Annotated in this window: 62 protein-coding genes, 3 pseudogenes and 1 riboswitch (2 of these 66 only partly in view); of the genes and pseudogenes, 12 read left to right on the forward strand and 53 right to left on the reverse strand. The window is 34.4% G+C overall.

Features of this window, described 5'->3' with window-relative positions; all coding sequences use genetic code 11:
* Positions 1-672: the 5' portion of a phosphate butyryltransferase gene (gene yqiS / locus ACQKP0_RS07800; RefSeq protein ID WP_427405261.1), read on the reverse strand. The gene continues 252 nt to the left of window position 1, outside the view; 672 of the gene's 924 nt are visible here — the first part of the coding sequence; its start codon is at positions 670-672; its stop codon lies beyond the left edge, outside the window.
* Between the two features lie 143 nt (positions 673-815).
* Positions 816-2,885, reverse strand: coding sequence for a sigma 54-interacting transcriptional regulator (locus ACQKP0_RS07805; RefSeq protein ID WP_427405262.1), 2,070 nt, complete (start codon positions 2,883-2,885; stop codon positions 816-818).
* A gap of 223 nt (positions 2,886-3,108) precedes the next feature.
* On the opposite strand from ACQKP0_RS07805, the gene ACQKP0_RS07810 reads away from it, so the two are divergent.
* Complete coding sequence (locus ACQKP0_RS07810) at positions 3,109-3,354, forward strand: DUF2627 domain-containing protein (RefSeq protein WP_427405263.1); 246 nt, start codon at positions 3,109-3,111, stop codon at positions 3,352-3,354.
* 253 nt (positions 3,355-3,607) lie between these two features.
* Here the strand turns inward: ACQKP0_RS07810 and ACQKP0_RS07815 are convergent, their stop codons facing one another.
* Entirely contained in the window at positions 3,608-4,351 is a 744-nt protein-coding gene (locus tag ACQKP0_RS07815; RefSeq protein WP_427405264.1) for a glycerophosphodiester phosphodiesterase, read from the reverse strand.
* A gap of 199 nt (positions 4,352-4,550) precedes the next feature.
* Here ACQKP0_RS07815 and ACQKP0_RS07820 point away from each other — a divergent pair, with 199 nt between their 5' ends.
* Positions 4,551-4,883, forward strand: a complete 333-nt coding sequence (locus ACQKP0_RS07820; protein ID WP_427405265.1) for a hypothetical protein — start codon at positions 4,551-4,553, stop codon at positions 4,881-4,883.
* Between the two features lie 111 nt (positions 4,884-4,994).
* Here ACQKP0_RS07820 and spo0A read toward each other — a convergent pair whose 3' ends face one another.
* The 26 genes from spo0A to ACQKP0_RS07950 form a co-directional block, all read right to left on the reverse strand.
* Entirely contained in the window at positions 4,995-5,780 is a 786-nt protein-coding gene (spo0A, locus tag ACQKP0_RS07825) for a sporulation transcription factor Spo0A (protein WP_427405266.1), read from the reverse strand.
* A 274-nt stretch (positions 5,781-6,054) separates the two neighbouring features.
* Positions 6,055-7,344, reverse strand: coding sequence for a SpoIVB peptidase (spoIVB, locus tag ACQKP0_RS07830; protein ID WP_427405267.1), 1,290 nt, complete (start codon positions 7,342-7,344; stop codon positions 6,055-6,057).
* 150 nt (positions 7,345-7,494) lie between these two features.
* Positions 7,495-9,207, reverse strand: a complete 1,713-nt coding sequence (recN, locus tag ACQKP0_RS07835) for a DNA repair protein RecN (RefSeq protein WP_427405268.1) — start codon at positions 9,205-9,207, stop codon at positions 7,495-7,497.
* 41 nt (positions 9,208-9,248) lie between these two features.
* Positions 9,249-9,698, reverse strand: coding sequence for a transcriptional regulator AhrC/ArgR (gene ahrC / locus ACQKP0_RS07840; RefSeq protein WP_427405269.1), 450 nt, complete (start codon positions 9,696-9,698; stop codon positions 9,249-9,251).
* Positions 9,699-9,999: 301 nt separating this feature from the next.
* Positions 10,000-10,845, reverse strand: coding sequence for a TlyA family RNA methyltransferase (locus ACQKP0_RS07845; protein WP_427405270.1), 846 nt, complete (start codon positions 10,843-10,845; stop codon positions 10,000-10,002).
* Between the two features lie 3 nt (positions 10,846-10,848).
* Positions 10,849-12,738 carry a 1-deoxy-D-xylulose-5-phosphate synthase gene (gene dxs, locus ACQKP0_RS07850; RefSeq protein WP_427405271.1) on the reverse strand — a complete coding sequence of 630 codons (1,890 nt, stop codon included), beginning with the start codon at positions 12,736-12,738 and terminating at the stop codon, positions 10,849-10,851.
* Positions 12,739-12,882: 144 nt separating this feature from the next.
* Positions 12,883-13,743, reverse strand: a complete 861-nt coding sequence (locus ACQKP0_RS07855) for a polyprenyl synthetase family protein (RefSeq protein WP_427405328.1) — start codon at positions 13,741-13,743, stop codon at positions 12,883-12,885.
* 29 nt (positions 13,744-13,772) lie between these two features.
* Positions 13,773-13,997, reverse strand: coding sequence for an exodeoxyribonuclease VII small subunit (gene xseB, locus ACQKP0_RS07860; protein WP_427405272.1), 225 nt, complete (start codon positions 13,995-13,997; stop codon positions 13,773-13,775).
* 5 nt (positions 13,998-14,002) lie between these two features.
* Entirely contained in the window at positions 14,003-15,346 is a 1,344-nt protein-coding gene (gene xseA, locus ACQKP0_RS07865; RefSeq protein WP_427405329.1) for an exodeoxyribonuclease VII large subunit, read from the reverse strand.
* Between the two features lie 124 nt (positions 15,347-15,470).
* Positions 15,471-16,328 (reverse strand): bifunctional methylenetetrahydrofolate dehydrogenase/methenyltetrahydrofolate cyclohydrolase FolD, encoded by an 858-nt coding sequence (gene folD, locus ACQKP0_RS07870; protein WP_427405273.1) that lies wholly within the window; start codon positions 16,326-16,328, stop codon positions 15,471-15,473.
* Between the two features lie 24 nt (positions 16,329-16,352).
* Positions 16,353-16,745 carry a transcription antitermination factor NusB gene (gene nusB, locus ACQKP0_RS07875; RefSeq protein ID WP_427405274.1) on the reverse strand — a complete coding sequence of 131 codons (393 nt, stop codon included), beginning with the start codon at positions 16,743-16,745 and terminating at the stop codon, positions 16,353-16,355.
* 324 nt (positions 16,746-17,069) lie between these two features.
* Complete coding sequence (locus tag ACQKP0_RS07880; RefSeq protein WP_427405275.1) at positions 17,070-17,483, reverse strand: Asp23/Gls24 family envelope stress response protein; 414 nt, start codon at positions 17,481-17,483, stop codon at positions 17,070-17,072.
* A 27-nt stretch (positions 17,484-17,510) separates the two neighbouring features.
* Positions 17,511-18,860: an acetyl-CoA carboxylase biotin carboxylase subunit gene (accC, locus tag ACQKP0_RS07885; RefSeq protein WP_427405276.1), complete on the reverse strand. Its 1,350-nt coding sequence runs from the start codon at positions 18,858-18,860 to the stop codon at positions 17,511-17,513.
* Between the two features lie 13 nt (positions 18,861-18,873).
* A complete protein-coding gene (gene accB, locus ACQKP0_RS07890) occupies positions 18,874-19,356 on the reverse strand; it encodes an acetyl-CoA carboxylase biotin carboxyl carrier protein (RefSeq protein ID WP_427405330.1) in 483 nt (160 codons plus the stop codon).
* Between the two features lie 266 nt (positions 19,357-19,622).
* The gene (locus tag ACQKP0_RS07895) at positions 19,623-20,162 is read right to left on the reverse strand and encodes a SpoIIIAH-like family protein (protein WP_427405277.1); all 540 of its coding nucleotides are present in this window, start codon (positions 20,160-20,162) and stop codon (positions 19,623-19,625) included.
* A 13-nt stretch (positions 20,163-20,175) separates the two neighbouring features.
* Positions 20,176-20,829, reverse strand: a complete 654-nt coding sequence (gene spoIIIAG / locus ACQKP0_RS07900) for a stage III sporulation protein AG (RefSeq protein ID WP_427405278.1) — start codon at positions 20,827-20,829, stop codon at positions 20,176-20,178.
* Positions 20,819-21,448, reverse strand: a complete 630-nt coding sequence (gene spoIIIAF / locus ACQKP0_RS07905) for a stage III sporulation protein AF (RefSeq protein ID WP_427405279.1) — start codon at positions 21,446-21,448, stop codon at positions 20,819-20,821. The genes spoIIIAG and spoIIIAF overlap by 11 nt, the downstream gene beginning before the upstream one ends.
* 38 nt (positions 21,449-21,486) lie before the next feature.
* Entirely contained in the window at positions 21,487-22,674 is a 1,188-nt protein-coding gene (gene spoIIIAE, locus ACQKP0_RS07910) for a stage III sporulation protein AE (RefSeq protein ID WP_427405280.1), read from the reverse strand.
* 24 nt (positions 22,675-22,698) lie between these two features.
* A complete protein-coding gene (gene spoIIIAD / locus ACQKP0_RS07915; RefSeq protein ID WP_427405331.1) occupies positions 22,699-23,085 on the reverse strand; it encodes a stage III sporulation protein AD in 387 nt (128 codons plus the stop codon).
* A gap of 20 nt (positions 23,086-23,105) precedes the next feature.
* Positions 23,106-23,312: a stage III sporulation protein AC gene (spoIIIAC, locus tag ACQKP0_RS07920; RefSeq protein WP_058002222.1), complete on the reverse strand. Its 207-nt coding sequence runs from the start codon at positions 23,310-23,312 to the stop codon at positions 23,106-23,108.
* A gap of 171 nt (positions 23,313-23,483) precedes the next feature.
* Positions 23,484-23,999 carry a stage III sporulation protein SpoIIIAB gene (gene spoIIIAB, locus ACQKP0_RS07925; RefSeq protein WP_427405281.1) on the reverse strand — a complete coding sequence of 172 codons (516 nt, stop codon included), beginning with the start codon at positions 23,997-23,999 and terminating at the stop codon, positions 23,484-23,486.
* Complete coding sequence (gene spoIIIAA / locus ACQKP0_RS07930) at positions 23,992-24,924, reverse strand: stage III sporulation protein AA (protein ID WP_427405282.1); 933 nt, start codon at positions 24,922-24,924, stop codon at positions 23,992-23,994. The genes spoIIIAB and spoIIIAA overlap by 8 nt, the downstream gene beginning before the upstream one ends.
* A gap of 161 nt (positions 24,925-25,085) precedes the next feature.
* Positions 25,086-25,643 (reverse strand): elongation factor P, encoded by a 558-nt coding sequence (gene efp / locus ACQKP0_RS07935; RefSeq protein WP_427405283.1) that lies wholly within the window; start codon positions 25,641-25,643, stop codon positions 25,086-25,088.
* 76 nt (positions 25,644-25,719) lie between these two features.
* Positions 25,720-26,781 (reverse strand): M24 family metallopeptidase, encoded by a 1,062-nt coding sequence (locus tag ACQKP0_RS07940; RefSeq protein WP_427405284.1) that lies wholly within the window; start codon positions 26,779-26,781, stop codon positions 25,720-25,722.
* A 3-nt stretch (positions 26,782-26,784) separates the two neighbouring features.
* The gene (aroQ, locus tag ACQKP0_RS07945; protein WP_427405285.1) at positions 26,785-27,228 is read right to left on the reverse strand and encodes a type II 3-dehydroquinate dehydratase; all 444 of its coding nucleotides are present in this window, start codon (positions 27,226-27,228) and stop codon (positions 26,785-26,787) included.
* 84 nt (positions 27,229-27,312) lie between these two features.
* The gene (locus tag ACQKP0_RS07950; RefSeq protein WP_427405286.1) at positions 27,313-27,810 is read right to left on the reverse strand and encodes a YqhR family membrane protein; all 498 of its coding nucleotides are present in this window, start codon (positions 27,808-27,810) and stop codon (positions 27,313-27,315) included.
* 218 nt (positions 27,811-28,028) lie between these two features.
* Here ACQKP0_RS07950 and ACQKP0_RS07955 point away from each other — a divergent pair, with 218 nt between their 5' ends.
* On the forward strand, positions 28,029-28,979 hold the full coding sequence (locus ACQKP0_RS07955) for a DUF1385 domain-containing protein (protein ID WP_427405287.1): 951 nt from the start codon (positions 28,029-28,031) through the stop codon (positions 28,977-28,979).
* Between the two features lie 175 nt (positions 28,980-29,154).
* On the forward strand, positions 29,155-29,517 hold the full coding sequence (locus ACQKP0_RS07960) for an SA1362 family protein (RefSeq protein WP_427405288.1): 363 nt from the start codon (positions 29,155-29,157) through the stop codon (positions 29,515-29,517).
* A gap of 77 nt (positions 29,518-29,594) precedes the next feature.
* On the opposite strand, the gene ACQKP0_RS07965 is transcribed toward ACQKP0_RS07960, so the two are convergent.
* The 4 genes and pseudogenes from ACQKP0_RS07965 to ACQKP0_RS07980 form a co-directional block, all read right to left on the reverse strand.
* Positions 29,595-30,485, reverse strand: coding sequence for a patatin-like phospholipase family protein (locus ACQKP0_RS07965; protein WP_427405289.1), 891 nt, complete (start codon positions 30,483-30,485; stop codon positions 29,595-29,597).
* A 125-nt stretch (positions 30,486-30,610) separates the two neighbouring features.
* A pseudogene (locus ACQKP0_RS07970) lies at positions 30,611-31,732 on the reverse strand (vitamin B12-dependent ribonucleotide reductase); the annotation flags it as partial.
* Between the two features lie 279 nt (positions 31,733-32,011).
* Positions 32,012-32,659 (reverse strand): annotated as a pseudogene (locus ACQKP0_RS07975) (vitamin B12-dependent ribonucleotide reductase); the annotation flags it as partial.
* Positions 32,660-33,101: 442 nt separating this feature from the next.
* Positions 33,102-33,896 (reverse strand): annotated as a pseudogene (locus tag ACQKP0_RS07980) (ribonucleotide reductase N-terminal alpha domain-containing protein); the annotation flags it as partial.
* A gap of 425 nt (positions 33,897-34,321) precedes the next feature.
* Between ACQKP0_RS07980 and ACQKP0_RS07985 the strand changes: the two are divergent.
* On the forward strand, positions 34,322-34,702 hold the full coding sequence (locus ACQKP0_RS07985) for a rhodanese-like domain-containing protein (protein ID WP_427405290.1): 381 nt from the start codon (positions 34,322-34,324) through the stop codon (positions 34,700-34,702).
* A 111-nt stretch (positions 34,703-34,813) separates the two neighbouring features.
* Here ACQKP0_RS07985 and gcvPB read toward each other — a convergent pair whose 3' ends face one another.
* From gcvPB to gcvT, 3 genes are read right to left on the reverse strand one after another with little or no spacing between them, the layout of a single operon-like run.
* Positions 34,814-36,271 (reverse strand): aminomethyl-transferring glycine dehydrogenase subunit GcvPB, encoded by a 1,458-nt coding sequence (gene gcvPB, locus ACQKP0_RS07990; protein ID WP_427405291.1) that lies wholly within the window; start codon positions 36,269-36,271, stop codon positions 34,814-34,816.
* Positions 36,264-37,613 carry an aminomethyl-transferring glycine dehydrogenase subunit GcvPA gene (gene gcvPA / locus ACQKP0_RS07995; RefSeq protein WP_427405292.1) on the reverse strand — a complete coding sequence of 450 codons (1,350 nt, stop codon included), beginning with the start codon at positions 37,611-37,613 and terminating at the stop codon, positions 36,264-36,266. The genes gcvPB and gcvPA overlap by 8 nt, the downstream gene beginning before the upstream one ends.
* A gap of 16 nt (positions 37,614-37,629) precedes the next feature.
* Entirely contained in the window at positions 37,630-38,736 is a 1,107-nt protein-coding gene (gene gcvT / locus ACQKP0_RS08000; protein WP_427405293.1) for a glycine cleavage system aminomethyltransferase GcvT, read from the reverse strand.
* Positions 38,737-38,933: 197 nt separating this feature from the next.
* A riboswitch (glycine riboswitch) is annotated at positions 38,934-39,028 on the reverse strand.
* Positions 39,029-39,319: 291 nt separating this feature from the next.
* Between gcvT and ACQKP0_RS08005 the strand changes: the two genes are divergently transcribed.
* A complete protein-coding gene (locus ACQKP0_RS08005; RefSeq protein WP_427405294.1) occupies positions 39,320-41,020 on the forward strand; it encodes a DEAD/DEAH box helicase in 1,701 nt (566 codons plus the stop codon).
* Positions 40,989-41,780 carry a YqhG family protein gene (locus tag ACQKP0_RS08010; protein WP_427405295.1) on the forward strand — a complete coding sequence of 264 codons (792 nt, stop codon included), beginning with the start codon at positions 40,989-40,991 and terminating at the stop codon, positions 41,778-41,780. The genes ACQKP0_RS08005 and ACQKP0_RS08010 overlap by 32 nt, the downstream gene beginning before the upstream one ends.
* Positions 41,781-42,092: 312 nt before the next feature.
* Here ACQKP0_RS08010 and ACQKP0_RS08015 read toward each other — a convergent pair whose 3' ends face one another.
* The 8 genes from ACQKP0_RS08015 to comGA form a co-directional block, all read right to left on the reverse strand.
* Positions 42,093-42,269 (reverse strand): YqzE family protein, encoded by a 177-nt coding sequence (locus ACQKP0_RS08015; protein ID WP_427405296.1) that lies wholly within the window; start codon positions 42,267-42,269, stop codon positions 42,093-42,095.
* 103 nt (positions 42,270-42,372) lie between these two features.
* The gene (comGG, locus tag ACQKP0_RS08020; RefSeq protein ID WP_427405297.1) at positions 42,373-42,747 is read right to left on the reverse strand and encodes a competence type IV pilus minor pilin ComGG; all 375 of its coding nucleotides are present in this window, start codon (positions 42,745-42,747) and stop codon (positions 42,373-42,375) included.
* A 14-nt stretch (positions 42,748-42,761) separates the two neighbouring features.
* Positions 42,762-43,157, reverse strand: a complete 396-nt coding sequence (gene comGF, locus ACQKP0_RS08025; protein WP_427405332.1) for a competence type IV pilus minor pilin ComGF — start codon at positions 43,155-43,157, stop codon at positions 42,762-42,764.
* Complete coding sequence (locus tag ACQKP0_RS08030) at positions 43,093-43,413, reverse strand: hypothetical protein (RefSeq protein ID WP_427405334.1); 321 nt, start codon at positions 43,411-43,413, stop codon at positions 43,093-43,095. Before ACQKP0_RS08030 ends, comGF begins: the two co-directional genes overlap by 65 nt.
* 76 nt (positions 43,414-43,489) lie before the next feature.
* Positions 43,490-43,930, reverse strand: coding sequence for a competence type IV pilus minor pilin ComGD (gene comGD, locus ACQKP0_RS08035; protein ID WP_427405298.1), 441 nt, complete (start codon positions 43,928-43,930; stop codon positions 43,490-43,492).
* 2 nt (positions 43,931-43,932) lie between these two features.
* Positions 43,933-44,244, reverse strand: coding sequence for a competence type IV pilus major pilin ComGC (gene comGC, locus ACQKP0_RS08040; RefSeq protein ID WP_427405299.1), 312 nt, complete (start codon positions 44,242-44,244; stop codon positions 43,933-43,935).
* A 17-nt stretch (positions 44,245-44,261) separates the two neighbouring features.
* A complete protein-coding gene (gene comGB / locus ACQKP0_RS08045; protein WP_427405300.1) occupies positions 44,262-45,314 on the reverse strand; it encodes a competence type IV pilus assembly protein ComGB in 1,053 nt (350 codons plus the stop codon).
* The gene (comGA, locus tag ACQKP0_RS08050) at positions 45,241-46,344 is read right to left on the reverse strand and encodes a competence type IV pilus ATPase ComGA (RefSeq protein ID WP_427405301.1); all 1,104 of its coding nucleotides are present in this window, start codon (positions 46,342-46,344) and stop codon (positions 45,241-45,243) included. Before comGA ends, comGB begins: the two co-directional genes overlap by 74 nt.
* Before the next feature lie 211 nt (positions 46,345-46,555).
* Here comGA and ACQKP0_RS08055 point away from each other — a divergent pair, with 211 nt between their 5' ends.
* On the forward strand, positions 46,556-46,798 hold the full coding sequence (locus ACQKP0_RS08055) for a DUF2626 domain-containing protein (RefSeq protein ID WP_427405302.1): 243 nt from the start codon (positions 46,556-46,558) through the stop codon (positions 46,796-46,798).
* 192 nt (positions 46,799-46,990) lie between these two features.
* Here the strand turns inward: ACQKP0_RS08055 and ACQKP0_RS08060 are convergent, their stop codons facing one another.
* Complete coding sequence (locus ACQKP0_RS08060) at positions 46,991-47,617, reverse strand: MBL fold metallo-hydrolase (protein WP_427405303.1); 627 nt, start codon at positions 47,615-47,617, stop codon at positions 46,991-46,993.
* A gap of 230 nt (positions 47,618-47,847) precedes the next feature.
* On the opposite strand from ACQKP0_RS08060, the gene ACQKP0_RS08065 reads away from it, so the two are divergent.
* Positions 47,848-48,021 (forward strand): DUF2759 domain-containing protein, encoded by a 174-nt coding sequence (locus ACQKP0_RS08065; RefSeq protein WP_427405304.1) that lies wholly within the window; start codon positions 47,848-47,850, stop codon positions 48,019-48,021.
* A 144-nt stretch (positions 48,022-48,165) separates the two neighbouring features.
* Here the strand turns inward: ACQKP0_RS08065 and ACQKP0_RS08070 are convergent, their stop codons facing one another.
* The 4 genes from ACQKP0_RS08070 to ACQKP0_RS08085 form a co-directional block, all read right to left on the reverse strand.
* A complete protein-coding gene (locus tag ACQKP0_RS08070; protein ID WP_427405305.1) occupies positions 48,166-49,287 on the reverse strand; it encodes a hypothetical protein in 1,122 nt (373 codons plus the stop codon).
* Between the two features lie 180 nt (positions 49,288-49,467).
* Entirely contained in the window at positions 49,468-51,351 is a 1,884-nt protein-coding gene (locus tag ACQKP0_RS08075; protein WP_427405306.1) for an LTA synthase family protein, read from the reverse strand.
* A gap of 178 nt (positions 51,352-51,529) precedes the next feature.
* A complete protein-coding gene (locus ACQKP0_RS08080; protein WP_427405307.1) occupies positions 51,530-52,507 on the reverse strand; it encodes an ROK family glucokinase in 978 nt (325 codons plus the stop codon).
* 11 nt (positions 52,508-52,518) lie between these two features.
* Positions 52,519-52,719, reverse strand: coding sequence for a YqgQ family protein (locus tag ACQKP0_RS08085; RefSeq protein ID WP_427405308.1), 201 nt, complete (start codon positions 52,717-52,719; stop codon positions 52,519-52,521).
* Positions 52,720-52,910: 191 nt separating this feature from the next.
* Between ACQKP0_RS08085 and ACQKP0_RS08090 the strand changes: the two genes are divergently transcribed.
* Entirely contained in the window at positions 52,911-53,801 is an 891-nt protein-coding gene (locus tag ACQKP0_RS08090; protein ID WP_427405309.1) for a hypothetical protein, read from the forward strand.
* Here ACQKP0_RS08090 and ACQKP0_RS08095 read toward each other — a convergent pair.
* From ACQKP0_RS08095 to rpmG, 4 genes are all read right to left on the reverse strand, one after another.
* Positions 53,785-55,302 carry a rhomboid family intramembrane serine protease gene (locus tag ACQKP0_RS08095; protein WP_427405310.1) on the reverse strand — a complete coding sequence of 506 codons (1,518 nt, stop codon included), beginning with the start codon at positions 55,300-55,302 and terminating at the stop codon, positions 53,785-53,787. The genes ACQKP0_RS08090 and ACQKP0_RS08095 overlap by 17 nt on opposite strands.
* A 131-nt stretch (positions 55,303-55,433) precedes the next feature.
* Positions 55,434-55,610: a hypothetical protein gene (locus ACQKP0_RS08100; protein WP_427405311.1), complete on the reverse strand. Its 177-nt coding sequence runs from the start codon at positions 55,608-55,610 to the stop codon at positions 55,434-55,436.
* A 355-nt stretch (positions 55,611-55,965) separates the two neighbouring features.
* Entirely contained in the window at positions 55,966-56,535 is a 570-nt protein-coding gene (locus ACQKP0_RS08105) for a 5-formyltetrahydrofolate cyclo-ligase (protein ID WP_427405312.1), read from the reverse strand.
* An 86-nt stretch (positions 56,536-56,621) separates the two neighbouring features.
* Positions 56,622-56,771: a 50S ribosomal protein L33 gene (gene rpmG / locus ACQKP0_RS08110; RefSeq protein ID WP_058002175.1), complete on the reverse strand. Its 150-nt coding sequence runs from the start codon at positions 56,769-56,771 to the stop codon at positions 56,622-56,624.
* A 369-nt stretch (positions 56,772-57,140) separates the two neighbouring features.
* Between rpmG and ACQKP0_RS08115 the strand changes: the two genes are divergently transcribed.
* The gene (locus tag ACQKP0_RS08115) at positions 57,141-57,500 is read left to right on the forward strand and encodes a hypothetical protein (RefSeq protein WP_427405313.1); all 360 of its coding nucleotides are present in this window, start codon (positions 57,141-57,143) and stop codon (positions 57,498-57,500) included.
* 21 nt (positions 57,501-57,521) lie between these two features.
* Positions 57,522-57,671, forward strand: the 5' end (the start) of a protein-coding gene (locus tag ACQKP0_RS08120; protein WP_427405314.1) for a hypothetical protein. The gene runs 330 nt beyond the window's last position; only the first 150 of its 480 coding nucleotides appear in the window; it begins with the start codon at positions 57,522-57,524; its stop codon lies off the right edge, out of view.

Here is a 57,671-nt window from a genome sequence, read left to right on the forward strand (position 1 = left end):
ATCAACTGAAATGGCGATATCAAGTGCTAGAGGACCATCTACAATGCAATTAGAAATTTGTCCTCTCCTATTCATTTGAGTAAGAGCTGCTGCATCCAAAGTTGCCTGCATATCGGGATTAATAACCTCCACCGCAGCAAGTGCAGCCACCTTTGGTACTTCTACACCTGTAGCTCTTGCAATTTGAACAGCATTATTGATAATTTGAACTTTTTGTTCCAAATCTGGCTCTATGTTCATTGCTGGATCAGTAATGAATAATAATCGATTAAATGACGGTATTTGAAAGGCAGCTACGTGTGACAATGCCTTTCCTGATCTTAATCCATTTTCTTTATTTAGGACCGCCTTAAGTATCATAGATGTAGGAATATTGCCTTTCATTAATACTTGAGCATGCCCGTTTTTGACTGATAAAACCGCTTGGTTTGCTGCATCAGCCAAAGATTCAGTATGTTTAATTTTCACTTCATCATGATCTATGAGGTTCGAGAAATGAATTTTCATTATATGCTGAATCTTGTCTCTAGCACCAAATAAAATAAAACTAGCAAGATTTCTCTCTATCGAAAGTGAAACCGCTTCCAATACCTCGAAATCCTCTGCAGATGCTATTGCGATTCTTACTTTGTTTTGTTGGGTTGCTTTTTGAAGTATCCTGTCTAAGTCCATGTCTGTTGCCTCAACCCCTTTTTAATGTTTGCCTCCACATATATAACATGCAACTTTCGTACCAACATGATTATACCACTTAAATTAAGTTTTATTAACTTAAAGCTTTCTTTTTGCATGCAATATTTTTCACAACGTGCAAATTACTGCATGTTGTTATTTGCAAGATTATATTTTTCAATTTTATAATAGAGATTCCTGATAGAGACCCCTAGTTGTTTAGCAGTAGCTGTTTTATTTCCTTTATTTTGTTCTAAAGTTTGTTTAATAACATTTCTCTCATAACGCTCTACTAATGTTGTCAGATCCTGGTCTGGAGCTATTTTAATTGAATGTGGAGAAGCATTTAGAAAATGTTTGTTATCGGTTAAAACTGCTATATGCTGAAGATCAATTTGCTTTTCATTATATCCCATATATATAATAGCTCGCCCTAATATATTTTCCAGCTCACGCACATTTCCTGGCCAATTATATTCCATAAGCTCTGACATTGCTTTTTGCGTAATCCCTTCAACATTTCGACCATAATCTTGATTTAGTTTAAGAATAAGTTTTTCGCATAATAACGGAATCTCTTCTTTTCTTCTCCTTAATGGAGGGATTTGAATGGGCATCCGATTTAACCGATAGTATAAATCCTCTCGAAAAGTTCGATCTGCAATAGCTTTTTCTAAATTCACATGAGTTGCCGCAATAATTCTAACGTTGATCGGGATTGGTTTTGTCCCGCCGACACGGACAATTTCATTTTCTTGTAATACCCGTAATAGCTTTGCTTGTGTGTTTGCACTTAACTCACCAATTTCATCAAGAAAAATACTACCGTTATTTGCTTCTTCAAAAAACCCTCTTTTCCCACCTCTTTTAGCACCTGAAAAAGCTCCTTCTTCATAACCAAATAATTCACTTTCTAATAGTGATTCTGAAATAGCTGCACAATTAACACGAATAAATTTATTATACTTTCTGTCACTGGCATTATGTATTGCATGAGCAAAGAGCTCCTTACCTGTACCGGATTCTCCACGAAGCAATACCGTAGCAGGTGTTTTCGCTCCTAGTTTTGCCTGTTCTACTGCAATATTCATTTCTTCTGAATTGGATATGATATCTTCAAAGGTGTACTTCGCTTCTAAATTTCTTATGATTTGTCTAGCACGATCCAATTCCTTTGTTAAGGACTGAATTTCAGATACATCGTGGATAACACCAACACTACCCTTTAATATTCCATCTACAATAATAGGGGCTACATTTACGATAACTTCCTTTTTCCCTGGACCCACTCGCATCTTTGTACCCCGAATAGCTCTCCTTGTTTGAAGTACCTTTAAATGAATGCTTTCACCTTCAGATATATCTGCTGTCGCAGGTTTTCCGATCACCTGCTCTCTCGATAACCCAGTAATTCGAGTATATGCGGGGTTGATTAAAATTCCTTTCCCGTTTTCATCTACTACAGAAATTGCGTCATCACTCGATTGAATAATCGCTTCAAGCATCGTTTGAATGTCTTTTAAATTGGTTATTTCTTCTGCTAAGTTTACCACTTCAGTAATATCTTTAAAGACAGCTATTGCGCCAATAATTTTATTTTTCTCATCTATCATTGGTATTCGGGTAGTAATTATTTTTGTTCCATTATCAAGGATAGTTTCTTGATTTATTTCGGTTTTTCTAGTTGCAATAATTCTAGGGAGCTGACTCTTCGGAATAACTTCTAAAACATGCTTCCCTATAGCTTTAGAAGCAGGTACCTCGGTCATTCTTGCGGCACTTTTATTAAAGAAAATAATTTTCCCTTCAGTATCGATAACCACCATTGCTTCATCAGTAGAGTTAAGAATTAAATGATGCTGATAGGTTTCATTTTTTAATTGTGTAATAAGCTCCTCTTTTTCATCCATTAAGGTTGCTAACAAATATGCAACACTTCCTGGAATTAGCACCATATGCTTGCTGCGTAATTCAAGGATTTCCTGATATACCGTCTGATCACCAGTCACCTCAATGATGATATCAATGGAATCATTTAAAAAGTTTCTCCAATTATCTCCAGTAGGGATCTTATTTTTTTCAGCTAATTGAATCCCTTCAGCACTGTTATTCGGATCGATAACTGCGTTAATTTTGAAAAATGTACTATCCTTAAGCATTTTTAAAATTGCCGCCCCGCGTTTACCACCACCAACTAATAAAACATTTTGCAAGATTGTTCCTCCCTAACAATGCAATCTTTTTCATACTTTATTTTAAGAGTTGTATTAATGAATTTCAAGTTTTAATAAGAATCCAAGAATTCAATAGCAAAATAATTTCAATGTTATATCATTTTTTGTTAGAATTGACTTGGTAATTATGCTTATTTATAAATAATAGCGTGTTCAAAAAGGAGGACAACTTTTTGAACAACCTCTATAAGGAGACATTTTCATGATACGATTAATTGCACTAATCATTTTAGTCATTCCTGGTTGTTTTGCAGCGCTTGGAATTAAATTAATGAGAGACATGACTTTCGGGATTCTTCAATCACCTTTCCCATATCTTTGGCTTCAATTTCTTATTGGATTTATTTTCTTTATCGGCGGCTTAGGATTTATTGCAGGTTTTATATTTTACCGTGACCGGAAAAGAAATAAAGTTCAAAAACGTTTTAGAAAAAAGAGTAATATATAATAAAAAAAGCGCAAGTGCCGCAGCTCTAGCGTACGGATTTTGTAGTCTTCGACTGAGATAAAGGAAACACGGCCAGGTAGTAAGGAGCCGATGCCCGCTTATCGTAGGGAGAAGACGTAGAAATCCGCTAGCCGATAGGCGCTGGAGCTAGATACAGCAGACACTTTTCATGGCTAATATCCTTAGTAAATTTTATACTTTCTTACTTTGTAAAAAAATCTGCATAAAATCTGCAGATTTTTTTATTGAAGTTTTACATTTTACTTATTTTTCGTCTAATTTTAATCGCTTTTTCAGGATAATCAGTAATGATTGCTGAACATTTGACCCGAATTAATCTTTCAATTTCATTATCTTTGTTCACCGTATATGGCCGAATAGCGATCCCATTTTCAATAGCCCCATTAATAATCATATCTGAAGCAGATTTAATATTAGGATGAATTCCTTTCGCTCGGATCGCACGTGCGTAAACCCATGGCATATACAAACTATCTGAGTAAAGTGCCGCAGTCTCTATTTCTGGGGCTAACTGGTAGCAGTGAATGAGTGAATAATGATTAAATGACGAAATGATGATACGCTCTTCATATTGATAATCTCTAATCAGTTGGATTACTTTTTCCTCTAAGAAAGGATATTCTATCTTACCATTTTTCAATTCAATATTACAAAGAAGGTCATTCCCTCGCATCCAATCAAAAATTTCCTTTAAAACTGGAATTCTTGGAACTCTTATGAATGACTGAAATGTTTTAAATTTATAACTTGCATTCAGTTCCTTAATTTCTTTAAGTAGCAATTGATTAACAAACCCTTTTCCATTTGTTGTCCGATCTACTGTTTCATCATGAATTACAACAATTTCTCCGTCTTTTGATAAATGAACATCTAGCTCAATTCCATCTGATCCACTTTTTTCAGCAGCTAAAAAAGCTTCCATTGTATTTTCAGGGTGTGTCCCGGCTGAACCACGATGCGCAAAAATAAGGGTCATGTTGTCACGTCCTTCTAATAATGTATATATTTAGTTTAATATATATATAAAAACAATAACACTAAATAGTGGAACAAAGGTTGTAAATTTTTAGTAAAAAAATGATTAATACTTAACTTACTTTGATAAAACCTCCTGGCATATCTCCACATTGAATCTATATACATAATATAAACAGATACAATATAAGGAGTGCGTCATGAAGAAAGTTGTATTAAAATTTGTCGTATTAATCATTTTAACTATTCTATTTTTTGTCCTTTTACAATATCAACCAACGAATAGCTTTATTAAAGTAGAAATTGTTGAAAAATATTATTCTCCCCATTCAAACGGAAAAGCCAAAGGAGTTAAAACAAGGAAAAGTGTTCCGGTAGAAACAATTCCAAATGGTCAGGCAGCATGTTTGATGGAGTTTAGCAACGGTCAAATTTTAGAAATGGATTGTGATACCTATTTAAGGTATACAATTGGGGAAAGAGTAAAAATAAAGTTTATAGATCATCGATTAATAGATATAAGAAGAAAATAAGGAAGCGTATACGCCTTATTTTATTTATCGTTTTGATGTAAAAAAGAGGGCATAAAATACGCCCTCTTAATTGCGATAACATGAGATGGAGTTACAGTTATTAAGTAATTATTATGATGCTTTATGTTCTAAACGCAATTTATCTGCCACCATGGCAATAAATTCACTATTTGTAGGTTTAGCCTTGGACATGCTGACGGTATAACCAAATAATGAGGAGATGGAATCAATATTACCACGACTCCAAGCTACTTCAATTGCATGACGAATAGCTCTTTCGACGCGGCTTGCAGTGGTATTATATTTCTTAGCAATATCAGGATATAACACCTTAGTGATTGATCCTAATAGCTCGATATCGTTATACACCATCGAAATAGCCTCTCTTAAATATAAGTATCCTTTGATATGTGCAGGTACACCTATTTCATGGATAATACTCGTAATGCTTGCATCTAAATTTTTAGGTTTTTGTTCAATACTGGTTCTTACGGTTGAAGGGCTTGATTTTTTCAAAATTGGACTTTGCTTCCCACTAACCTGACGAATTTGGTTTGCTAGGTTATTCATATCAAATGGTTTTAAAATAAAGTATGAAGCCCCTAGTTCTACAGCTTTTTTTGTTACATCCTCTTGTCCAAATGCAGTAAGCATGATGACATTTGGCATCTCACTTTTTTCACGAAGCTTTTCCAGTACACCTAAACCGTCTAAATGCGGCATAATAATATCTAATATTAGAACATGAGGTTTAGCTTCCCGCAATAAATCTAGACATTCTTGTCCATTATAAGCAACTCCGCTTATCTCCATATCATCTTGAGAAGAAATAAACTCCTCCAATAAACCTACAAGCTCACGATTATCATCAACAATAAAAACTTTAATTTTGTTCACTCCATGTTTCCTCCTCAATCAATCAACGCAAAATTTTTTATCTTTTCATATTTCTATATAAAACATTTTCGACAATGCCAATTAAATTCCTTCTAAAATTTGAAAATTTCTTAAAAAAACGATGATTTCTTTTATTTTCTCTTAAATTCTCTTGTTTTCGACCTTTTTCGTGTATCAGTATAATATTTGTCGAAAAAACTTATTTTTATCATAACATATTTAGTTAATACGTACTATTTACAAAAGAAAAAGCAAGCTGTAGAGGATTGCTCTATCAGCTTGCTTTTTCTTTTTGTTTTTTATAAATATTGATTCCAGCTTCACGAAGCATCCATTCAATGTGAACTCCATAACCAGATGTAGGATCGTTAACAAACACATGGGTAACTGCACCAATAATCTTGCCGTTTTGAATGATAGGACTCCCACTCATCCCTTGAACAATACCCCCTGTTTTTTTAAGCAACTTAGGATCGGTAATTTTAATAATCATTCCTTTTGTTGCTGGAAACTTTTGTGGAATTGTGTTAACAATCTCTATATCATATTCCTCGACTTTATTCCCTTCAACAACTGTTAATATTTTGGCAGGGCCTTCCTTCACTTGATAAGATAATGCTACAGGCATTGGTTGATCGTATTTACCATTTGAAACATTCTTTTCTAACTTCCCAAATATTCCAAATGGGCTATTTCTTTTTATATCACCAATTACTTCATGATCTGATGAAAAACGAGCAAGCTTTTCCCCTGGTTTTCCATCACTGCCTTTTTCTATTGAAGTAACAGTGGATTTTAAAATTTGCCCTTTTTCAACTAATATCGCCTTTTTTGTATCCATGTCAGATATTACATGTCCTAGTGCACCGTATTTTTTTGTCTTTGGATCAATAAATGTCATTGTTCCAATTCCTGCTGCAGAGTCTCTTATATATAATCCGAGCTTATAGGATTGTTCTGATTGATCCTTTTCTGGATTAAGATTTGTTCTAATGATTTCCTGTTCTCGTTGGATAGTAATATTTAATTGCCTTCCATCTTCACCTGCTTTTTCAACTATAGGAGCTACATCTGACATATTTTCTATTTTTTCCCCATTGATTGAGGTGATGATGTCTCCTACTTTGATTCCTGCTTTTTCACCAGGAGAAATCTTTCCAGTTTTTGTTTCTACAAGATGGTGCCCAACTACTAAAACACCTAAAGTGTTTAATTTTACACCTATCGATTGGCCTCCTGGGATGATCTTGAAATCTTTTATTACATTTACATCAACTTTTTTTATTGGAATCCCGGCATATTCTAAAAAAACTTCACCTTCCCCCGCCGAATTTCCTTTAATATTTATCGATTGTTTTTGTGCACTTACATCTACACTTTCACCATTTGCAAATACTTTAGCTGATACTCTAACTGCTTTTGTAATATTAATACCATCACCTTCAAATAAGGTGATATGAGTCGGTATGTGAAGATAATCTTGAAACGGTTTTGAAAATCCTAATAAACATAGTGAAACAAGGAGAAATCCGCCTAACATTTTTCTTAGAAATTCTATTTTCAAAATTTTTCACTCTCCTCGCTTCTAGTCCACACTTTTTGTTATATAGATGAGCCCTTTTCTTTTTTTAGGGCTACAATTTTAATTTAGCCTTGATACGGGTGAAATATAACAATAGAATAAGAAAAAAGCTACCCATTGCTGGATAGCATTTCAAATTTCTTTTTTAGTATATGCTAGTTGCAATAACTCTTCAGCATGTTCCTTTGTTTTATCAGTGATTTCAACTCCTGATATCATTCGACCTACTTCAGTTACTTTTTCTTCGTATTCAAGGGTTTTTACTGTCGTTCTTGTACGTCCTTCTATCGTTTCCTTCATAATAAATAAATGAGTATCAGCCATTGCCGCCACTTGAGGGAGGTGTGATATACAAAGTACTTGAGAATTTTCTGCAACCAGGTAAATCTTCTCTCCGATAGCTTGTGCGACCCTACCGCTTACTCCTGTATCTACCTCATCAAAAATAATTGAGGTTATCCCTTGATGCTTTGAGAATATTGTTTTTAATGCTAACATCATTCTTGATAATTCTCCACCCGAAGCAACTTTATTTAATGGTTTTAATGGCTCTCCCGGATTCGTCGAAATATAATATTCCATTACATCTAAACCATCTTTACGGAATGGTTGAATCGTGTCATTTTTATACATTTCAGATGATTTTATAAATTTTGCTTCAAATACAGTTTTATCCATATAAAGCTGTTTTAATTCATTATGAATGGCTTTTGTTAATTTATCTGCCCATTTTTTCCGCAAGTCACTAAGTTGCTTTGCTTCAAGATACAAATCCTTTTGAAGCTGTTGTACTTTCGATTGTAATTGCTCAATGTGACTTTCCCTATTAATAATAGTTTCAATTTCCTCTTCAATTTTCGAGCTATACTCTAGTATTCCCTCTATAGTACCGCCATATTTTCTTTTCAATTGATTAATTTCGTTTAGTCGACTTTCAATTTCATTTAAACGTTCAGGATTAAACTCCAAACTGTCATATTCATTGCGAATGGTGCGACATGCGTCTTCAAGTATGTAAAAACAATTTGAAACAGATTCTAATAATGGTTCAAAATCTTTTTCAAGTTCTGCAGCTGTTTCAAGCTGACTCATGACTAAACCAATCCAATCAAGACCTTTTTGTTCGCCTTGTAATGCTCCATAACTCGTTTTTAATGATTCAAAGAGCTTTTCAAAATTCATAAGTTTTCTTTTTTCTTCCATTAATTGTTCATCTTCATTTAATTGGAGGTTTGCATTTTGAATTTCTTGAAGTTGAAATTGGATTAGATCTAATCGATGTGCCATTTGCTGTTCATTTTCACTTAAGCCTTTTAAACGAGAAATTGTTTGTTCATATTTTTTAAAGAGAATTCCATAACTTTTTAAAGCTTGATCAATTTCTATACTTCCGTACTGATCGAGGAGTCTTAAGTGGAATGCCTCATTCATTAATTCCTGATGTTCATGCTGTCCATGAATATCAATTAAAGTACTGCCAATTTCTCGCAAAATAGCGATGGTGACCAGTTTTCCATTAATTCGACAAACGCTTTTTCCTGATATTGAAATATCACGTTGGAGAATTATCATTCCCTCTTCAATATCAATTCCAAATCCTTGTGCCCGTTCGAAACAAGGGTGTGAATGATCATCTAATATGAATAGCCCTTCAATTTCAGCCTTTTTTTCCCCATGACGAACAAATTCTGATGAACCTCTTCCACCCACTAATAAATTTATCGCATCTATAATGATGGATTTTCCTGCTCCTGTTTCTCCTGTTAGGACAGTTAAACCTTTTTCGATGGATAAAAAAAGTTCATCGATGATGGCAAAATTTTTAATGGATAATTCCTGTAACATTAAAACTTCACCTCATTTTTTCAATAACGTTTTTTCTTTTCTTAAAGCATATCTAAAAATCTTTGTGAAAGCATTTGTGATTTTTCTTGATCTTTGCATATTATCAAGCACGTATCATCACCGCACAGCGTTCCAATAATTTCTTCCCAATCAAGGATATCTATTAGTGCACCTAGAGCATGAGCATTTCCTGGAAGAGTTTTTAGAACGATTAAATGACCTGCATAATCAATACTAATGAAAGCATCAGTTAACGTTCTTTTTAACTTTTGCATTGGGTTAAAACGCTGATCTGCGGGAAGGCTATATTTATATCTGCCATCCATTAGAGGAACTTTTACTAAATGTAATTCCTTTATATCGCGAGATATCGTTGCTTGAGTTACATTAAAACCAGCCTTTTTTAATTGATCAACTAATTCATCCTGAGTTTCTATGTCATTATTAGCGATAATTTCTCGAATTTTAATTAGTCTTTGTCCCTTATTCATCCTCATCCACCTTTATCAAAAATACAGTAAAGCATTCAGTCACATTTTACTTTCATGTTAGCTTATTTTTGTCAAAATGTACACTTTAAAGACGAAATATGATAGTTAGTGTACCTATTTTATTATATTTTTTATACAAATAATCGAAAGGCTTTGTTAACCAATGTTTTGTTTCTGATAAAGTCCTGTAGGGTATGCGTTTTAGATTATTATACTTTCGTAAAAAATCGCTTCACGCATACCCTATAGGCAATTTTATAAACAAAGACTATTAATAAAGCCATTAGAAAAGAACAGACCGTTATTGATCTGTTCTCCCAGTTAGTTGTTTATGCGCTTCTTCCACTACTTCTTTTATTGTAACACTTAACTGGTTTATACCTTCACCATTTTCTATATTCTTTCCTGACCACTTTAAATGAACTAAAAATTCAATATTACCTTCTCCTCCTGTTATAGGAGAAAATGATAATTGAGCGACATCATAGCCCTCTTTAGTGGAAAGCTGAACAATTTTTTCAATAACTGCTTCGTGTACCTTTTTATCCCTGACAATACCTTTTTTGCCTACTTGTTCTTTTCCAGCCTCAAATTGCGGTTTAATTAAAGCGATGATATCACTTGTAGGAACTAACAAAGTTTTCAGTACAGGTAAAATTAAAGATAATGAAATAAAAGAAACATCTATCGTTGCAAAATTTGGCATTTCTCTAACTAAGTCTTTCGGTGTTACATAACGAAAATTCGTTCTTTCCATAACGACAACCCGCTCGTCCTGTCTGAGTTTCCATGCTAATTGATTGTATCCTACATCAAGGGCATAAGACATTTTCGCTCCATTTTGAAGCGCACAATCCGTAAAGCCTCCTGTTGAAGAACCGATATCTAATAATATTTTATTTTGAATAGAAACATCAAAAACCTGTAGAGCTTTTTCGAGTTTTAATCCACCCCGACTAACATAGGGTATGACCTTTCCTTTTATTGACAAAGGAATATCTTCATTTACTTTTTCACCAGGTTTATCAAGGCGAGTCTCATTTGAATAAACTAAACCTGCCATTATAGCCCTTTTTGCCTTTTCCCTAGTTTCAATTAATCCTCTTTCAACTAGAAGAATATCTATCCGTTGTTTTTTACTTTTCATTTTTCATGCCCTTTTTTGTTTTTTAGGTGTGAAGGCTTTTATTCTCTTAACAACCTCATCAGTTGTTAACCCAATTTCAGAAAGTAATTCATCGACACTTCCATGTTCAATAAACTTATCAGGAATCCCCATCCTGTCTATTATGTTTAAGGTCCCATGATCATGTGCAAATTCAAGAACAGCGCTGCCGAAACCACCTTCAAGTACGGCTTCTTCAATCGTTAATATAGGCATATTCGAATCCAATAAGTCTTTTAGCATTTTTTCATCAAGAGGTTTAATGAAGCGAGCATTAATAACCTTAATTGAAAATCCTTGCTTTTGTAAAAGATTTGCAGCTTCAAGTGCCATTGGTATCGTCGTCCCGAATGTAAGAATGGCTGCATCCGTTCCTTCACGAAGAATTTCCCATGTTCCAATCGGAATTGTACGAAGATCTTGATCTAATGGGACACCATATCCATTTCCACGTGGAAATCTCATTGCGATTGGACCATCGTTATATTGAATGGCTGTATTGACCATGTGCTGCCCTTCATTTTCATCTTTAGGCATCATTAATACGATGTTTGGTATATGGCGAAGAAAAGCGATGTCAAAAACACCCTGATGTGTTTCTCCGTCAGCCCCCACTAATCCTGCTCGATCAATACCTAAGAAGACATTCAAATTTTGCCTGCAAATATCATGAACAACCTGGTCATAAGCTCTTTGTAAAAATGTAGAATAAATAGCCAAAAATGGTTTCATTTTCTGAGTTGCCAAACCAGCAGCTACGGTCGCTGCATGTTGCTCAGCAATCCCTACATCATACATGCGATTTGGCAGTTCTTTTGCAAACTTTTCAAGCTTCGAACCGACCGGCATTGCAGGAGTGATTGCAACAATGCGATCATCTTTTTTTGCTAAGCGTAAGACCGTATCACTAACTAATTTACTCCATGCAGGTGCTGTATTTACTGGTTTAATTAAATCACCAGTTTCAATTTTGTATTGCCCAGTTCCATGCCAAGTTCCTATAGTATCGTTTTCAGCAGGCTTGTATCCCTTCCCTTTTTTCGTTATTACGTGTAATAGGACAGGACCTTTCGTTTTTTTCGCATTTTGTAATTGCTCGAATAAAGCTTCATAATTATGTCCATCGACTGGTCCTAAATATGTGAAGCCTAACTCCTCAAAAAACATCCCTGAAACAAGGAAATATTTCATACTGTCTTTAAGTCTTTCAGCAGTTGAAGCTAATTTACCGCCAACGGCAGGGATTTTTTTCAAAAGATTCTCTAGTTCATCTTTTGCCCACTGATATTTACTTGCCGTTCGGAGACGTCCTAAAATATTATGCAATGCTCCTACATTAGGTGCAATGGACATCTCATTATCATTTAAAATAACGATTAAATCTTTCTTTTCATGGCCGATATGGTTTAACGCTTCTAATGCCATTCCGCCAGTAAGAGCACCGTCCCCAATGATTGGTACGATAAATGATTTTTCACCCTTTAAATCACGGGCAATAGCCATTCCCATTGCAGCTGATAAAGATGTGGACGAATGCCCCGTTTCCCAAACATCATGCTCGCTTTCACACATTTTCGGAAAACCAGACAGTCCTTGATATTGCCTTAAAGTTGAAAATTGATCAGCACGTCCGGTTAATATTTTATGGACATAGGATTGGTGGCCGACATCCCAAATGAATTTATCCTTTGGGCTGTCAAAACATTTATGCAAAGCAATGGTTAATTCGACAACCCCCAAGTTAGGTCCTATATGTCCACCGGTTTTTGACAAATTTTCAATTAAAAAATGGCGAATATCACTACTTAGAGCTTTTAATTGTTCAGTATTCATTTTTTTTAGAAAGGAAGGGTCCTTAATCGATAACAGATCCAATATGGATCACTCACTTTCATTACATAGATTTTACTTTAATCATTATCACTTTTTTCTTTTATTATAACGTTGTTTAAGAAAAGAGCCTTTTTTTAATAATATCTCGTTATTATATCATATTTTACTTACTTGCTCATCTTTCCTTCAATGATCTCTTTCTTCAATTAAATCAGCAATTTCTTCGAGTAATCTGGTATTTATATTAAGGTCTTTTATTATTTCTTTAGCAATACTAGTATGAGAATGGAGTCTTTCTTTTGCCCCCTCCAATGTTAATAGGGCAGGATAAGTGCTTTTTAAATTTCCTGTATCACTACCTATCGGTTTTCCTATGATTTCTTCATTTCCTTCTATGTCTAAGATATCGTCACGGATTTGAAAAGCTAGTCCAATATTTTCTGCGTATGTTTTCATTATATCAATTTGTTCATTTGATGCTTCAGCAATGATTGCTCCTGCTACAACACCAAATGATAATAGCTTTCCAGTTTTATTTCGATGAATATATTCCAATTGATCTATTGACAGATTCTGATTCTCTCCTTGCATATCTGCTACCTGTCCACCGACCATACCTTCAGGACCTGAGCATTGTGCTAAAAACTCAATAATCCTTACCTTTTGATCTGGCGATAATTTCGGATCCTGTGCAATAAGTTGAAAGCTGTAGGTTAGTAAACCGTCCCCTGCAAGAATGGCATATGCATCACCAAATACTATATGATTCGTTGGTTTCCCCCTTCGTAAATCATCATTATCCATAGCAGGCAGATCATCATGAATGAGTGAATAAGTATGTATCATTTCAAGCGAGCAAGCTGTAGTAATTCCCTTACTCACATCTTGTCCAAATGACTGAAGAGTGGCTAAAAGTAATATTGGCCGGATTCTTTTTCCACCAGCCTGGAGCGAATAATCCATGGCGTCCTTTATGATTTGAGGAGCATTTAATACTGAAATGTAATGAGAAAGTTCCTTCTCGATTTGCTCATTAACCTGCAACATAAATGATTTTAAATTCGTATTATTCAAGCTTAATCCTCCTCTTTGATGATAAACTCCTCTTCACCATTATCTGTAATAACCTTCGTTAATTGTTCTTCAACTGTTTTTAACTTTTCATGACAAAGCTTTGAAAGCTCCATCCCTTTTTTGTAAATATTTAATGCTTCTTCTAACGGGACATCCCCTTCTTCTAATCGCTGAACAATTCCTTCTAATTTTTCCATCGCTTCTTCGAATGATAATTTGTCTCCCATATATTTCAATCCTTTCTAACGTCTTCAATCGAACAAAATAAATTTCCATCAGATAAAACTACTTGAATTTTATCTCCACTTTTTGTTTGGTTAACACTCTTTATTATTTCTTGGTTTTCCGAATATGCTAAGCTATATCCTCTTTCCATTACTTTAAGTGGACTTAAAGCCTGCATAGCAGTGAGCGCTTTAGCAAACTCTTGTTGTTTTTCCTTTAAAATTAATGATAATTGCTTATACATGTCTTTTTTCAGCCTTCCGTATTTTTCTTTACTGTGCTGAAGCTGTAAAAGAGGCTGATTCCTTTGCAGGCGTTGTTCTAAATGTTCAAATTTTGTAAATCGCTGCTCGACTGCCTGTTTCATTTCGCGAGAAAGTCTTTCTGTTAACCCATCTATTTGTTCCATTTTCTGTTCATACAAACGATTTGGGTTCCGTAACACATATGAGTTAGTTACAAACTCCAGTCTTTTTCTTTCGTGTCGTATAATATCTGCAAAGCTACGAATAAGTCTAGATTTTCTATTTAAAAGCTTTTCCATTAATTCCTCTATATGTGGTACTGCTAATTCTGCCGCTCCAGTTGGTGTTGGTGCACGAAGATCAGCTACAAAATCTGCTATAGTAAAATCAGTTTCATGTCCTACAGCGGATATGATTGGAATATTAGATTCGGAAATAGCCCTAGCAACGATTTCTTCATTAAAAGCCCATAATTCCTCAATCGATCCACCACCGCGACCAACAATTAATACATCAACATCCTTCATTTGATTCATTTTTTCTAGTGCATCAACAATTGATTTGGCAGCATTTTCTCCCTGGACCAAGGCAGGATGCAAAATGATTTTACCAATTGGGTACCTTCGCTTAATGGTGGATATGATATCACGTACCGCAGCACCAGTTGGCGATGTAATCACACCGATCGCTTTCGGATAAACAGGAATTTTTCTTTTCCTTTCAGGAGCAAATAATCCTTCCTTTTCAAGTTTTTCCTTGAGTTGCTCGTAAGCTAGATATAACTCGCCAATACCATCCGGCTGCATTTCCTTCACATATATTTGGTATTGTCCGCTGCCCTCATATACCGTTATCTGGCCTTTTATTAATACATTCATGCCATTTTCGGGCTTGTACTTTAATACTTTGTTAGAGGATGAAAACATTACAGCTAATATTCTAGCTTTGTCATCCTTTAATGTAAAATACATATGACCACTAGAATGCTGCTTAAAATTTGAAATTTCGCCTTTAACATAAATATTAACTAAATAAGGATCCGCATCAAATTTTCGTTTTATATATTTTGTTAAAGCCTGTACTGTTAGATATTGATTCAAAGTCATCGTAACACCCTTTTTTATTTGAAATGGTTTCGAAGTACGATTCACCAATTTAGATATGTACAAAACAAAAGCTGCTTCATGTGAAGACAGCTTTTTGCTTATATTATACATCTTTATGTGTGTATTATCGATGTTTTAATACATCTTTGGCAGATTTCAATGTATTTTGAAGTAACATGGTTATAGTCATTGGTCCAACCCCGCCTGGAACAGGTGTGATGTAAGAAGCTTTTTGTTTAACAGATTCGAAATCCACATCTCCACATAACTTCCCATCTTCATCTTTGTTCATACCGACATCTATAACTATTGCTCCATCTTTCACATATTCATCCTTTATGAACTTTGCTCTTCCTATTGCTGCAACTATAATATCTGCCTGATGTGTAATACGAGGAAGATTTTTAGTTTTAGAGTGACAATAGGTGACAGTTGCATTTTCTTTTAGAAATAATTGACCAGCAGGTTTGCCAACAATGTTACTTCTACCAATAATAACTACATGTTTTCCTTCAACTTCAATCCCTTTCATACGGAGCATTTCCATAATTCCATATGGTGTACATGGTAGAAATGCATCCTGTCCTATCATCATTTTGCCAACATTAATTGGATGGAAACCATCAACATCTTTTTCAGGAGTAATTGCTTCAATCACTTTTGCATCTGATATATGCTTAGGAAGTGGCAATTGAACTAAAATACCATGTATTGTTTCATCAGTATTCAGTTCGCGAATTTTATTAAGCAGGGCTTCTTCAGAAATGGTTTCTGGAAATTCGATTAGAACCCCGTGCATCCCCATTGCTTTACAACTTTTTTGTTTATTTGTTACATACGTTCTTGACGCCGGGTTGTTCCCTATTAAGACTACGGCTAGTCCAGGAGTAATCCCTTGTTCAATTAATTCTTCGACCTCAAGCTTTATATTTTCGCGTATTTGAAAGGATATTTCTTTTCCATCAATTATATTTGTTGGCATTTTTTCTCCCCCAATTATCGAAATTTATTTTGCTATATTGTCCTTAATTTTTGAAAGCACCCCATTAATAAACTTGGTTGACTGATCATCAGCAAAACGTTTAGATACCTCTAATGCTTCATTTATCGCAACATTAGCTGGCACTTCATCCACATAAATTAGTTCATACACGCCAAGACGCAATATATTTAAATCTACTTTTGCCAATCTTTCAATTGTCCACTTTTCAAGATACTTTGAAATCGTTTCGTCAATATCTTTCATATGTAGATAGGTCCCATTAACCAAACTATTTAAATAATCGTCACTTTCATCGTTTTTTAACGTATTTTTGATTGCTTCCTCCGGTGATACTTCATTGATATCTATTTGAAATAGTGCTTGAAGTGCTTTTTCCCGTGCTGTTCTTCTTTTCATTTTTATATAAAACTCCTTTGTTAAATATAGGTATTATTCATTATCAACAAATCTACCCAATATTAATTAATTTACCATTAATTATTTTCACTAAAAAAATAATAGCATAAAAAGAACAATGAAAGCACGATTACTTTAACAATTTAAGAAAAATAGAAAAGCGGAAGCGCCTTGTTCAGCTCCGACAAGCAAATGTTCTCCACCCATAGAATTCTGCCCTTTGACTTCTATGGGTGGAGAACATTTGACCTCGAGGGGCTAGGCGCTGGAGCTAGACCCAGACCAAAAAAAATAGCCAAAGGCACACCTCTGGCTATTTTCATTTTATAATATTTCCGATTCAAAATCGTTTTCTTGCTTTTGCGTATCAAATTGAATTCCGACTATATGAATATTTACTTCTTCTGCTTCTAAAGCTGTCATGTTCAATAATGCTTGTCGAATATTATCTTGAATCTTCGTTGCAACTGTAGGTATCGAAACACCAAAGTTCATGGTGCAGTATACATCAACTTTAATACCTTCCTCTGTTAAGTCTACCTTTACACCTTTTCCATGGTTTTTTCTTCCTAATCTTTCCGCTACTCCAGTTGCAAAGTTGCCACGCATTTGAGCAACCCCCTCTACCTCAGAAGCGGCGATTCCAGCGATAACCTCGATTACCTCAGGTGCGATTTCAACTTTTCCTAAACCGTTTTGGCCGTGTTCCATTTCTAACATCGAGTTTGTTTCAACCATTTGAACAATCACCTCCATATACGATTATTATTTCATTATATCGTATTTTTCTAAAAACTTCGTATTAAAGTCACCTTTTACAAATGTTTCATGCTCTAACAATCTTAAATGAAAAGGAATAGTAGTATGGATTCCTTCTACTGCAAACTCACTTAAAGCGCGCTTCATTCTTGCTATAGCTTCCTCCCTAGTTGAACCATATGAAATAACTTTCGCAATCATGGAATCGTAATAAGGAGGTATCGTATAACCAGGATATGCGGCAGAATCAATTCGAATACCTAATCCACCTGGCGGTAAGTACATTTCAATTTTTCCTGCTGATGGCATGAAATTCTTGGCAGGATTTTCAGCATTAATACGACATTCGATGGCCCAACCAGTAAAAGTTACATCTTCCTGTTTGATTGATAATGGTTTTCCAGATGCAACAAGGATTTGTTCCTTAACTAAGTCGACCCCTGTCACCAATTCTGTCACTGGATGCTCAACTTGTATTCTCGTATTCATTTCCATGAAGTAGAAAATTTTGTTTCTGTAATCATAAATAAATTCGATTGTTCCAGCCCCAGTATAATCAACTGCCTGTGCTGCTTTAACAGCTGCCTGTCCCATTTCTTCTCGAATTTCTGGTGTAAGTGCAGGTGAAGGTGATTCCTCTAATAATTTTTGAAGTCGTCTTTGAATTGAGCAATCACGTTCTCCAAGGTGAATAACATTACCATGGGTATCGGCCATAATTTGAATTTCAACATGTCTGAAATCCTCAATATATTTTTCGATATATACTCCTGGATTACCAAAAGCTGTAGCTGCCTCTTGCTGAGTAATATTAATACCTTTAATTAATTCTTCCTCTGTTTTTGCCACACGGATACCTTTACCGCCTCCACCGGCAGTTGCCTTGATAATTACTGGGTACCCCATTGAATTTGCTAGTTCTAACGCTTCGTCTATATCATTAATAATTCCTTGTGATCCAGGAACAATTGGAACACCTGCTTCTTTCATCGTTTCTCTAGCAACATCTTTAGTTCCCATTTTGGAAATCGCTTCAGGACTTGGACCTATAAAGGTAATATTGCATTCACGACAAAGCTCAGCAAAGTCAGCATTTTCTGCTAAAAACCCATATCCTGGATGGATTGCATCACATTCAGTTATCTTCGCGATACTTATAATATTTGTTACATTCAAATAACTTTCTTTCGATGCCTTTGGTCCAATACAATAAGCTTCATCTGCTAATTGCACATGTAGTGCATCTTTATCAGCTTCAGAATATACAGCTACTGCTTCAATACCTAAGTCACGGCAGGCCCGAATAATTCGAACCGCTATTTCACCGCGATTGGCAATTAATACTTTTTTAATCATTGATGTTCGCTCCTTACTTAGACTTCACCAAGAATAAAGGTTGTCCATATTCAACAAGCTGTCCATCTTTCACCAAGATTTCTACAATCTCGCCTTGGACTTCTGCCTCAATTTCATTAAATAGCTTCATTGCTTCAACAATACAAACTACTGTATTATCCTGTACGGTTGATCCAACTTTCACGTAAACTTCACTATCAGGTGATGGGGATTGATAGAATGTCCCTACCATAGGAGAAACAATTTTATGTAAGTTTTCATCTTGTTTTACAACAGGCTGTTCCACTTTCTCTGCTTTTGGTTCATTACTAACAACTGTTGGTTGGGAGACAGGAGCAGATACCACTGGTTGTTCAACAATACGTGATTCTACTACTGCAACACCAGAACGTTTTTTCATTTTAATAATTGAACCATCATTTTCAATTTCAAATTCATCAATATTTGATTGATCGACAAGTTTAATTAACTCACGAATTTCTTGTATTTTCATAATCTTAAACACCTCTTTAGCAATTTTTAATAAAATTTCAGGATAAGTATATTATTACTTAACATTATCCCGTTGTAAGATACCTGCTGTCAAACTTCTTAAAGAAATAATGGCTGTCAGGATGAATTGTGACTTACTAATAATATCATACGATAAGACTAAGTGAAAATTCAATAATTGAATAGCAACTAACATTTTTATCCTTTAAAAACATCTGTTGAAATTGAAAAGCCCCCTTTTCCAAGAAAAAGAGGGTCTTTATAAAAAACTTATGGCTCAAAATCTACTGCAACTTTTTGAAAGTTACCTGCCTCTTCAGATACTAAGCGAAGGATTTGATTAGCCGCTTTTTTATCATGGTCTTTTGATTTTACAGTAATTTTCATTGAATTATTGTCTAATCGGACAAGCACATCCTCATATCCTTTTGATTTTATAAGATTTTCTATAACTTTTTCTGTCTGCGCAGCTTCAGTTAGCTTTTGCATTTCATCTAGCGCTTTGCTTCTTTCATCCGCTGATAAGTCTGTAGATGCTAACTTATTAGTCAATTCGTCTCGTTCTTTACTTCTAGCATCTTGTCTATCTAATCGGATTTGCTCAAATACCTCATCACTTGGTTCTGTCACTACATTCATATTTGTTTTTTTCTTTCCCGTGTTCTTATCTTGTGCTACATTTTTAGCATTATTTTTATCAACAGCAGCCATATCTGATTTTTTTGGATCAGATGTAACATAATAGACGGACAATACGACAACTAAGCTTAGCATAGTTAACAACCATACAGTTTGTTTTTTCAATAACATTGATAAATCCTCCTTAGCTTTTTTTCGGTTGAACTGACACTCTGTGTGTCGGTACATCTAAAACTCTTGATACCGCCTCGATGATCATACTTTTTATAGATATATTTTTTGCCCCTTCTGCTACGACAAGAACTCCTCTAATTACTGGTTTCTTCGTTTCAGTTACAAGTGGTACCTCTTTTTCGCCGTCCCTGATGATAACAAGCTTATCGTTTTTGGTTAGTTCCTCAATTTCACGCTGACCGCCATTTGGATCGGTTTCATTGGTGGTTCGATTTTGAATATCTGAATTTTTCTCGTAAATCTTGCTCTCAGTTGCCTCAAGATTGACGATTACGCGAACCTTTCCAACTCCTGATATTTCTTCCAATGCATCCTTTAATTCTGTTTCATATTGCATTTCATAATCTTTCATTGTTTTATTTTGATTTTTATTATTGGCTCCAAATGTTTCTACATCTTTTTGATCAGTTGATGCGCTATAAACAGATGTTGATGTATCTTTCTTTCCACTTTTCCATATATCGCTTATTAACATAAAAGCAATCCCACATACTAACAGAATAAGGAAGTATTGAAACTTCTTATTTTTTTTATTGGAATCATTTTCCTTAGATTCGAAAAATTTTTCCTTTAACCAGTCAATCGGCCCCTTATTATTGCCCATTTAGATCGCGACCCCCCCCTTCGATATGTAGTTCAATTTGATTGGTAGTTAAATTCCAGCGTTTTGATAGAGTTGCGATAATCTTTTCACTATCATTTGAAGTTTCTTCTTTATCTAGCTTGTCTCCATTAATGTTGATGTTAACAGCTTCTATAACTTGAACTGAATTTTCACTTTCTGCCTCTCCTAGATATACAATCACTTTATCTATTTGATTTTCACTTTCTACTTTTTGCTTCTTTTGTTTAATATCAATATTTTGTATATCCTTACCAAAGCGATCGATCAACTCCTCTTCAACATCTTTTTTCATTTGGACAGCCACTTGTTCTAATGTATATTCATCTTGTACTGCTTGTATTTCTTTTTTTTTCGTTTCTATTAAATTTTCTATTTTACTCTTATCTACAAAGTTTTTATTGGAAAAGGATGAAACTACTTGATCAAAGTCCTTTGCCACAACTTTTAAGAGTGGAGTTAAAATAATCGCAATTAATAGAAGTCCTGTAACCATTTTTGTATATTTTTTCAATCCTGAATTTGGCAGAAGCATATCTACAATCATCGCTAACAAGATGAATACAACTATATTCATGATCCATTCTGTTATAAAAGCCAAGAACTCCCACCCCTTATGAATGTTTCAATCTTCTCTATTCATCGCATCATCATTGTTATGTTTCCAGCTGTAATAATAATTGTGATGCTTAAAAAAAACATAAAAGCTACTATCGCTAATGCAGCAAATACATAAACCATATTTTTGCTGATAGTGTCCAGGCATTTAATAATAGGGCCGTCTCCTATTGGCTGAATAATTGCTGCTGTAAACTTAAACATAAATGCTAAAACTAGTATTTTGATAGCAGGAAATGCTGCGATAATAAGGACAATCGCTACACCTGCAATTCCAAGGGTATTTTTTAATAATACAGAGGCGCTAATGACTGTATCTGCTGCATCTGTAAACATCCTTCCAACAACAGGAATGAAATTACCAGTGACAAATTTTGCTGTACGAATGGTAATTCCATCAGTAACGGCAGTAGCTGTTCCTTGTACTGAAATGACTCCTAAAAATATCGTCATAAAAATCCCTAGTAAACCAATACTGCAATTTCGTAAAAGCTGTGCTAATTGTGTCGCTTTATATTGTTCTGATAATGAACTGACAATACTAAGAACAGTTGAGAGTAATAGCAAAGGCAAAACAATGTATTGAACGAGTATCCCACTAGTATTCATGAGGAATAAAATAACTGGATGAAAAAAGGCTGCTGAGGTTACTCCGCCAGAGGTAGATATCAAAGCCAATAAGAGAGGAATAATCGCTAAAATAAAGTTAATCATCATAGATATTGCATTCATCGCATAATCAATGGCAATATGAAAGCTATTTAATGCTAGTATAATTAATACAATAAATACGATGGCGTAAGCGACCTTACTAATTGTCCCCTGTTCAAATGCATTATGAAGGGATTGAAGAAACATGCTGAAGATTGTTAATATGATCAGAGAACCAAGAAGTTTTCCATTTGCGATAAGCTCATGAAAGGTAAATTTTAGAATCCCATGAAACCATTGGTTCAATGAAAACTCCTTATCTCCCTTTATGAAATCAATCAAACTCCCTTTTTGATGATCAGGCAAAAAACCTCCGTATTCATCAATGATTGTTTGCCAATACTGCTTTAATTCATTAATACCCAAGTCATTCATTTGCTTTTCAACAAGCTCATCCTGGATAGATGAATCCTTTTGACTTTCAGAGGCTGCTTGAACAGTTCCTTGTCCAATAAAAAAAATGAATAATACTGTGATAATCTGGATCCATTGCCGCAACTGATTTCACCTCATTACCTTGTTCTATCCTTTAGGAACCAAATTAATTACTGTTTCAATTAATACTGTTAATATAGGGATCGCCATAGCTAAAATTAATATTTTTCCCGCTAATTCAACCTTAGCAGCGAGTGCGCCTTGACCAGCATCCTTTGAAATATGTGAGGCAAATTCCGCAATATAAGCTATACCTATAATTTTCAAAATAGTTTCAACATAAACCATATTTATATTTGCATTGGTAGCTATACTTTCCACCATTTGTATGATCGCATGTACTTGATCCACCAAAAAAATGAAGATCGCACTGCCTACAAAAAGAACTAATAAAAAGGCGAAATTTGGCTTTTGTTCTTTAATGATTAAAGCGAGGAATGTTGTGATTAAGGCAATCCCTACTATTTTTAAGATTTCAATCTCGGGTCCCTCCTCTAGCCTTGAAATAAAAATACCGATTTAATTTTTTGAAATAAATCATCCACAATGGATGCAACTAAAAACAAAATGTATAAAAAGCCAAATAGCGTAACCCATTGGGCATACTCTTTTTTTCCAACTTGATCTAAAATAGTGTGCAGGAATGCAACAATGATACCAACACCAGCTATTTTAAATATTACATCCACATCAATTCCCACATCATTTTCCTCCTATCAACTACAAAGACTCTTTTCTTAAACTTTGTGTAAATGTCATCTACCTCCATCAACTTTAGATAGGAGAATTTTTAAGAAAAGATGCCACAAAACCAATCAATATTTGTAAGTTAACATTTTATGAAATTGAAGCAATACATTAGAAAAAACCTATTATAAGAGCAATATTACGATTAATAAGCCTGAAAGGAATCCTAAGCTCTTCACCATTTTTTCATAGCGTTGTTGTTTGTCACGCGCCTCTTCTTCCTCTCTCTCTAAATGAGTTAAAGTGAGGATAATTTGCTTTTGCTCCGTCGCTCGATCATGTTTTCCTAATGTTTCACCAAATTGTAAGAGTATTTCATATTCACTTTTTTTTAATGCAGTCATTTTCCAAATTTCTTGTAAACTTTCCTTCCAAGCAACTTTTACGGTTGTTTCTGTAGAGGTTAACCTTGAAGAGAATCTCTCAAAGAAGATAGATATTGGTTTTGGTAATTGTGTTGAAAGCTTTCGCGCTGCTTCATGAAGTGGTGTATGACCATACATAATTTCTGCTTCTAAAGACTGTAAAGCTGTACGAAACATTCTTAATTGTTTAGGTCGTTCACTTAAATGCCTTGAAAATTCAAAACCTGCTAGAGTTGTTGAAAGAATCACGAATATTGCGCCAATTATTCTAACCACTCATAACACCAGCTTTATATATAGATTCCTTCCCATTTGCATTACGAATTTTTTTAATCGTACCAGGTCCACCTGCTCTTGAAAGTTCAATAAAGTTCTCAAAAATATGGGTTTCAATGATTTGTTTTAATATAGGTCGTTTTTTTATATCTTCATAAGAGTTTCCATGTGTAGTCATTATCAGTGTAATTCCTGCATTTGCTGCTTCCATTATGGCAATACTATCTTCTTCCCTACCAATTTCATCTACAATTAGTACATCAGGACTCATAGACCGGATTAGCATCATCATTCCTTCTGCTTTTGGACATGCATCCAAAATATCTATTCGTGGACCGAATTCCAGTTGCGGGATGCCTCGAACACAACCAGCTATTTCAGATCGTTCGTCAACAATCCCCACTTTAAATGGCGGGATCTTCCTTTTTTCATTACCGGATGATATCAGTCTTGCGATATCTCTCAGTAGAGTTGTTTTCCCTGTTTGTGGAGCACCGATAATCATTGTGTGTACCCACCTATTTTCTTTATATAGAATTGGGATATATGGTTCTGCTGCTCCAATCTTTTCTCTAGCAATTCTAATATTAAACGATGCTAAATTTCTTATCGCTTTCACTGATCCATTTTCAAGAATAACCTTACCTGCTAATCCAACTCGATGCCCTCCGGATATTGTTATATATCCTTTTTTCAATTCTTCTTCCAACGTATAAAATGAAAAATTCGCTAGTTTGTTAATTAGTTGTTCTGCATCTTGTTCAGAAACAAGATAGGGAAGAAAGTATGGCTTACCTCTTGTAGTTACCTCAATTGGACGATTGACTCGAATTCTTATTTCTTCCATATTATTTAAAATGGGAGTAGGTAATTCGCTAATTTTATTCGAGATATGCTTGGGCAAAAATGCTAATATTGTTTCCATCGCTAGTTCCTCCTTATTCTGCTGCATTAAATAATTCTACTGTTTTTAATGCTTGTACATGCCTCCCGTTATTAAAATGTATTCGTTTCATAAAGGAGTATGACAAAAATAGAATAAAAAAAACTGGATAGGAATATTCCTACCCAGCTTTTCACATTATGTTATGCACGTGAAACGTATGAACCATCTGTTGTATTAATAATTAATTTGTCCCCTTCATTTACAAAAAACGGAACTTGAACAATCAATCCTGTTTCGACAGTTGCAGGTTTTGAACCGCCAGATGCTGTATCTCCTTTAATACCCGGCTCCGTCTCTGTAACCTCAAGTTCAACAGTATTAGGAAGCTCGACACCGATCGTTTCGGCTTGATACATCATAATCTGAACTTCCATATTTTCTTTTAAAAATTTCAATTCATATTCGATTGCAGCAGAACTTAATTCAATTTGTTCATAAGATTCATTATCCATAAATACATGCTGATCACCGTTAGCATAAAGATATTGCATTCTACGGTTATCAATTTGTGCTTTTGCTACCTTTTCACCCGCACGGAATGTTTTCTCTTGGATCGCACCAGTTCGAAGATTCCGCAGCTTGGAACGTACAAATGCCGCTCCTTTTCCAGGCTTAACATGTTGGAAATCCATTACTCTCCAAATTCCACCATCTACTTCTATCGTTAATCCAGTACGAAAATCATTAACAGATATCATATATCGTTTTCCTCCTAATCGTTCAACTACGGACTATTGTAAAGGCACATTGTCCTTTTTAGCTGCGTATGGCATTTTAAAGAATTATTAAGTCCTTAGTGGAATGAGTTAATGTTTCATTAGAATTTTCCGTAATCAACGTATCATCTTCAATACGGACACCACCGATTTCTGGTAAGTAAATACCTGGTTCGATTGTAACTACCATACCCGGTTGTAGGACTATATCAGATCTCACTGATAATCCAGGTCCTTCATGAACTTCTAATCCAATCCCATGACCAAGTGAATGACCGAAATATTCACCATAACCTTTTTCAGTAATAAGCCCGCGAGCAATTGCATCCGCCTCAATCCCTGTCATACCAGGTTTAATTTTTTCAACAGAAAGCAACTGTGATTCTAATACAATATCATAGATTTCTTTCAATTTATCTGAAGGTTCTCCTACTGCCACTGTTCGAGTAATATCAGAAACATAGCCCTTATGAAGTGCACCATAGTCTAATGTTACAAAATCTCCTTTTTCAATCACTTTATCAGAGGCTACGCCGTGAGGAAGGGCAGATCTTGCTCCAGAAGCCACTATGGTGTTAAAGGATGAAGATGTAGCTCCCGCTTTTCTCATGAAAAACTCTAGTTCATTGGATACTTCCAATTCTGTTACACCAGGCTTAATAAAATCTAATATATGCTTAAACGCAGCATCAGCTATATCGGCTGCTTCCTTTAATATCTTAATCTCTGATTCCGTCTTAATCAAGCGTAAATTTTCGATTAAGTTAGAGACCGGCAATAACTCCGCTTTAAAAGATTGCTGATAAACTTGGTAATCGGAAAAAGTAACATAGTCTTTTTCAAAGCCAAGCTTTTTAATTCCCAAAGTTTCTATTTGTTTAGCCACTTCTTCATGAATTAGACCTTTATGTTGGATAACAGTGTATCCTTCTGCTTGTTTCGAGGCTTGTTCTACATAACGAAAATCAGTAATAAATAAAGCATTTTTTTCTGTAATTAGAGCTACACCAGATGAACCAGTAAAATTTGTCATGTAACGACGGTTAAAAGGACTAGTAACTAATATTCCATCAATGCCATGATTGGAAAACTGATTACGTAAATTCTCTAGTTTTTGCATAATTTATACTCTCCCTACTATGTATTCTGTCATTGCCTTTAAAGCTAATTCATACCCATAAAATCCAAATCCTACAATTTGACCAATTGTTACGGGTGATATCACAGATTCTCTTCGGAAAGCTTCCCTTGTATGGACATTAGAAATATGAACTTCAATCACAGGGACATCTATACTGGCAATCGCATCGCGGATTGCATAGCTATAGTGCGTAAATGCACCTGGATTTAAAATGACCCCTGAATAATTTTCTTCATAGGCTTCATGCAATTTGTCAATAATAGCTCCCTCATGGTTGGATTGAAATGGATCCACCTTCACTTTGTATTCTTGTTCCAACTGCTTGAAGCGCTGATGTAAATCATCAAGAGTGTTTTTACCGTAAACATTTGGTTCTCTTTTTCCTAATAGATTTAAATTGGGACCGTTAATTACTAAAAATTTCATACATTAAAACACCCTTTAACAATGAATGGTAAAAAAAAAGAATATTCTACAAAGGATATTTTATCATAATTATTTTAACAATAACTATTGTTTCTTTTGTTGTTCTTTAAATTGTTTAAACTCATTATGCTCGTATGAAATCGAATATCCTACAAAAAGTCCATATAAAGCATATACACAAGCAGAAGCGATTATAGTATTTAAATCAATTCGAAAAAATGGCTTCATGCTAGGGAAAATCGGATTTAAGATGAAGAAAACGATTAAGAAAATAATCAAACCATAACCAATACCCATCCACATTGTTTGCACTTTCTTTAATAGACCATAATAAACTAAAGCGGCACCTATCGATAATATTCCATATAATAAAATGGATAAAATAATCCCTATCCAGCTGTCTCTCCAAGTACCAACAGTAAATGGTTCTAATATGATATTTGGTTCAATTGTAGAAAAATTAAAATAGTAAAATAAATACCCTAATAGACTCCAAATAACCCCTCCTATAAAACCAGTTAAAATAACCAGAAGAATAAAAGAGCTTCTTTGATATGGATATTCTTCATTCATCTCTAACATATGTGCACCCCCGAAATTCATTCATTATCTTTAGAGTATCCACAAGTAATTAAGCTAGTCGTATTTTTGTTTTTTTAGTAAAATAAGTATATAGATTCTATCTTTTAATAGAAATTGTGGTAAAATAATAAACTATTTGTTATACCAGAAATTTCTAAAGTGTTTATAATAAATAACAACAATAAAAAGTTCAATCACAGAAATGGTTGGTGAAATTAGTGGAAGCTCAAAAAAAGCCCGCATATGGCGGCCAAGCAGTAATAGAGGGCGTTATGTTTGGAGGAAAGAATCAAACAGTAACTGCTGTTCGCAGGAAGGACAATACAATTGATTATTTTTATTTACCTCGAAAGTCAAATCCTACTTTGCAAAAGCTAAAAAAGATTCCTTTTTTAAGAGGAATCATTGCGATTCTTGAGGCAAGCGCAAATGGTTCACAGCATTTAAATTTCTCTCATGAAAGATTTGATTTAGATCCAGAAAACGATCATAAAATAACCGAACAAAAAGTCTCTAAGACTACAATGGTTTTAGGCGTTGCAACCGTCGGTGTCCTTTCTTTCATTTTTGGAAAGTTTGTTTTTACACTTGTTCCAGCAATTTTAGCTTCATTTACAAAACCTGTATTTTCAAGTGATATTTCCCAAGTCCTTATTGAGGGCTTAATAAAACTGCTTCTATTATTAATCTATATATATGTCGTATCCTTAACACCAATTATTAGACGTGTTTTTCAATATCATGGTGCTGAGCATAAAGTGATCAATACATTTGAAAATAATTTGGAGCTTACTGTTGAAAATGTTCAATCTCAATCTAGGTTACATTACCGTTGCGGAAGCAGCTTTATCATCTTTACAGTATTAGTAGGAGTTTTTATTTATATGTTTGTCCCTACTGATCCTTTATGGCTACGTATAGTTGATCGGCTAGCACTTATCCCCATTGTTTTAGGCGTTTCTTTTGAGGTGTTACAATTAACTAATAAGTTTAGAGATATTCCCGTACTTCGTTATTTAGGATATCCGGGACTCTGGCTTCAGCTTCTGACAACTAAAGAACCTTTAAACGATCAAGTCGAGGTTGCAATTGCTTCCTTTCAAGAATTATTGAAAGTAGAAAAAGATCATACACTTATTGAAGTAAATACACAAAATATCACTAGCTAACCATTTGCTCAGGCTATTGCCGGATAGTGAAATAATGGGTTTATTCGTTTCCTAATTCCCATCTCATCGCATATTCTAATACCAATACTTATATCCTTCAATAATCTTATTATGCGAAAAATTGGTATAAAAGGATAAATTTGCGGACAAAATACTTATGATGCTCATAAGGGAGGTGGCTTTTTTGCTAATAAGAAAATGGCTTTTCGGTTTAGTTTTTTTACTTGCTATCATTGGATTTGGATCGTTACTATTTCAACAGCCTGGGGCATTGTTTAAACAGTTAATTATCGGGGCTTTCATTATATGCGTTGTCTATATGATCTATCGAATCTGGTTAGGAAAACGCTCAGGTGCACAGGATAAGAGGGCTTTTCTAAAGGCTGCACGAAAATCAAAAAAACGGATAAAAAATCGCCAAACGTCCGCAACCACACATACACAAGCTTTAAAAAAGCCGATTCGAAAAAAATCTACAGCAAACTTAACTGTTATTGAAGGAAAAAAGGGTAAAAAGAAAAATCGAGCTATATATTAAGAAAAACACTAATCATTTTCAAATGTGAGAAGAAAAGAAATCGCTATATAGCAGATTTCTCTTTTTTTCGTTAATTATTAATATGACCATGTTTTTAAAAATTCTTCTGTTCTTGAACGCCCTAATTCTATTAGGGCGTCTTTTTTTTCCTTTGTTATTTGAAAGTCAGTTGAAGAGTAGTTCTTAGCAGGAATAAAGACGATATCCTTTTCAAGCCTTCTTGAAATATATCTTGCATCATGTGCATCTTTCATCGTTTCAAACAATGCTTCAAATAATTGAATACCGTTGCGAATTTTGTGTTTTGGATGCTCACTTATTTTATAACTTAATGTAAGCCCAATAACTGGACGAATTTTTTTAATTTCACTTTTTACAAATATCCACATTGGAAAGTTACTTAATACAGCACCATCGACCATGATATTGGTCCCCTCTAAGCTGCGAAGTTTAACAGGTTCAAAAAAATAAGGAATATTACAACTCATTCTGATAGCCTTTGCAACGGGAAAACTATCAATTGGTACTCCGTACTGTACTAGGTCATCAGGTAAAACTAGCAATCTACCATTACTTAGATCAGATGCCACCACTTTAAGGGAATTTTTCGGCAAATCTGAAAAAGTATATACACCCTTCACTCTCAACATCTCGCCTATCCAATCTTCTAATGCCTTTCCTCTATACAGTCCTAGCCGCCAATAAAGTAATAACCATTTGGTAATTTGATTTGGAAATGGTAACCATGTTTTTCGCGAATCTAATAACTTTTGAAATTGGATTTGATCAGTGAGGCTTATCATTTCTTGACTCGAATATCCTGCTGCAATTAATCCTGCAATAATGGATCCTGCACTTGTTCCAGCTACACGCTTCAATTTGAAGCCTTTCAATTCTAAAGCCTCATATGCCCCAATCAATGCTAAGCCCTTCATCCCACCTCCAGAAAACACCCCATCAATTTCCATTCTACGCATCCCCTTTGGTGTCAATTCTCTTGTTATATTCTTAAGATGAAGATGGCAAAAATAGAACCTACATCCGCGAAATAATAAAAAGGGATAGGTTAAAAAACCCATCCCTTTTCATCCAATTATAAACCACATCTTAATTGCGCATTGCAATTATCACATGTATTACAGCCGCCTATTTCTTTGACAGTACCTTTACGGCAAACTGGGCATGTATTTCCAATCTCAGAACCAATGGTTACACTTGTTGAACGTAAATCTTGGATTGTGTCAACTAAAACTACTGCTTGTTTTTCTTTCGTATTGTCCAATCCACTTCCATCATCAGCTTGATTTTCTTCTGCTTTTAATGTTAAAACTTGTGAGTCTCTGCTGCCATCAACATAGACTGTTCCGCCTTTTGCTCCACCTTTATAAAGACGTTCATATACTTTTTGAACTTGCTCAACAGTATACCCACGTGGAGCATTAACTGTTTTTGATATAGAGCTATCAATCCAGCGTTGGATAATGCATTGAACATCTGCATGTGCTTCTGGCGCCAGCTCCATCGCTGTTACAAACCAGTTTGGTAATTGGTCAGAATTAGCTTCAGGATTCTCATGCAAATATTCTTGCACGATTTCTGCTTTTACCTCGATAAATTTCCCTAAACGGCCACTACGATAATAAGTGAATGAAAAATATGGTTCAAGTCCTGTAGAACAACCAATCATCGTACCAGTTGAACCAGTTGGTGCGACAGTTAATAAATGAGAGTTACGAATACCATGTTCAAGGATAGACTCGCGAATGTCCTCTGGCATTTTCTTCATAAATCCTGATTGGATAAAGGCATTACGTAATCGATTCGTTTGTTCAGCTGTTTCCCCTTGTAAAAATGGGAAGCTTCCCTTTTCCTTTGCCAATTCAATAGAGGCACGATATGCAGTAGTTGCTATCGTTTCCATCACATTATCAACTAGCTGGTTCCCTTCTTCTGAACCGTATTCCTTTTCACAATAGATAAGTAAGTCAGCTAGTCCCATTACCCCAAGACCTACTCGACGTTCACCGAGTGCTTGTTTTTTATTTTCTTCAAGGAAATATGGTGTTGCATTAATTACATTGTCTTGAAGACGTACACCAATTTCAACGGTACGTTTCAGCTTTTCAAAATCAACTGTTTTGTTCACCTTATCAGCCATTTGCGCTAAGTTTACAGCTGCTAAATTACAGACTGAATATGGTGCAAGAGGTTGTTCCAATATTGTTATCCTAAAGGCTTTTTATCCTTTAGCTCTTACAGTTCATCTTCCTGTAAGTTCGGCATATATTTTCATTGTGCTGATATTAACTCATTCCATATTCAACACAATGCTGCGGCCTCTTGGGTAGATTATATTCTACTAAAGAAAAGTAGTTTCACTACCTATGCTCTGCCCCTGACTATCCTATTATAGATAGCCTTCGGTTCGGATTCCCACTCTCAGGGTTCCCGCTTAATTCCGCAGTTTTTTACATGAGGCAAACTAAGCTACCTTACCACATGGATTTGTTGCTACTACCTTTTGCCCATAAGCTTTTGCATTGGTCATGTCATTTGCATTGTCGATAAAGAAAATTCCCGGTTCTGCAGAATAGGTTGCACAAATATTGATAAGATTCCATAATTCTTGTGCTTTAATTTTGCGATAAGTTCTAACTTTATGCCCTAGCTTTTCCCATTCACGAACATCGCCAACTTCATGCCATTGCGTATTATAGATTTTCATTTCGTCAGAATGATAATTTTCAACATCAGGGAAACGTAATTCATAATCTTCATTGCTTTCTACTGCATCCATAAAATCCCTTGTTAAACAAACAGAAATGTTAGCACCTGTTAAAAACTCTGGATTATGAACGGTATATGTTCCGCCTAATTTTAATTTCTCTTCAGCTTCTTTAATGATGCTTTCATTAAAGCCTCCAAGACCAGGAATTGTTTTATAGTTAATGATTCCTTGATACATTGCTTTTTCTTGTTCTGTCAAAGTAGTAAATTTCAACTTATCCTTTGCATGCTTTTTAATCGACTCATCATTTGTATTTTCAATTAGGAATCGTAAAATACGCGGATTTTGCATTTTAGAAATGATGAATTCCACAATATCAGGGTGCCATGATGAAAGCATAATCATTTGCGCCAATTTGTTACGTTGATTCGTTAGATCAACTCTCTAAGTCTCCCTAGAGTTCAGACCATATCTTACACTCATCTGAGTGCCCTCGCACTTCGGAATCACTTGATTCCTACTCTACTCGCTTCCACTTATTTGTGTGCTTTCGATGGTCGTTGAACCTTCACCAATTAACAGGTGCTTGGCTGCTGATTGTCTTTGACCACTTACTGTTTTTAAGCATTCACGCTTACTGTTTCCAGTTACGTTGTAGCCAGTAAGTCATTTATGATGCTTTTAACAAAAATTTTGCTTTTTCGCGGGTGCTTTGCATCATATGGTTGCATGTCATTCACCTCAAATTTAATATAAAAATTTATATCTTTCTTGGGTGTAATTTAACATGTTTGACCATAAAGAGTTTCCAGCAATTCACGAGGTTTATTTATAGACGAGGCACTCATGCTAATTTACCACGTCTTGATCCGCCTTGTTCTACAAGATGTGTAAGTTTAGCAATGTCATCGAGCCATGAAACTGATCCAGAGGACTTACCGTTTACACCTTTTGCTAATGTATTTCTCGGACGAAGAGTCGAACCATTCGTTCCAACTCCGCCACCTCTGCTCATAATTTCCATTACTTGTTTTCGGTGCTCAGAAATCCCTTCACGTGAATCCGGTACAAACGGCATCACATAACAATTAAAGTAAGTAACTTCCGTATCCGCACCAGCACCGTATAGAACCCTGCCTGCAGGTACAAAATTTAAGTTTACGAGTTCTTGATAGAACTTTTCAAACCATTCTTGTTTCTTTTCTTCCGTTTCTTCTACCGAAGCTAAGCCTGTTGCGTTTCTTTTTGCAATTTGCTCATAATACACTTCTAACGGTTTTTCGATAATATCTAGTGGTCTAGTAATAATCCCTGTTTCTATTTCCTTTGGATCATCCAGTGCACCTCGATATTCCTCATCAATAAGCACATCTGCCATTTTCTTTTCCCAGTCGATGTTTTTGATAAAACCTAGTCCGCGTGCAGGGAATGTTGGGTCCTCTTTAATCGTCAATACCACAAAATCACCATTTGCTAGTGTGATTTTCTCCGTATCCTTAAATGCATAACGATCAATCATCACTAGACGAGATACACCTTTATGTGTAATCTTCATATCCGGGGTAACAGGATGTACTTGAGAAAACAATTTGATATCCTTATTTAATTGTTCCTCATTAATCTTTACTTCATTTGTAAACGCAACAGACATATTGACAACTCCTTCTATCTTTCTAGCAATTACTCTTTTCTGTTTCTCTCGTTGTTTTGTCTTATTTAAATTACCATAAACGTATATAGAAAATCAATAAATAAATACAATATATTGTGTTATGACCTTTATTACACATACTATATATTGCGCAAGAGTTGAACTTTGTTCTTTTTTGTCAAATCGTAAAATAAACAAAACAAGGAGAAAAAAAGAGAATAGAAGAGGTATAGAATTATTTTTAATTATTTTTTAATCATTTTCGTGGTTGCACATTTTGGATGCTTATAAAAACAAGGGAAATGCTATATTCATCATTTTATCTATAAAAATAAAAAAGTTTTTTTCGTTAAAAAGTTTTGATTCCTAACCTATTGATGAATATAATAGAAGATAGTGTTACTTCGTAGAAAGGAGAAAGTCTTGTGACAAGTTTATATTTTCTTATTATTGTAATCATTGCTGTTATCACTTACACTCTTTACAATTATTTCTCTCAAAAAAGAGCGGTCAAAACGATAAATGAGGAAGAGTTTAAAGCTGGATATCGTAAAGCGCAATTAATCGACGTTCGCGAAGCGAATGAATTCGAGGGTGGACATATACTAGGTGCTCGTAATATTCCATTGTCTCAAATGAAGATGAGAATGAAAGAAATTCGACCTGATAAGCCCGTCTATTTATATTGTCAAAGCGGTCTTCGCAGCGGAAGAGCAGCCCAGATGCTTTATCGAAAAGGCTACAAAGATCTGTATCATTTACAAGGTGGCTTTAAAAAGTGGACTGGCAAAATAAAATCAAAATAACTAACATTAACCGTAGTGAATAAACTACGGTTTTTAACTTAATCCTCTGAGTTCGTCAATGATTTAATAAATATTAATAAAGGCCTCCACTTTTTAGTAGAGGCCTTTTAACTATTTACTATAACGTAACACCGGTTTACGTGCTGCTTGTGTTTCATCTAAACGTTTCACAACGGTTGTGTGTGGTGCTTCTTGAACAATTTCTGGGTTTTCTTCTGTTTCTTTAGCAATTTGAATCATTGCATCGATAAATGCGTCTAAAGTTTCTTTCGATTCTGTTTCTGTTGGTTCGATCATCATACATTCCTCTACATTTAACGGGAAGTAGATAGTTGGTGGATGGTACCCGAAATCTAACAAGCGTTTAGCAATATCTAAAGTACGGACACCAAGTTTCTTTTGACGTTTTCCGCTTAATACAAATTCGTGCTTACAATGACGGTCATATGGTAAATCATAATATTCAGCTAATCTTCTCATCATATAGTTCGCATTTATTACCGCATTTTCCGTCACAGCTTTTAATCCATCTGGTCCCATTGTCCGAATATATGTGTAAGCTCTAACATTAATGCCAAAATTACCATAGTAAGGCTTTACACGTCCAATAGACTGAGGACGATTATAATCAAATACAAATTGATCATTTTCTTTCACAAGCACTGGTTTAGGAAGGAAAGGTATTAAATCTTTTTTCACACCAACCGGACCTGAACCTGGTCCACCCCCGCCATGAGGCCCTGTAAATGTTTTATGGAGATTTAAATGAACAACATCAAATCCCATATCGCCAGGACGTGCTTTTGATAAAACAGCGTTTAAGTTTGCTCCGTCATAATAAAGCTTTCCGCCGGCATCATGGACAATTTCAGCCATTTCTAAAATGTTTTCTTCGAATAAACCAAGAGTATTGGGGTTTGTTAACATTAAGGCTGCTGTATCAGAACCTACTAATCTTCTTAAATCATCTAAATCAACTAGACCATTTTCGTCTGATTTTACAGTAACTGTTTCTAAACCTGCAACAGTAGCAGAAGCAGGATTTGTGCCGTGTGCAGAATCAGGGACAATGACTTTTGTTCGGTTTACATCACCATTCGCTTCATGAAAAGCACGAATCATCATTAAACCTGTCCATTCTCCATGTGCACCTGCTGCTGGTTGAAGGGTCACTTCATCCATCCCTGTGATTTCTATTAAATGCTGCTGCAAATCATACATTAATTCAAGTGCACCTTGTACAGTGCTTTCATCCTGAAGTGGATGAATATGAGCAAATCCCGGGAATCGAGCGACTGATTCATTAATTTTAGGATTGTATTTCATTGTACAAGAACCGAGAGGATAGAACCCTGAATCAACCCCATGATTTTTTTTCGATAATGCTGTATAGTGACGCATTATATCTAACTCGGAAACTTCAGGTAATTGCGCCTGTTCTTCACGAACATATTCAGATGATAAATAATCATTAATATCAATTTCTGGAACATCAAGTTCAGGTAGACTATAACCAATTCTTCCTGGTTTCGTAATTTCAAAAATCAATGGTTGATCAACCTTATTCATGGCTATCCCTCAATTCTTTAATAAATTGATCGATTTCTTCTTTAGTTCGTAGTTCTGTAACAGCTACAAGCATACAGTTTTCAAGCATCGGATAATCCCTGCTTAAGTCATATCCTCCGATAATCCCTTTATTTAATAATTGTTTATTGGCTTCTTTAACTGGTTTGTTTAGTTTTACAACAAATTCATTAAAACTAACACCATCAAACAATACTTCGAATCCATTTTGCTCAAAGGCTTTTTTGGTATAATAAGCTTTTTGGATATTTTGTATAGCCATTTCTTTTACACCTTTTTTACCTAAAGCAGTCATCGCAACAGATGCAGCAAGAGCATTTAGCGCTTGGTTCGAGCAAATATTAGATGTGGCTTTATCACGGCGGATATGCTGCTCACGTGCTTGAAGGGTTAAAACATATCCTCTTTTTCCATTTTCATCAACGGTTTCACCAACTAACCTGCCTGGAACTTTTCTCATCAGCTTATTTGTTACCGCAAAGTAACCGCAATGTGGTCCACCGAAGCTCTGAGGTATTCCAAAGACTTGAGCATCACCGACTACGATATCAGCGCCAAATTTCCCAGGAGGTGTAATCGCTCCTAATGCTAAAGGATTACTGGAAACGACGAATAATCCTTTATACTGATGGGCAAGAGGCTCTATTTCCTTCAATGGCTCAATTCGCCCAAAGAAATTAGGATATTGAACGATTACAGCTGCTACATCATCATTAAGCTCTTTTTCTAACGCCTTTAAGTCTGTTACACCATTGTCATGCGGAATTTCAACTACATCAATGTATTGACCTTTTGCATACGTTTTTAATACTTCACGAGATTCCGGGTGAACTGTTTCTGAAACTAGAATTTTTTTACGACGTGTTTGACCACAGCTTAACATTGCAGCTTCAGCTAATGCGGTACCACCATCGTACATGGACGAGTTCGCAACATCCATTCCCGTAATTTCACAAATCATCGTTTGGAATTCAAAAATTGCCTGTAGTTCCCCTTGTGAAATTTCCGGCTGATAAGGTGTATAAGCTGTATAAAATTCTGATCGTGAAATAACATGATCAACAATAGTAGGAATATAGTGATCGTATACACCTGCTCCTAGAAATGATACATTTTGCTTCAAATCAAAATTCTTTGCAGCCATGTGGCTTAGTTCCTTTAACAGGGATGTCTCAGGTTTAGCTTGTTTTATATTGTATAAGCCATTAAAACGTACTTTTTCTGGAATATCACTAAACAGATCATCTACTGAAGAAACACCGATTGTCTTTAGCATTTCCTCTCTGTCTTGCTCTGTCATCGGCAAATAACGATGAATTGTCATATTACTCTCTCCCATCCTATTTTTTAGGTCGTTTATAAAATGGTGTTGATATTACTTTTGCTTTTAATCGTTTATTACGAATCTCGATTTCGACTTGTTGATCTAATTCAGCAAATTGAATATCCACAATCCCTAAACCAATATTTTTCTTTAATGTAGGAGACTGCGTTCCAGTTGTAATTAGACCAATTTCATCATTTCCTGATAAAATTTTATAGCCATGACGAGGAATACCGCGATCAATCATCTCGATTCCTACAAGTTTTCTAGAAAGACCATTTTCTTTTTGTTCTTTTAATACTTGTTTTCCAATAAAATCAGCTTCTTTAGTCGTTTTAACAGCAAAACCTATTCCTGCCTCAAGCGGGCTAATATCCGCTGTTAATTCTTGACCGTATAATGGGAGTGTTGCTTCAAAACGAAGTGTGTCTCTTGCACCAAGTCCGCACGGAAGAATCCCTTCTTCTTTTCCAGCAGTAAGTATTTCATTCCATAAAGAGACAGTATCTTCCGCCTTACAATAGATTTCGAAACCATCTTCCCCTGTATATCCTGTTCTAGAAATAAGCACATCTTTACCATTTAAATTTACATGTGCATCAAATTTAAAAAATTTAATATCATCTAAGTTTTTATCTTTAGAAAGCTTTTGTAAAATATTTTCTGCAAGAGGGCCTTGAAGTGCCAGCTGTCCGATATGATCCGAAATATTCTCCACGCCTACTTCTCCTTCAAGATGCTCATTAAGCCATGAAAAATCTTTTTCAATATTGCTAGCATTAACAACAAGTAGATAATCATCATCAGCATACTTATAAACTAATAGATCATCTATGGTACCTCCGTTTGGATAACACATTGCAGTGTACTGTGCACCACCGTTTTGTACCTTTGAAATATCATTTGTCATCATTTTCTGTAAATAGGAGGTACTATCTTTCCCTTTTACCGTTATTTCTCCCATATGAGAAACATCAAATAATCCAGCTCTTGTTCGAACTGCCTCATGTTCCTCTTTGATACTAGAAAATTGAACTGGTAAGTCCCATCCACCAAAATCAATTGTCTTTCCACCATATTCTTTATAAATTTCATATAATGGCGTTCTTTTTAACTCTGACATTGATATCCCCCTATCGAAAATTGTTATTATTACTTTCATCCACTTTCAATACATTCGAAAAATTTGGACATAAAAAAAGACAGAGTGAACCAATTTTGAATGTGGTCTCTGTCCTGGCACCTGAAAGTTTACCTTAAACACTCGTTATAAGGTTTTCCCCTTGGGTGGCTTCCTAGAAGAAGCACTCTCCAGAGCTGCGTCAAACAAGAGTCTTTTTGCCTGAGAGATTCATAACTAAACATTACTTGCTCCTTCGGCGCCGCATTTAAGCAGTCTCTCCCCCTGTAATCATCCGCCTATATTTAATTTAAAAATGGATATACTAACATAATAAGATTCAGGAAATCCTGTAAAAAGTATTACCAAGCTATCTACATCCTACCATTATTCGTCTTTTTCAGCAATCGTTTTATTAGCAATTTTCGCAGAAAAAATACTCGTTTTGTAAAACGATATGACATTGTAAGGGTATTCAACCTATTTTAAATATCTATATACGAACATTGATTCATTTTAAATAATTATCGTTCGTATAAAAACTGTGTTTGTCAGTATAGTTCCAAGACATTTAAGGAGTGGTATGATGTCAATAAAAATTAATTTTGATCACTCTTGGGGAGAGGGGCTAAATGAAAGATTTCATATGGATGGTCCGTGGGGAAATTTGCAGCTTTATCGATTAGCTATTGAAATGGAAAAGCATCAAATTATTCCAGAATTCGAGGGTTTACAAGGGCCGAAGCACTTAGCTAATTTAAAGCCCCTACCACATCAATTAGAAGTGGCGAGACAGGTTGTAGAAAATATGAATGGAAAAGCTATTTTAGCGGATGAGGTCGGTCTAGGGAAAACCATTGAAGCCGGATTAATATTAAAAGAATATATGATTAGGCGTCTCGTAAAAAAAGTGTTAATTCTCGTCCCAGCTTCATTAGTATCTCAATGGGCATTTGAATTGAATACTAAATTTCATATTCCTGCAGTAGCCCAAAAAAAGAGTTATGTTTGGGATCAATTCGATTGTGTCATCTCTTCTCTAGATACGGCCAAAAGAAGCCCACATCGTGAAAAAATTTATGAACAAAATTATGATTTAGTTATCATCGATGAAGCACATAAACTGAAAAATCATAAAACCAAAAACTATGAATTTGTACAAAATTTAAAGAAAAAGTTTTGTCTTCTGTTAACTGCTACACCAATACAAAACCGTATTGATGAAATTTTCCATCTTGTTTCACTTTTGAAACCAGGACATCTAGGAAATCAAACCGGTTTTTTAGAAAAATATAAAAGCGGTGATCGGACGACGAAGGATGATCAAAGGTTACGTGAGCTCGTTAATAAAGTAATGATTCGCAATCGAAGAACTGATACTGGGATAGAATGGACGAAACGCCATGTAAAAACGATACTAATTGATTTTAGTAAAGAAGAAAGAGATTTATATGATTCAATCCAAATTTTTAAAAATAATCTTCTTACAAGCAGCGGCTTCTCGATAATGACATTGCAACGTGAAGCATGCAGCAGCAGGGAATCTGTATACTATACATTAAAAAACATGTTAAAAAAACAAGAAAACCCTTCGTCAATTTTTGAGGAAAACATTCATTTTCTTATTAAGAAAATTGAATCAGTGAAAGAAAATTCAAAAGCAGAAAAAGCATTAGAACTAATTAAGAAAATTAATGACAAAGTTATTATTTTCACAGAGTACCGTGCCACTCAGGTCTACTTACAATGGTTTTTGAAGCAGCATGGAATCACTTCTGTTCCCTTCCGTGGGGGCTTTAAGCGTGGAAAAAAAGATTGGATGCGTGAATTGTTTCAAAAACATGCACAAGTACTAATTGCTACGGAAGCCGGAGGTGAGGGAATTAATCTTCAATTTTGTCATCATATGATTAATTTTGACTTACCATGGAATCCTATGAGATTAGAACAACGTATTGGACGTGTTCATCGTCTTGGGCAGCAAGAAGATGTTCATATCTACAATTTCGCTACAAAAAATACAGTGGAGGATCATATTTTAAAACTTTTGTATGAGAAGATACATTTATTTGAAAGGGTGATTGGTGAGCTAGATGATATATTAACACGTTTGGAGTTTGGAAAATTAGAAGATCATTTGCTAGATATTTTCCAAAACTCACGGTCAGAAGGTGAAATGAAAATAAAAATGGAGAATTTAACTGAGATGATTCATTTTGCCGAAAACATTCGAGAAAAAGAAGGAGAAGAGGTCAATGCAGCAGCAAGAAATACATCAATATCTTAATGATTTTTTTCAAGCGAATAATTGTGAACTCGCCGAAAACGAAGATGGATATATGACTGTTCAATTAACAATAGAGCTTGACAAGGAATTAATGAACCGCCCCTTTTATTGGCACTATTTAGAAAAAACTGGCGGTGTTCCAAATCCAATGAAACTAACAATGATTACAAATCAGGAAAAAACTCCGGACAATATAAAAGGAGAATTCATACATTTCGGTTCTCCACGTCTCCATCAAATTTTTCAATTAACAAAAAAATTTTCCAGTTATATTCGCTTATATGAAATTCCTATTACCAGCAATCAAACTCCTTTATATCCTTGGTTAGAACTAAATATTAAAATTTCTTATCAAAGCGATCGAAAAAAAGACATTTTTCGATCCTTTGGATTAAATTTGATTAATGGTGCATTAATTGAAAATTTCATCGAGATTACTGGTCAGCGGAACTTAACACCGAAAATTCCTGATTTATGTTTTACATTATCTCCTATTATAATGCCCAAAAGCGGTATAGCCAGAATTGAAACATATTTAAGGCAAGAAATTATGAAGGAAAACCATTCCTGGGCAGAGGAAGCAAGAGAGCGTTGGAATGAAGATTTAGTGCTTTTAGATCATTTTTATGAAGATCTCGAAGAAAAACCCGAGGCTTATTTAATTGAAAAAGAAGCATTAAAAGACCAATATGAACCCGTTATTATGATTGAAATAATAAACGGAGGGCTATTTTATTTAATAGATAATCAAATTCAATAATTTGATACAGTAATCTTGTTTCTAATAAAAGGCTGTTTTCGTAAAGTTTGTTGCTTTTTTAGTGATATTTTATTAACAATCTGAGTTGATTGTAGCGGAGGGCACTTGACTCCTGTGGGAAAAAGAGGGAAGTAGGAGACCCCACAGGCGGTAACGCCGAGGAGGCTCCCATCCCTCCCCGCGGAAAGCAAGTGTCTGGAGCGGAAATCAACGGACTAAGTTTATAGGCTAAAAACAACAATTTATACGAAAAGAGCCTAATAAAAAGACCTGAATAAAAGACCTAAAGAAAAAGGAGAGCGAATCACTCTCCTATTTCCGTTTAAATACCATTAATATTGAATACGGAAGAACACCGAACCATCGATATAGAAAAGGATCTTTCCCTTCCTTTTTTTGAATTCTTATCTGTTTTCTAGCTGATTTTGGTATATCAAAATGCTTCACAAAGGTTTGTGTAATGAATTTAACATAATCATTTGTAGACATAATTTTAGTACACCACCTTTATTATTTAATTCTGACCAAAATCAATTCAATTTATTCATTATTTTATATGCTTTTATCAAACCAAATATTTTTTACTTTTAAATTATCTTTCTATCCACTTTACTATTCGATTATTTTTAGAGCTGTAAAGTAGTTCACTTTGAATGGCTCGGTTATTTTCCATTGATGAATCTAAAATAATCGTATAAGTATCAACTCCCTTCTTCTGTATGGTAAAGTTTACTTCGCCTTTATTAAAAAATAATGTTCCTTTATTCATAAAATCTTCCGATTGAATTTTATTCATTAATGATTTTACTGCCATTGCATTCATACTATTGACTAAATAATATTCTTCGGTTTCTTTCAAATATCTTTTTTCAGATAAATAAATCTCCATAGATGCTGTTATTACATAAAAAGTAATGAGTACCATTACTAAAGTTAAAGGGAAAACATATCCTTTTTGATTGTTCATACTACTAGTCCCTTTCATGCTTGCTTTTCAGTTGAAGGTGGAATATGGTGTGCTTCCTTCTGATGATTAGTTAGAAATTGAACATGAAAAACAATCTGATTTTGATCACCTGTAATTGATATAGCTTTTACCCTTTGTAAAACAACTTCATGACCCATTTCATTCACTCTTCTACGTATTAAATTTCCATACTGTTCATACATCACTTTTTCATCATTAACATCTAGATAAAGCTTATTATCTGTCACTTTCCATTTATCACTTATTCTCAATTCTTTTCTAAGTTGTATAACAAACAGATTCCATTCATAATCTTCTTCTGTTGATAATGAATGGTTTATTTGTTCAAATACTTTTATAAAAAGAGGAAAAAAAGAAAGAATCATAGAAATAAGAAGTAATGAAAGAATGCATTCTACTAAGGTGAACCCCCTCTGGCTGAGATTCCTCCATAATACATATTTGTTTCTCTTCATAATTCACACAAGCCTTCCATATAATGTTATTTACTTTTTGTAATGTTATCAAATACTGGATTCCATCAATCGTAATTATTTCTTCTGTTGAAATATTCCCCCAAAAATTTTCTTCCACTTTTTCATACAAAAGCATTGAAGCAGTCAAGTCTTGTTTTTCACCTACCTGCTTTTGTAATATTAAAAACATAAAAGGGAAAAATATAGTCGCTATCATTATGATTCCACTAAGCGAAACCAATCCCTCGACAAGTGTGAATCCTTTGCTATTGCTCAATTCGAAACCTTCCCCTTCCGATATTAAAAACTAATTTGATATCTTTTTGGTTCCATTTAAACTTGAGGGTACCAAACTTGCTAATATTCCCATCAGGTAAAATCATGTAGGAGGTAAAAGTACCCCCATTTAACATCTCTATTGAGACAGGCAGCTTTCTGTCAAATAATGTTTTATTATTATTTTTTGAAACAGCTAAATACTGATTATAATACGGATAGAATTGAACGAGAACAGATTCATGTCGATTCATTGCATAGGATTGAGCATAATAAAGATCACTCTCCAGCTGAGTTATGAAGTTGTTTCTTTCAATTGAAGCTGATAATTTCTTTACACTAATAGATCCTATAAACATAAAAACAGATATAACAAGTAAAACAACTAAAGATTCCACCAATGTAAAGCCCCTATTACTTTTTATGAGCATTTTTATGGTCTCTTAACTTCTGTAACTTTACCATCTGAATCAATACTAATTTCATTTCCATTCGGACATTTTGATTTGTTTTTAATTAAATAGCCTTCAGCTTCTAAGTCATCCACATTTTGTGGAAGTTTGTGTTTTTCTAATTCATAGGCTTGAACCTGTCCTTGTACCATCGTAATAAATGCTTCGCACCCCTTATCATTAATTGATCGGCTATGTTTTGTAATATTAGGTATAGCGACAAATATTAAGACAGTAATAATTAATAAAACAATTAACATCTCAATCAAAGTAAATCCTTTATTATTTTTCATCTAAGGCCCTCCTCGATTTATATAGAATCAATCATTTCAAACATTGGTAACAGAATGGATAAGTATACTGCAATGACTAAAATACCAATAAGAATAAACATAAGAGGCTGCAAAATCCGAAATACCTTTTGGATGTTATCCTCTATTTGCATAACACTAAAACGACTATAAAATAGGAGTTCATGATCTAATCTGCCATTTTTTTCACCATGCATAGCGACAGTTATAAATTGTGAATCAAGAAATTTCAATTTCGATAAGGAAGATGAGAATGAACTGCCCAATGTTAATTCTTTGCGAATATTTTCAGCCATTTCTTGCATTAATGGACGAAAGCTTTGAGAGGCCATCATGTCTAATATCTCGTTAATGGAAAATCCTCCTTGTAGTAAGAAGCTCCACTCTCGAGCCAAAAATTGACTTGTAAACAATTTAAAATAAAACCTAATGATAGGTATTTTTGAAATCCATAAAGCTCTTTCAATGGAAGTTTTTTTAGCTAATACAAGGTAGATGAGAATGCAGACGAAGATAGACAAAAAGAGGAATAAAACAATGTAATATTGTGCATTTTTCATGAAATAGATAAGAAAGCTTACAGTTACTGTTGGACGGTAATCCATTGATGTGTACAATTGCTCAAATTGGGGAAGTAAAAAACTTTTTAAAAGCAGCAATACAAAAGCAAGAAGAAAAATTAATATTAAGGGGTACTGTAATAACTTCATAAATGTTATTCGATCCTGATGCTTTTTTATTAAATACTGACCAGCCTCCTTTAAAACATTCGCAAGATTTCCATGTTTATCAGCAAAATATAGCTGTGTACATGCTTTTTTATCGAAATTCCTATTCCCTAGCACCTCATATATTGGAAGTCCATTTTGTAAATCCTTAAGCATTTCTTGTGAATTTACGAGAGTTTTTGTTTCTAACTGTTGTAGAAAATCAATTGCTTCTGCTAGAATAAAGCCATTATCAAGCATTTCACCTACTCTACTCAAAAATATTCCTTGTGCTTTTAATGGAAGCCGTTTCTTCCACATCATAAATCCAACGATAGTATTCATTCGTTGAAAGATAACCAAGTGCAATCCCCTTCCGTATCATTTCTTTTAATGTTTTATATCTTAAATTCATTCTCTCTCCTCTTGCCTCATTCATTACAGTTTTTAATGTTTTTCCTACTAATAGCTCATAAACAGCTGTTCTATTTCTATTTTGATAATTTGCACAATAAGGTGAACAACTTTCACCGCAAAAAGGACATCTTAACGTTACCAGCCTTTGTGCCGTAACAGCGATTAATGTTTGTTCAATATCATGCCAATTAACTCCAAATTCTAGCAAACGGTAAATAGCTCCCTTTGCATCCCTCGTATGTAATGTACTTAATACGAGATGACCGGTTAAAGCTGCTCTAATAGCAATTTTCGCAGTTTCACTATCACGTATTTCTCCAACCATGATGATATCTGGATCATGACGTAAGATGGCCTTGAGACCTGTACTATAGGTGATTCCTGCTTTTTCATTCACTTGAACTTGTAAAAACGATCCGTTTTGCTGTTCAACAGGATCCTCAAGTGTAATCACATTTCGCATCAACTGATTGGAACAATGCTCGACAAGCGCATACATCGTTGTTGTTTTTCCACTCCCGGTTGGACCTGTAAAAATGATCATTCCATGTGAGTGCATAAGAAGTGCCTTTAATTTTTTTGTGCTTGTTGGAAATAGAGAAATTTCATCGATCGTTAATGAATGATCTTGAGGAAGGATGCGAATGACTAAACTTTCTTTAGAAAGCGCTGTTGGTAATGTAGAAATTCTTAATGAAGTTTTTTTCTGTTGAACAAATAAATGAAATGAACCGCTTTGAGGTTTTCTTCTTTCGCTAATATCCATTGAGGCCATAAATTTAAAATGCGATATTAGCCTATCACCAATTTCTGTTGACAGATCTCGATACGGGGATAGTCTGCCATTAAAGCGAAACTGGACATGATAATCTTCTTGCCTTGGAATTATATGCACATCAGTTGCATTTAACTTTAATGCTTGTCCAAGCAATAAATCCGCAATCTTTTCAATTGTCATTGAAAATAAGCCACCACCTTTTCTCTTTTTTAACCTATTTCGACAGATTCTTTTATATTCCTGCAAAAAACTTTAATTTTTTCAGATTATTTTTTATGTGTATTTATCACGTAAATGTCACAAACTAATATATGATGATATTTACATTATCTATACTTTTCCTTTATAATTATAAATTGATGGAGAAAAAGGGTACAAAGGAGGGATACATATGGATCGCATGTACAGAGTATTAGGTTTTTGGACCGGTATTTTTACAGTAATGCTTTATCTTGGTGATTTAAAATCGACTGCATTATTATTCCTTGGTCAAACGGTATTTTTCGTTTTACTTAGCTATTTGAAATTATCTGAACGTATGTATATGTATATTTTTGGTGCGTACCTAACTATTTTCTTCGCAGGCTTTACATACTATACTACATTCATATTAGTGCCAGGCGTAGAACATTAATCCTTGCAAAAAAGACTCTTGAAAAATTTTTCAAGGGTCTTTTTTATGTAGGCTTTATTAGCCAATAGGGTTGTTTCTAATTAAGTCCTATAAGATATGCGTTCAGCTAATTTATACTTTGTATAGAAATCGATCTATGCATACTTAATTGATAAACAATACTTATAAACAAATCCTTTATGTAAAAGACTTTTATAGGAATGGATTATTCACTTTTTCATCTTTAATCATTGTTTCTGGTCCATGACCTGAAAGGACAATAGTATCTTCAGGTAAGACTAGTAGTTTTTTCTCAATACTCTCTAATAATTGTTGATGATTCCCTCCTGGCAGGTCAGTTCTGCCTATACTGTTAAGAAATAATGTATCACCAGCAAAGACTATCCCCATTTCTTTTATATAGAAAGAGATACTTCCAGGAGAATGCCCTGGTGTTTGAAAAATGTCTAATGTAAATGATCCGATCGTAAGACTTGTTTCATTATCGATCAATTGATCAGCAGGCTGCTGCTGAACGGACCTTCCCATCATAAATATCTCGGAACCATTAAGTGTGGGATCGACAAGCCAGTTTGCTTCCTTCTTATGTACATAAACAGGAATGTTAAAAGCATTCCTTATCGTATCAACCGCTCCTATATGGTCGAAATGAGCATGGGTTAGCAATATCGCAATTGGCTTCAACTTTTGATCGTTAATAATAGTTAGCAGCTTTTCACCTTCATCGCCTGGATCGATCACGATACATTCTTTCATATCCCCAACAAGTAAATAACAGTTTGTTTGTAATATCCCTAATGGAATACGTTGCCATTTCATAACATTACCTCCTCGTTCATACATATTACCATATCAAATATTGGATTTGCTAAATTTATTGTACTTGTAATTTTGTTTTGGTTAATACTAAATACAAGTCAAAGAACTTTCATTTTTTTCACCTCGACAAATATAGCACAAAATTGTAAAATATTTAAGAATGCCATTATCAATTTACATACGAAAAATTGACAGCTTTTCAATTTATTAAAGGAAGGGGTCTGTTACAAATGGGTACAGTCATTATTTTTGCTTTAGTTACTTTGCTTGCTTTAATTGGAACTATAACTGCCTTCAAAAATAAAAATCCAATGGGGATTATTTTTGGACTAATTACACTAGGTGTTTTCGGCTGGTTTACAGTTATGACAGTTATTCATTCCGGATACCCAGGAACGATTTAATAAGTGTATTCTTGTGAAGAAAAAGAGCAGCGTTTGCTGCTCTTTTTCTATGTAAGGATACAGGACGACAAAACGTTAACATAACCATGCACACGCCGCCTTTTTGGAAGATGTTTCATTCCATGAATTATCTTGAACAAAACATTACTTTTTGTATTCAACTATAGGAACAATCTTTTTTGTCTTTAAATCCAATATCTTTTCATATTGGAATCCATATAAACAAACTTCTCCATTCGGAGAACATGTTATTGGTTCATTCTGCAAATGTTCAAATAAAACATCTTCTTTTTTATTTAAAATACGATAACTGACTAATTTATAATGTTGTTCATATTCATCAATTGACCCGCTTTCATATGGTACAAAAGTAAGAAATCGATTTTCTTTTTCAGAGAAATCATAATTTGGAATAAGCCAATCATTATACTGGCTTAGATGGGGAATATGAAAAGAATACACCTCTTTTAAAGAGTGATCATAAAAATGATATCTCGCTTGTTCGTTATTATCAGAATCAACGGTTATAGTAAAAAGAAAGTTGTATAAAGTATCGAAATGGTAAATATTTTTCAATAACGTTGTCTGCTTATCAATATTGTTTAATGAATAAGAAACAAGAGGTGCTTTCAAACGTATATCCTTCTTATCCCACACTTGTGAAAGAATTGTATCTTTGCCAAACCACTTTATAAAAGGATCCGAAAAGTCGTACTCAGAAATTGACGAATCGTTAAGGTTTAAAATAAAAACCTTGAATGTCCAGTCTTCAAAAAAAACAGAAATAGCTAAAAACTGCGTATTCCTTTCATTCCAATCATACGCTAAATCATAGGATTCCATTTCTTTTGCAAAAAGCGTCTTACCCGATCTATCTAAAATATAAATTTTAGCAAGGTATGTAAGCGGTGATGTTTGAACTAAGATTTTTGAATGATCAGGACTGATAACTACAGTTTTAATCGGTTTTTCACTCTTAAAAATCAAATCACTTTTACCTGTTATTAAGTGGTATTTAAATATCAGAGATTCCTTATTCTGATGGATTGTGTATAAAAGCGTTTCGTCATCTAGCCAACCGACGATTTTTTCAAACTGTTCTTTAGGAAGCTTCAAAGTTTTCATCTCTTTAATAAGTGTTTCCTTCTTTTGGACAAGCTTCTCTTTAGGCTTTTGTTGTTCACATCCAGATAACAGAAGAAAAAGAATCAACAAAAATAATGTGCTGACAATGAGGTTATAGTGTTTATGTCTTTTCTTTTTCATCCATTTCACCTCAAAACTTGGTATTCTAGTTTTTTCTATTGCAATAATAATTCATGTTGTAATTCCTAAAAAAAAACGAGGGTGACCCCTAGTGACAGCTTCAACATATAGGATGGACATACTTAAAGTTGCCACTATATATTAAAGTATAATATCTGTCACTTTGCTTTTGGGTCACCCTTAATTATTTTTTTCATTGCCCTTCATATCATAAAACCTTAAAAGATCACCATAAATAATTTTATCAGAATAATCTAGCTCTGTCCCTGCTTTTTCTTGATATTTAGTACAGTTATTCTTATCAATAGCTTCTTCTGTTTCTTTAGAATAACATGTACCCCCAGCCCATACATATTTGTCTGTAATAAATTGACCATCACGAAGCACTACATAATTATGATGTTCTGGAGAAAATAAATCTTCCCCAAATTGAATATCCTTTTTAGTATCAATGCCTAATAGATGAAGAATGGTTGGTCTAATATCAATTTGCCCGCCCACTTCAGATATGAGTTTCCCTTTCCCTTTATCTGTCACGCCAGGTATATGGACAATAAACGGAACTTTTTGAAGATCCACACTGACATAAGGTGTGACTTCTTTTCCTAAATATTCTCCCATTGCAATATTGTGATTTTCGGAAATTCCATAATGATCTCCATACATAATAATGATGGAATGATCATATAAACCACTTTCTTTTAACTTTGTGATAAATTCCTTAATTGATTCATCTGTGTAGCGAACAGTAGTAAAATAACGGTTAACAGTTTTATCATTAGATGTATATTCATCAATAAGTTTATCCGATTCATCAAGAACAAATGGGTGATGATTGGTTAATGTCAGCATTTTTGCATAAAATGGCTTAGGCATCTCCTTCATCAAATCTACTGATTGTTGAAAGAAAGGGATATCTTTCATTCCCCAGCCTACAGAATTTTCATCTGTAATATTGTATGAAGTCGCAGAGTAGAACTGCTGATACCCTAAAGATTTATACATAATATCCCGATTCCAGAAGCTTTTATTATTTGCATGCATTCCGGCAGTATAGTATCCATTTTCATTTAATCGTTGTGCCATAGAATTATATTTATTACTAGCATGTGTAAAAAATACAGCCCCTCGATTTAAAGGATATAGCGAATTTTCCACTAAAAATTCTGCATCAGATGTTTTCCCTTGCCCTGTTTGATGATAAAAATTGTCGAAATAAAAACTGTCTTTAATAAAGTCATTTAAAAACGGAGTAATCACTTGTCCATTCACCTTTGAATTGATGACAAAACTTTGTGTTGATTCCAGTGAAATGACAATAACATTTCTTCCTTTTGCTACTCCAAAAAGTTTTTTATCTGGTTTCACGTAATTTGCACGAACATAGTTTTCAACATCAATTAAATTACTACCGTCTGCCATTGCTTTTTGGGCAGAAGTTTTCGACTGGAGAAAAATATCATATAAGTGATAGCTAAACGAACCGATATTCTTAACCAAAATCTCTCGATCAAATGTCCGTGTAAGAAGCTGTGGACGCTCCGCCTCCGCTAATCCAAGATTTAAAAAAAGGATTGCTGCTGTTACAAGAAAATAAGCTCTCCGATTGATCCTTGTTGTCTTTTTAAAGTTCACCATTTTGGGTTTGAATCTTACTATTAGAATTAAAATGATGACATCAAAAAAATAGACAAAATCCGACCAATAAATTTCGGCAGCAGCACTATCACCTAAATCACTAAAATTATTCGTTTGAAATAAAACCGGCAAGGTAAGAAAGTCAGTAAAAAAGCGATAAAATACAACATTAGCATAAATGACAAAGGATAAAACGAAACTCATCAATAAAATATACCGGTTTCTAACTTTTTCCGATTTAAAGTATAGAGAAACACCAAAAACAAAAAATAAAAAACTTGCAGGGTTAATCAATAATATAAATTCCTGCATCCAATTTTCAATTTTAATATTAAATGCTGTTTTATAAACGATATCCGTTTTAATCCAGAGAAAAATAGCTGCAACAATAGGCAATAAAATGTTAGCCTTTTTTAATTTTGACATTAATATCTTGGAACCTCCTTCTTGCCAAGAAACGCTTGAACAGTAAGAAAGTGTTTTTTATTTCTAATCAATCCTATTAGTATTACTACCCAATATATTAGACGTTTGAGCCACTAAAATGGTTTCAAGTTTGTCCGAATTTTCTTAAAAACCGGACTTTGCTGGTTATCTTTTTCCTTTATTTACTTTCAAGATTGGCTTTTATTAACCATGCGGCTCCATATACTCCTGCATCATTTCCTAATGTAGCTATATCGATACTTGTAGATTGGGCAACAGTAGAAAAAGCGAAGTTTTGAAAATATTGATTTAGAGGATTTAATAATACATTTCCTGCTCTTGACACTCCTCCACCAATGATAATTTTTTCTGGGTTGCAAACATTCCCAATATTCGCTAATGCTAATCCTAAATAAAAGGCAACTTTATCGACAATTTCGATTGCTAGTTGATCACCTTCCCTAGCACTATCAAAAACATCTTTCGCGCTTATTTTACTATTATTTTCAAATATCATTTTTAATTTCGACTCGTTATAATATGTATGAATAGCTTCAGTTGCTATTCGTGAAATTCCTGTTGCAGAAGTCACTGTTTCTAAACAGCCTGTTTTCCCACAGTTACAAGGTGCACCATTTTCCGGAATTACTGTAATATGACCGATTTCACCTGCCGCTCCCTTTATCCCATGAACGATTTGACCATTCGCAATTACTCCTCCACCTACACCTGTTCCAAGTGTCACACACACTAAATCTTTTGCCCCATTTCCAGCGCCTTTCCACATTTCACCTAAAGCTGCGCAGTTGGCATCATTATCAACCACAACAGGCAAGCCTGTCACTCCTCCTAAAATTTCAGCAATAGGATAATTGTTTTCCCACCCTAGATTCACTGCTTCATAAATCAATCCCTTTTCTAAATCTATTGCCCCTGGAGCTCCTAATCCAATCCCAACGAGTATTTCCTTCGTCTGTTTTAGTGTTTCTAATTTTTGATCAATTGAATCAGAAATATTTTTCAAAATGTTTTTTCCAAAGTCAGAATTATCCGTATCAATTTCCCATTTTAATATAATTTCTCCGTTATCTTGAATAAATGCTATTTTTGTTGTTGTTCCCCCAAGATCTACTCCTACAATCCATTTATGAGACATATGTATTCCCCCTAAAATATTTTTTTACAATTTTGCCTTTCGTGTTTCAGTATTAAAATTGCCAACTGAAATACGTCCTGTTCAATTAATTGATTCTTATATAATTCTCTTATTTCTCGTTCCATCAACTCTATATCTCCAGAACGATCTCCCACATAAATAATAATCCCAAATTTTTTTAATAATTGCTGTACATCGTAAAAAGTTTTCAACGCCACACACCCTTAATTTTTGGAACTGCCTTCTAATCATAGATAGTATAGTTGATATACATGGAAGGGACAAGTTTTGAAGCAGTAAATCAAATAAAGCTCTCTTTCAGTACAATTTTATAAACATATATAAATAAGTTATTACGTATATTTGGAGTTAGATGGACAAACCAAAAGGGAGAGAAACTCCTATGGCAAAGGATAAGATAAAATATTTTTTAGTTATGAGCATTTTTATTACAACTCTATTTATTATTATAAAAATAGCTTTCCAATCTTCAAAGGAAACAATAATATTTTTCCCACTCCATAAGGAGGCACAATTTAACAGCGCTCAAACTCAAATTAGCTTTGTTCCTGGCATGAAACAAACCAATTATAAAATTGATTTTTCAATACATTCCGAGTTGGATAGAAACGCCTATTTAAGACAAGATATCGGATTACTCTTCAGAAACGGAAAACTAATAAAAATCAAAGGAATAGGTGATTGGAAACAAAACACCTCTATTCTTGATCAGAGCAATCTCCTTAAAGATAGTGGAAGCGGTTACTATCAAGCAATTTCCTTTCACTATGGAGAAATTCATGACAATGAAGCTATTAGTAGTGTACAAGAAATGTCAAATAATTATCTATATGTGATTCAATCAAAGTTTAGTCCTACATTCATCTCATTCCGAACTTCTCGGACAAAAGATGAGCTGCAGTGGGAAAATACTATAAATCAACTTATTGAAAAACAGCTGACCGAAGTATGGAAACATGGGATGCTAAGTCTTGGAATTGATCTAAATCAATATTTATCTATTCCAATAACAGAATTAGCCAACTATAATCAACGACCTTTACCCGGATTCACCAAAATGCAATCACAAGAAATAATCGGTAAATTATGGGAGGGGTTGTATAAAAATTATTTATTAGGGATAAAAAAAGAGGACGGAACATCCGTCCATCCACTTGGAAGCTCAGTTCCCTTACTATTAATTAATCGTAATAGGCATGAACTATTAGTATTAATCATCACAAAAGATTTAGAACCGGAACTCCTTAAGCAATCAATTAACCTTCTTGATTAATTTTATTAAGGAGCTCATTGTATTTTTGATCATTTGATAGTTCAATCGCCTTCTGAACAAGTTTTTTTGCTTCTGTTAAATTTCCCTCATCCAGATACAATAGGGCAAGGTTATAATATGCTTGATGAAAATCTGGATCTTTTGTTATCGTTTCTCGTAAATGTTGTTTCGCTTCTGCTAACCTATGAAGTTGAATCTCGGCATAGGAAAGCTGAAAGTATGTAACAGCATCGCCTTTTCCTTTTTGGACAAGCTGGTTTAAAAGGTCATAGGCTTCCTCATACTTATGATCATTTATCTTTTGCTGTGCCAAACTATTGATTACTTCAGGTGACTCATTATGAAATCCTAAAAATAATAAACCGATTGTAAGCAATGCCGTAATAACTAAAGACCCAATTTGGATGGACCATTTATGTTTTTTTGGAAAGTGCACGATTGCTGTTGCAAGAAACCCGCCAAATAGACCGCCAAGATGACCAAAGTTATCAATCCCAGAAACACTGAAGCCGAAAACCAGATTGATAATAATAACAACGATCACATTCTTCCCCATCGTTCGGAAAAATAATTTTGGATTTGTTGCCCCGATATATAGTAATGCACCGAAACAACCAAAAATCGCGCCACTTGCTCCTGCAGACAAATGACTGCTAAAGAGAAAACTTGCCAGTGAACCAGAGAAACCCGAAAAAAGATAGATCCATACGAACCGCATTCTTCCAAAAATTCTCTCAACTGTAGGTCCCAAATAGTATAAGGCTAAAGAATTCATAAGCAAATGAAGTATGCCGATGTGGAGAAATATCGGAGTAATAAAACGCCACCACTCACCATCTAAAATTAATGGATTAAATTTTGCCCCAAATCGGATTAAGTTTTCTGAATTTGTACTTCCCCCAGTCATCTCTAGCACAATAAACATCGCGATTTGAATAGCGAGGAAAACATACGAAAAAAATGGTTTTCCACTCTGAAAAAACTGTTGCTCCTGCTGGGATTTTGCAACAACATTTGTTAAAACAGCTGATTTTAATGAGGCAATCTCTTCCTCTTCGTAGCTGTCTTGTAAATCAACAGATAGAGGACTTTTTAGTTTAGTACTTATACCTGTTAATACTGAATCAACGTTTTCTTGATCAATAATAAAACTGTGCAAGTTTGTTTTTTTATTAATTTGCAACGGCTTCTCAATATACGATTCAAAATCATCTACCGGTTTGTATTCACTAACATATATATTTACAACGTTTAGCTCTCGTTTCATTAAATGCTTTCGTACATTTTCTGCTTGCAATGCAGTATGCTGGATATCCCGCTGCAAGCGATTTCCCCAATCTAAATCATACCGTAAAAGTCTAATTACTTGAGCTTGTTTATTCATTGTATTTTCGAGCCATAATTCATTATGGTGCTCACTCATTTGCATTAATGAATAGTTTTTATCTAAAATAAAAATCTGGGCTAAACGCCAAAACAAAAAATCCTCTCTACTACTCAACAATACTCCTCGCCTTCTATACTAATAATATAATCGCCCTTTGCATTGTTAATATTTACTATAACAAAAAAAACAGACCAGGGTAAAGAGATAACTCATTACATCTGGTCAGTGTGTATCGGTGAGGAATTTTATTTGAATGTACTTTGAATTAGTTTAGCTTTTAACCCAGGAATGCTCATTGCCAATCTTACACCCATTTTCCTTAACCAATAGCTGCCGAGTAAAAAGTTTAGTAATTTGTAACGATATTTATACACACTATAAACAACAAATCCAGATAATAACCATTTCATTAAGCTATTCATTTTGGTAATCCTCCAATGTAAAAGATATCAAATGGTTCATATTAACATAGCTAATAAATCAGTTTTAAATTTTGTTTTTCTTTAGGAAAATATAAAATATTCGCATTGTGGTTAACTTTCTGAAGAGCGAGGTTTACGTCTAGCTTCAGCGCCTATCGACTAGCGGACTTCAGGACTCCTCCCTACGATAAGTCAACATCGATTCGCCTTTGGCTCCCAAAGAGTTTCCTTTATCTCAGTCGAAGTCCCTCCAAGGAAAATTTTACTGCCAATTTTCCCAGTCCGTACGTCGATGAGCAAGGCGCTTGCGCTTTTGTTCTTAGTGTGTGAAAAAAAAATAATTTTATCCTACAATCTATTGTTCCTCGCAATTGATTACCCCGTTTTCGGTAATGATCATTTTGACAGGAATATCATGTTCCTCAATAGGAAGTTGTTCTTGGATCTGTTGTGTAAAGGCTAAGGAGATCGTACAGCCGGTGTAGTCTTGTAAAAACCGATCATAATATCCCCCGCCAAACCCTAACCGATATCCTTTTTCTGTAAAAGCTAACCCGGGAACAATGATTAAATCTAGCAATGCTTTCTGAACCTCAACCGTTTGTTCTTCAATTGGTTCAAATAATCCAAAATAAACACTTTCCAATTGTGTAAACGATGTGATTTCTTTAAAAATCATCGTTTTCGTCTTTGGAAAGCATTTTGGTATGACGATACGTTTTCCTAAATCCCAGCCCTTACGAATAATCTGCCATGTATCAACTTCAGGAAAACGGGACAAAGTGACAGCAATGGTATTTGCAACTTGAAACTCCTGTAAATGGTTTAATTGTTTAGCAATTAAATATGAATTCTGTTCATATGTACACCGATCCAAAGCAGATAGGACTTTTTTTATATTCTCCCTATACACTTTTTTCTCCACAAATATCTCCCCCACAATAATTTTCATTAGTAATAACCATTAAGTAAAAACTTATAAAAAAAAGCAGCGGGAAATTTCCCTGCTGCTTACTTTGTTTCACGATGTGCAGTTACACGTTTTTCTCTCGGACAGTATTTTTTAAGCTCAATACGGTCTGGATTGTTACGCTTATTTTTTGTTGAAATATAGTTACGCTCACCGCAATCTGTGCAAGCTAATGTTATATTTACACGCATGTCTTTCCCTCCAAACTTCATTGCATTCTTCAACTATTCATACGACTTTTCTATAATATCATTTTTCTTTTCGAAATGCTAGTCCGTTTTTTCTTTCTTTATCACTTAGCTTTGTTATGCGTTATTTTTGATAATAAAACATGTGGAGCATACGTGCAGCGATTTCTATATGAAGTATAACTAGCTGAAAGCGTGTATTGCAGGATTTTATTAGGATCGACAATATGATTTAACAAAGCCATTACATTAAATTGGTTACAATTTTTACCTATAGAAAAACCTTCCAAAATAATAATTTATCATATTTATGGCGGTAAGAGCTTGTTTATGCTATAACTGTAAAGAGCAAAAAATTGAAAGGGTGAGTATATGAATATACTAATTATTTTGTTGCTCATAATGTCTATCTTGTTGTTTGTCTTTTCCTTTTTTCAAAACGATCAATCTTCTAGCTTAAAGAAAGAAGTAGATGATCTTTCTATGAATCTATATCAAGAAACCTATCAAATGAATAAAAGAATTAAGGTTTTAGAAGAAGAATTATTAGTCGATGATCAAATGATGAAAAAAGAACTAGCAAAATCATCTAAACCAATTGTGAATGAAATTTTACAAAACCAAGTGGTTGCTTTATTCAAACAAGGATTAAATGTAGAACAAATTTCAAAACAATCAGCATTATCACAGTCTGAAGTAAAAAATATCATTTCCGAATTCCTTAATGAGTAATGAAAATGGAAGGAGATACATATGAGTAAACATACGACTAGAGCCTTCGCATTAGGACTTTTACTTTCGGCTATATTAATCCTTGTTTTCAAATCCTTCGATACCGGACATAAAGATACTTCCGTCAAGGATGGCTATGTACAGATTAAAGAAGCAGAACTAAAACAATTA

Source organism: Heyndrickxia sp. NPDC080065 (assembly GCF_050281185.1).
In the GTDB taxonomy this organism is placed as follows: domain Bacteria; phylum Bacillota; class Bacilli; order Bacillales; family Bacillaceae_C; genus Heyndrickxia.

What these genes read in the sequence shown, in the direction of transcription:
- ACQKP0_RS07810 (WP_427405263.1), top strand. Translation starts at nt 3,109, where the DNA reads ATGATACGATTAATTGCACTAATCATTTTAGTCATTCCTGGTTGTTTT.
- ACQKP0_RS07815 (WP_427405264.1), bottom strand. Translation starts at nt 4,351, where the DNA reads ATGACCCTTATTTTTGCGCATCGTGGTTCAGCCGGGACACACCCTGAA.
- ACQKP0_RS07820 (WP_427405265.1), top strand. Translation starts at nt 4,551, where the DNA reads ATGAAGAAAGTTGTATTAAAATTTGTCGTATTAATCATTTTAACTATT.
- recN (WP_427405268.1), bottom strand. Translation starts at nt 9,207, where the DNA reads ATGTTACAGGAATTATCCATTAAAAATTTTGCCATCATCGATGAACTT.
- ahrC (WP_427405269.1), bottom strand. Translation starts at nt 9,698, where the DNA reads ATGAATAAGGGACAAAGACTAATTAAAATTCGAGAAATTATCGCTAAT.
- ACQKP0_RS07845 (WP_427405270.1), bottom strand. Translation starts at nt 10,845, where the DNA reads ATGAAAAGTAAAAAACAACGGATAGATATTCTTCTAGTTGAAAGAGGA.
- ACQKP0_RS07855 (WP_427405328.1), bottom strand. Translation starts at nt 13,743, where the DNA reads ATGTTGCAGGTTAATGAGCAAATCGAGAAGGAACTTTCTCATTACATT.
- xseB (WP_427405272.1), bottom strand. Translation starts at nt 13,997, where the DNA reads ATGGGAGACAAATTATCATTCGAAGAAGCGATGGAAAAATTAGAAGGA.
- xseA (WP_427405329.1), bottom strand. Translation starts at nt 15,346, where the DNA reads ATGACTTTGAATCAATATCTAACAGTACAGGCTTTAACAAAATATATA.
- folD (WP_427405273.1), bottom strand. Translation starts at nt 16,328, where the DNA reads ATGCCAACAAATATAATTGATGGAAAAGAAATATCCTTTCAAATACGC.
- nusB (WP_427405274.1), bottom strand. Translation starts at nt 16,745, where the DNA reads ATGAAAAGAAGAACAGCACGGGAAAAAGCACTTCAAGCACTATTTCAA.
- ACQKP0_RS07880 (WP_427405275.1), bottom strand. Translation starts at nt 17,483, where the DNA reads ATGGTTGAAACAAACTCGATGTTAGAAATGGAACACGGCCAAAACGGT.
- accC (WP_427405276.1), bottom strand. Translation starts at nt 18,860, where the DNA reads ATGATTAAAAAAGTATTAATTGCCAATCGCGGTGAAATAGCGGTTCGA.
- ACQKP0_RS07895 (WP_427405277.1), bottom strand. Translation starts at nt 20,162, where the DNA reads ATGTTATTGAAAAAACAAACTGTATGGTTGTTAACTATGCTAAGCTTA.
- spoIIIAG (WP_427405278.1), bottom strand. Translation starts at nt 20,829, where the DNA reads ATGGGCAATAATAAGGGGCCGATTGACTGGTTAAAGGAAAAATTTTTC.
- spoIIIAA (WP_427405282.1), bottom strand. Translation starts at nt 24,924, where the DNA reads ATGGAAACAATATTAGCATTTTTGCCCAAGCATATCTCGAATAAAATT.
- efp (WP_427405283.1), bottom strand. Translation starts at nt 25,643, where the DNA reads ATGATATCTGTTAATGATTTTCGTACTGGATTAACGATAGAAGTAGAT.
- ACQKP0_RS07940 (WP_427405284.1), bottom strand. Translation starts at nt 26,781, where the DNA reads ATGCAAAAACTAGAGAATTTACGTAATCAGTTTTCCAATCATGGCATT.
- aroQ (WP_427405285.1), bottom strand. Translation starts at nt 27,228, where the DNA reads ATGAAATTTTTAGTAATTAACGGTCCCAATTTAAATCTATTAGGAAAA.
- ACQKP0_RS07950 (WP_427405286.1), bottom strand. Translation starts at nt 27,810, where the DNA reads ATGTTAGAGATGAATGAAGAATATCCATATCAAAGAAGCTCTTTTATT.
- ACQKP0_RS07965 (WP_427405289.1), bottom strand. Translation starts at nt 30,485, where the DNA reads ATGGAAATTGATGGGGTGTTTTCTGGAGGTGGGATGAAGGGCTTAGCA.
- gcvPB (WP_427405291.1), bottom strand. Translation starts at nt 36,271, where the DNA reads ATGAATAAGGTTGATCAACCATTGATTTTTGAAATTACGAAACCAGGA.
- gcvPA (WP_427405292.1), bottom strand. Translation starts at nt 37,613, where the DNA reads ATGACAATTCATCGTTATTTGCCGATGACAGAGCAAGACAGAGAGGAA.
- gcvT (WP_427405293.1), bottom strand. Translation starts at nt 38,736, where the DNA reads ATGTCAGAGTTAAAAAGAACGCCATTATATGAAATTTATAAAGAATAT.
- ACQKP0_RS08005 (WP_427405294.1), top strand. Translation starts at nt 39,320, where the DNA reads ATGTCAATAAAAATTAATTTTGATCACTCTTGGGGAGAGGGGCTAAAT.
- ACQKP0_RS08010 (WP_427405295.1), top strand. Translation starts at nt 40,989, where the DNA reads ATGCAGCAGCAAGAAATACATCAATATCTTAATGATTTTTTTCAAGCG.
- ACQKP0_RS08015 (WP_427405296.1), bottom strand. Translation starts at nt 42,269, where the DNA reads ATGTCTACAAATGATTATGTTAAATTCATTACACAAACCTTTGTGAAG.
- comGG (WP_427405297.1), bottom strand. Translation starts at nt 42,747, where the DNA reads ATGAACAATCAAAAAGGATATGTTTTCCCTTTAACTTTAGTAATGGTA.
- ACQKP0_RS08030 (WP_427405334.1), bottom strand. Translation starts at nt 43,413, where the DNA reads ATGTTTTTAATATTACAAAAGCAGGTAGGTGAAAAACAAGACTTGACT.
- comGD (WP_427405298.1), bottom strand. Translation starts at nt 43,930, where the DNA reads ATGCTCATAAAAAGTAATAGGGGCTTTACATTGGTGGAATCTTTAGTT.
- comGC (WP_427405299.1), bottom strand. Translation starts at nt 44,244, where the DNA reads ATGAAAAATAATAAAGGATTTACTTTGATTGAGATGTTAATTGTTTTA.
- comGB (WP_427405300.1), bottom strand. Translation starts at nt 45,314, where the DNA reads ATGAATACTATCGTTGGATTTATGATGTGGAAGAAACGGCTTCCATTA.
- comGA (WP_427405301.1), bottom strand. Translation starts at nt 46,344, where the DNA reads ATGACAATTGAAAAGATTGCGGATTTATTGCTTGGACAAGCATTAAAG.
- ACQKP0_RS08055 (WP_427405302.1), top strand. Translation starts at nt 46,556, where the DNA reads ATGGATCGCATGTACAGAGTATTAGGTTTTTGGACCGGTATTTTTACA.
- ACQKP0_RS08060 (WP_427405303.1), bottom strand. Translation starts at nt 47,617, where the DNA reads ATGAAATGGCAACGTATTCCATTAGGGATATTACAAACAAACTGTTAT.
- ACQKP0_RS08065 (WP_427405304.1), top strand. Translation starts at nt 47,848, where the DNA reads ATGGGTACAGTCATTATTTTTGCTTTAGTTACTTTGCTTGCTTTAATT.
- ACQKP0_RS08070 (WP_427405305.1), bottom strand. Translation starts at nt 49,287, where the DNA reads ATGAAAAAGAAAAGACATAAACACTATAACCTCATTGTCAGCACATTA.
- ACQKP0_RS08075 (WP_427405306.1), bottom strand. Translation starts at nt 51,351, where the DNA reads ATGTCAAAATTAAAAAAGGCTAACATTTTATTGCCTATTGTTGCAGCT.
- ACQKP0_RS08080 (WP_427405307.1), bottom strand. Translation starts at nt 52,507, where the DNA reads ATGTCTCATAAATGGATTGTAGGAGTAGATCTTGGGGGAACAACAACA.
- ACQKP0_RS08090 (WP_427405309.1), top strand. Translation starts at nt 52,911, where the DNA reads ATGGCAAAGGATAAGATAAAATATTTTTTAGTTATGAGCATTTTTATT.
- ACQKP0_RS08100 (WP_427405311.1), bottom strand. Translation starts at nt 55,610, where the DNA reads ATGAATAGCTTAATGAAATGGTTATTATCTGGATTTGTTGTTTATAGT.
- rpmG (WP_058002175.1), bottom strand. Translation starts at nt 56,771, where the DNA reads ATGCGTGTAAATATAACATTAGCTTGCACAGATTGCGGTGAGCGTAAC.
- ACQKP0_RS08115 (WP_427405313.1), top strand. Translation starts at nt 57,141, where the DNA reads ATGAATATACTAATTATTTTGTTGCTCATAATGTCTATCTTGTTGTTT.